The organism is Gimesia algae (assembly GCF_007746795.1).
In the GTDB taxonomy this organism is placed as follows: domain Bacteria; phylum Planctomycetota; class Planctomycetia; order Planctomycetales; family Planctomycetaceae; genus Gimesia; species Gimesia algae.
Map to the genome: position 1 here is coordinate 3,821,055 of NZ_CP036343.1, position 57,671 is coordinate 3,878,725.

General features: G+C 51.9%; 42 protein-coding genes (2 of these 42 cut by a window edge). 21 read left to right on the top strand and 21 right to left on the bottom strand.

Going from position 1 to position 57,671, the window contains the following annotated elements; genetic code table 11:
- A protein-coding gene (locus Pan161_RS14065; RefSeq protein WP_145228001.1) for a thioredoxin domain-containing protein crosses the window boundary here: on the bottom strand, positions 1-403 show its 5' end (the start). 1,376 nt of this gene lie to the left of the window's left edge; 403 of the gene's 1,779 nt are visible here — the first part of the coding sequence; it begins with the start codon at positions 401-403; its stop codon lies beyond the left edge, outside the window.
- Between the two features lie 1,046 nt (positions 404-1,449).
- On the opposite strand from Pan161_RS14065, the gene Pan161_RS14070 reads away from it, so the two are divergent.
- From Pan161_RS14070 to Pan161_RS14085, 4 genes are all read left to right on the top strand, one after another.
- Positions 1,450-2,559: a hypothetical protein gene (locus Pan161_RS14070; protein WP_145228004.1), complete on the top strand. Its 1,110-nt coding sequence runs from the start codon at positions 1,450-1,452 to the stop codon at positions 2,557-2,559.
- Between the two features lie 61 nt (positions 2,560-2,620).
- On the top strand, positions 2,621-6,352 hold the full coding sequence (gene ccsA / locus Pan161_RS14075) for a cytochrome c biogenesis protein (RefSeq protein ID WP_145228006.1): 3,732 nt from the start codon (positions 2,621-2,623) through the stop codon (positions 6,350-6,352).
- Between the two features lie 492 nt (positions 6,353-6,844).
- Positions 6,845-9,748 carry a beta strand repeat-containing protein gene (locus tag Pan161_RS14080; RefSeq protein WP_197995867.1) on the top strand — a complete coding sequence of 968 codons (2,904 nt, stop codon included), beginning with the start codon at positions 6,845-6,847 and terminating at the stop codon, positions 9,746-9,748.
- A gap of 193 nt (positions 9,749-9,941) precedes the next feature.
- A complete protein-coding gene (locus Pan161_RS14085; protein WP_197995868.1) occupies positions 9,942-12,302 on the top strand; it encodes a right-handed parallel beta-helix repeat-containing protein in 2,361 nt (786 codons plus the stop codon).
- Between the two features lie 50 nt (positions 12,303-12,352).
- Here the strand turns inward: Pan161_RS14085 and Pan161_RS14090 are convergent, their stop codons facing one another.
- Together Pan161_RS14090 and glnA are read right to left on the bottom strand one after the other, a co-directional pair.
- Positions 12,353-13,705, bottom strand: a complete 1,353-nt coding sequence (locus Pan161_RS14090) for a carbon-nitrogen hydrolase family protein (protein WP_145228012.1) — start codon at positions 13,703-13,705, stop codon at positions 12,353-12,355.
- Positions 13,706-13,888: 183 nt separating this feature from the next.
- Positions 13,889-15,301 carry a type I glutamate--ammonia ligase gene (glnA, locus tag Pan161_RS14095; protein ID WP_145228014.1) on the bottom strand — a complete coding sequence of 471 codons (1,413 nt, stop codon included), beginning with the start codon at positions 15,299-15,301 and terminating at the stop codon, positions 13,889-13,891.
- A 402-nt stretch (positions 15,302-15,703) separates the two neighbouring features.
- On the opposite strand from glnA, the gene Pan161_RS14100 reads away from it, so the two are divergent.
- Entirely contained in the window at positions 15,704-17,380 is a 1,677-nt protein-coding gene (locus Pan161_RS14100; RefSeq protein WP_232103734.1) for an alkaline phosphatase, read from the top strand.
- 12 nt (positions 17,381-17,392) lie between these two features.
- On the opposite strand, the gene Pan161_RS14105 is transcribed toward Pan161_RS14100, so the two are convergent.
- Genes Pan161_RS14105 through Pan161_RS14120 form a run of 4 tightly spaced genes read right to left on the bottom strand, consistent with a single transcriptional unit; the run spans position 17,393 to position 22,239 of the window.
- Positions 17,393-19,645, bottom strand: coding sequence for a penicillin-binding transpeptidase domain-containing protein (locus Pan161_RS14105; protein ID WP_145228017.1), 2,253 nt, complete (start codon positions 19,643-19,645; stop codon positions 17,393-17,395).
- A 10-nt stretch (positions 19,646-19,655) separates the two neighbouring features.
- On the bottom strand, positions 19,656-20,192 hold the full coding sequence (locus tag Pan161_RS14110) for a hypothetical protein (protein WP_145228019.1): 537 nt from the start codon (positions 20,190-20,192) through the stop codon (positions 19,656-19,658).
- Between the two features lie 12 nt (positions 20,193-20,204).
- Positions 20,205-21,170, bottom strand: coding sequence for a rod shape-determining protein MreC (mreC, locus tag Pan161_RS14115; protein ID WP_145228021.1), 966 nt, complete (start codon positions 21,168-21,170; stop codon positions 20,205-20,207).
- A gap of 19 nt (positions 21,171-21,189) precedes the next feature.
- A complete protein-coding gene (locus Pan161_RS14120) occupies positions 21,190-22,239 on the bottom strand; it encodes a rod shape-determining protein (RefSeq protein ID WP_145228023.1) in 1,050 nt (349 codons plus the stop codon).
- Positions 22,240-22,526: 287 nt separating this feature from the next.
- On the opposite strand from Pan161_RS14120, the gene Pan161_RS14125 reads away from it, so the two are divergent.
- Positions 22,527-23,168 (top strand): CPBP family intramembrane glutamic endopeptidase, encoded by a 642-nt coding sequence (locus Pan161_RS14125; RefSeq protein ID WP_145228025.1) that lies wholly within the window; start codon positions 22,527-22,529, stop codon positions 23,166-23,168.
- Positions 23,169-23,215: 47 nt separating this feature from the next.
- Here Pan161_RS14125 and Pan161_RS14130 read toward each other — a convergent pair whose 3' ends face one another.
- The 3 genes from Pan161_RS14130 to tyrS form a co-directional block, all read right to left on the bottom strand.
- Positions 23,216-24,388 (bottom strand): TlpA disulfide reductase family protein, encoded by a 1,173-nt coding sequence (locus Pan161_RS14130; RefSeq protein ID WP_197995869.1) that lies wholly within the window; start codon positions 24,386-24,388, stop codon positions 23,216-23,218.
- A gap of 445 nt (positions 24,389-24,833) precedes the next feature.
- On the bottom strand, positions 24,834-25,910 hold the full coding sequence (locus Pan161_RS14135; RefSeq protein WP_145228029.1) for a Gfo/Idh/MocA family protein: 1,077 nt from the start codon (positions 25,908-25,910) through the stop codon (positions 24,834-24,836).
- Positions 25,911-26,104: 194 nt separating this feature from the next.
- Positions 26,105-27,328, bottom strand: coding sequence for a tyrosine--tRNA ligase (gene tyrS / locus Pan161_RS14140; protein ID WP_145228031.1), 1,224 nt, complete (start codon positions 27,326-27,328; stop codon positions 26,105-26,107).
- Between the two features lie 343 nt (positions 27,329-27,671).
- On the opposite strand from tyrS, the gene Pan161_RS14145 reads away from it, so the two are divergent.
- A complete protein-coding gene (locus Pan161_RS14145) occupies positions 27,672-28,517 on the top strand; it encodes a SirB1 family protein (RefSeq protein WP_145228033.1) in 846 nt (281 codons plus the stop codon).
- A gap of 21 nt (positions 28,518-28,538) precedes the next feature.
- Here the strand turns inward: Pan161_RS14145 and Pan161_RS14150 are convergent, their stop codons facing one another.
- Both Pan161_RS14150 and Pan161_RS14155 read right to left on the bottom strand, forming a co-directional pair.
- Complete coding sequence (locus tag Pan161_RS14150) at positions 28,539-29,042, bottom strand: hypothetical protein (protein ID WP_145228035.1); 504 nt, start codon at positions 29,040-29,042, stop codon at positions 28,539-28,541.
- A 448-nt stretch (positions 29,043-29,490) separates the two neighbouring features.
- Positions 29,491-31,266, bottom strand: a complete 1,776-nt coding sequence (locus tag Pan161_RS14155) for a tetratricopeptide repeat protein (RefSeq protein WP_145228037.1) — start codon at positions 31,264-31,266, stop codon at positions 29,491-29,493.
- Between the two features lie 156 nt (positions 31,267-31,422).
- Here Pan161_RS14155 and Pan161_RS14160 point away from each other — a divergent pair, with 156 nt between their 5' ends.
- Together Pan161_RS14160 and Pan161_RS14165 are read left to right on the top strand one after the other, a co-directional pair.
- The gene (locus Pan161_RS14160) at positions 31,423-32,259 is read left to right on the top strand and encodes a sugar phosphate isomerase/epimerase family protein (protein WP_145228039.1); all 837 of its coding nucleotides are present in this window, start codon (positions 31,423-31,425) and stop codon (positions 32,257-32,259) included.
- A gap of 84 nt (positions 32,260-32,343) precedes the next feature.
- Positions 32,344-32,979, top strand: coding sequence for a DUF1801 domain-containing protein (locus tag Pan161_RS14165; RefSeq protein ID WP_145228041.1), 636 nt, complete (start codon positions 32,344-32,346; stop codon positions 32,977-32,979).
- 83 nt (positions 32,980-33,062) lie between these two features.
- Here Pan161_RS14165 and Pan161_RS14170 read toward each other — a convergent pair whose 3' ends face one another.
- Complete coding sequence (locus tag Pan161_RS14170) at positions 33,063-33,653, bottom strand: disulfide bond formation protein B (RefSeq protein WP_145228043.1); 591 nt, start codon at positions 33,651-33,653, stop codon at positions 33,063-33,065.
- Positions 33,654-33,742: 89 nt separating this feature from the next.
- A complete protein-coding gene (locus tag Pan161_RS31375) occupies positions 33,743-33,946 on the bottom strand; it encodes a DUF5993 family protein (RefSeq protein ID WP_390620737.1) in 204 nt (67 codons plus the stop codon).
- Positions 33,947-34,296: 350 nt separating this feature from the next.
- On the opposite strand from Pan161_RS31375, the gene Pan161_RS14175 reads away from it, so the two are divergent.
- From Pan161_RS14175 to Pan161_RS14195, 5 genes are all read left to right on the top strand, one after another.
- Positions 34,297-35,202, top strand: a complete 906-nt coding sequence (locus Pan161_RS14175; RefSeq protein ID WP_145232667.1) for a DoxX-like family protein — start codon at positions 34,297-34,299, stop codon at positions 35,200-35,202.
- Positions 35,202-35,879 (top strand): DUF4166 domain-containing protein, encoded by a 678-nt coding sequence (locus Pan161_RS14180; protein WP_145228045.1) that lies wholly within the window; start codon positions 35,202-35,204, stop codon positions 35,877-35,879. Before Pan161_RS14175 ends, Pan161_RS14180 begins: the two co-directional genes overlap by 1 nt.
- Positions 35,880-36,116: 237 nt before the next feature.
- The gene (locus Pan161_RS14185) at positions 36,117-36,458 is read left to right on the top strand and encodes a zinc ribbon domain-containing protein YjdM (RefSeq protein ID WP_145228047.1); all 342 of its coding nucleotides are present in this window, start codon (positions 36,117-36,119) and stop codon (positions 36,456-36,458) included.
- A 20-nt stretch (positions 36,459-36,478) separates the two neighbouring features.
- Positions 36,479-37,141 (top strand): trimeric intracellular cation channel family protein, encoded by a 663-nt coding sequence (locus tag Pan161_RS14190; protein WP_145228049.1) that lies wholly within the window; start codon positions 36,479-36,481, stop codon positions 37,139-37,141.
- Between the two features lie 96 nt (positions 37,142-37,237).
- On the top strand, positions 37,238-37,711 hold the full coding sequence (locus Pan161_RS14195) for a hypothetical protein (protein ID WP_145228051.1): 474 nt from the start codon (positions 37,238-37,240) through the stop codon (positions 37,709-37,711).
- Positions 37,712-37,733: 22 nt separating this feature from the next.
- Here Pan161_RS14195 and Pan161_RS14200 read toward each other — a convergent pair whose 3' ends face one another.
- The 3 genes from Pan161_RS14200 to Pan161_RS14210 form a co-directional block, all read right to left on the bottom strand.
- The gene (locus Pan161_RS14200; RefSeq protein WP_145228053.1) at positions 37,734-38,804 is read right to left on the bottom strand and encodes an isochorismatase family protein; all 1,071 of its coding nucleotides are present in this window, start codon (positions 38,802-38,804) and stop codon (positions 37,734-37,736) included.
- A 76-nt stretch (positions 38,805-38,880) separates the two neighbouring features.
- Entirely contained in the window at positions 38,881-41,955 is a 3,075-nt protein-coding gene (locus tag Pan161_RS14205) for a PVC-type heme-binding CxxCH protein (protein ID WP_145228055.1), read from the bottom strand.
- A gap of 126 nt (positions 41,956-42,081) precedes the next feature.
- The gene (locus tag Pan161_RS14210) at positions 42,082-43,242 is read right to left on the bottom strand and encodes a XylR family transcriptional regulator (RefSeq protein WP_145228057.1); all 1,161 of its coding nucleotides are present in this window, start codon (positions 43,240-43,242) and stop codon (positions 42,082-42,084) included.
- A gap of 504 nt (positions 43,243-43,746) precedes the next feature.
- On the opposite strand from Pan161_RS14210, the gene Pan161_RS30565 reads away from it, so the two are divergent.
- Positions 43,747-43,914, top strand: coding sequence for a hypothetical protein (locus tag Pan161_RS30565; RefSeq protein ID WP_197995870.1), 168 nt, complete (start codon positions 43,747-43,749; stop codon positions 43,912-43,914).
- Between the two features lie 23 nt (positions 43,915-43,937).
- Here the strand turns inward: Pan161_RS30565 and Pan161_RS14215 are convergent, their stop codons facing one another.
- Both Pan161_RS14215 and Pan161_RS14220 read right to left on the bottom strand, forming a co-directional pair.
- Positions 43,938-49,166 carry a PVC-type heme-binding CxxCH protein gene (locus Pan161_RS14215; protein WP_145228059.1) on the bottom strand — a complete coding sequence of 1,743 codons (5,229 nt, stop codon included), beginning with the start codon at positions 49,164-49,166 and terminating at the stop codon, positions 43,938-43,940.
- 81 nt (positions 49,167-49,247) lie between these two features.
- On the bottom strand, positions 49,248-50,363 hold the full coding sequence (locus Pan161_RS14220) for a Gfo/Idh/MocA family protein (RefSeq protein ID WP_145228061.1): 1,116 nt from the start codon (positions 50,361-50,363) through the stop codon (positions 49,248-49,250).
- A 271-nt stretch (positions 50,364-50,634) separates the two neighbouring features.
- Between Pan161_RS14220 and Pan161_RS30995 the strand changes: the two genes are divergently transcribed.
- The 3 genes from Pan161_RS30995 (at position 50,635) to Pan161_RS14230 (ending at position 53,280) form a co-directional block, all read left to right on the top strand.
- The gene (locus Pan161_RS30995; RefSeq protein ID WP_232103735.1) at positions 50,635-51,201 is read left to right on the top strand and encodes a substrate-binding domain-containing protein; all 567 of its coding nucleotides are present in this window, start codon (positions 50,635-50,637) and stop codon (positions 51,199-51,201) included.
- The gene (locus Pan161_RS31000) at positions 51,083-51,796 is read left to right on the top strand and encodes an AraC family transcriptional regulator (RefSeq protein WP_232103774.1); all 714 of its coding nucleotides are present in this window, start codon (positions 51,083-51,085) and stop codon (positions 51,794-51,796) included. Before Pan161_RS30995 ends, Pan161_RS31000 begins: the two co-directional genes overlap by 119 nt.
- A gap of 266 nt (positions 51,797-52,062) precedes the next feature.
- Positions 52,063-53,280, top strand: coding sequence for an acyltransferase family protein (locus Pan161_RS14230; RefSeq protein WP_145228063.1), 1,218 nt, complete (start codon positions 52,063-52,065; stop codon positions 53,278-53,280).
- Positions 53,281-53,311: 31 nt separating this feature from the next.
- Here Pan161_RS14230 and purM read toward each other — a convergent pair whose 3' ends face one another.
- On the bottom strand, positions 53,312-54,388 hold the full coding sequence (gene purM, locus Pan161_RS14235) for a phosphoribosylformylglycinamidine cyclo-ligase (protein ID WP_145228065.1): 1,077 nt from the start codon (positions 54,386-54,388) through the stop codon (positions 53,312-53,314).
- Between the two features lie 304 nt (positions 54,389-54,692).
- Between purM and Pan161_RS14240 the strand changes: the two genes are divergently transcribed.
- The gene (locus Pan161_RS14240) at positions 54,693-55,565 is read left to right on the top strand and encodes a fumarylacetoacetate hydrolase family protein (RefSeq protein WP_145228067.1); all 873 of its coding nucleotides are present in this window, start codon (positions 54,693-54,695) and stop codon (positions 55,563-55,565) included.
- Positions 55,566-55,582: 17 nt separating this feature from the next.
- Here Pan161_RS14240 and Pan161_RS14245 read toward each other — a convergent pair whose 3' ends face one another.
- Positions 55,583-55,780: a cold-shock protein gene (locus tag Pan161_RS14245; protein ID WP_145228069.1), complete on the bottom strand. Its 198-nt coding sequence runs from the start codon at positions 55,778-55,780 to the stop codon at positions 55,583-55,585.
- A gap of 643 nt (positions 55,781-56,423) precedes the next feature.
- Here Pan161_RS14245 and Pan161_RS14250 point away from each other — a divergent pair.
- Together Pan161_RS14250 and Pan161_RS14255 are read left to right on the top strand one after the other, a co-directional pair.
- Entirely contained in the window at positions 56,424-56,660 is a 237-nt protein-coding gene (locus tag Pan161_RS14250; RefSeq protein ID WP_145228071.1) for a hypothetical protein, read from the top strand.
- Positions 56,661-56,981: 321 nt separating this feature from the next.
- Positions 56,982-57,671: the 5' portion of a 3-keto-disaccharide hydrolase gene (locus Pan161_RS14255; RefSeq protein WP_145232669.1), read on the top strand. 90 nt of this gene lie beyond the right edge of the window; 690 of the gene's 780 nt are visible here — the first part of the coding sequence; it begins with the start codon at positions 56,982-56,984; its stop codon lies off the right edge, out of view.

A 57,671-nucleotide genomic window follows, 5' to 3' on the forward strand; every position in this document is an offset into this window, starting at 1 on the left:
TCTCTGCAGACTTGCTGAGTCGATTCTCATTGGCAGCGAAAACAACGGGATTTTCACGAGCAGGTTGTTCGGGTTCTGAGCTGGGAATGCGGGCCAGCATTCTTCTCAGGTTGCTCTCGGTCGTTGAGCCCACAGAACGGGCGACCTCTCTGCCTTCCACCACCAGTACAAACGCCGGAATACTCTCAATGTTAAAACGTTTCGCCAGATCCGGTTCCTGATCGACGTCTACTTTTTTAATCGGATAACCTTCACGCTTTAAACGTGAAATTAAGGGACTCATTTTCTGACAGGGCCCGCACCAGGTGGCAGTAAAGTCCAACAGCACACCTTTGGGTGCCGCTGCGTGTGCTGATCCGGAAAGCAATACAACTGTTAGAAAGGCTGTCGTCAAAAACCTCATCTACCAACTCCTCAAAAAGGTTGGTTTCAACGCGTAAGGCGTTTTAAATTCAGATAAAGGGGTATTCTCTCTTAGCTCAACCCAGGCATCAGAACATGATTGTGGCTGAGAGCAGGCAACCTGAAAGGTCGCCGATAGCAGAGAAGCAGCGTGAGTGATAAACTGCGGGAACCCTCTTAAGCTCTGAAGAGATTCGACAGTCTGAATATTCACAGCCTGGTTGAATGTCTCAACAGGCGATGTCTGTGAAAATAGTTTCACTATGCGGCTTCCATGCCTAACGGTTTTAACCAGCAGACTGCTGGCGATATGGGTAGTTTAAAGGGGAATCGAGCCCGGTCTTCCTGACCAACTGCTCTGAATCACTTGAATTGTCGGTTCCGTACCTGTGTACTTATATCATTGAGAAACGGGAGCAGAGTCCCATTTGTGACGGGTCAGTTAAAAGATCACGCATCTGGTGTACCAGAAAGCTAAATTATTTCGCGAAAAATTCGCCGGAATGCGTAAATACATTAAAGAGAATTCCTTGTAAATAGAATTTTCTCTGGAAGCTTTTACAATCGGCTCTCAGAGAAATGATTTTGGTGACTTTTTTGCAAGGCATTGTAATTTTTACTTGAATTTCGCGATTTTTTTGATGTCGTTTCTACAGACCGATTGTGGTGACGGAACTGAGAGAATGCAGAGGTTTTTAGGAGCAGGCCGGAACTGGTTGTGTACTTTTCTGTTCCCGGACAACTATAATAGAGTAGATGTCCGCCCTTGATGCTCCACGCTGATAACGGGGTGGGATGAAGTTGCATAAAGCATAATTATTAAAAGACTTACACCCCTGCAGAAAGATATTCTTTCTTAAACCACCCACCTTGTACATTTTTACAGAATCTCTTTCTGTGACTCTATAAGTATCCGTAACACCATCAGTCAGGCCCTGCTGAATTGATTTCAGGCTGAGGAATCAATTCCCGGTTCAGCCGCCCAGATAAGCAACACAGAGCCACAGCAGAAACGACAGACAAATACCCTCTATTCGATTGAGACACATGAAACAGATATGCCTCGTAACTCTGATCGCGTTCCTGTCCCTGACAGCCGGCTGCCGCAAACAGGAAGAAATCACTTCTTATACCGTTTCCAAGGGTGCCTCTTCACAGAGTTCTGCTCTGCCTGACATGACGGCTGCCCCTGCGAAACCAACGCGTATGCTGGCGGCCATTGTGCCCGGCAGTCCGCAGAACTGGTTTTTCAAAATGACCGGGGAACCGGATCAGGTCAAAGCGGAATTCGATACCTTCATTCAGTTTATGAAATCCGTCACAATCAGTAATGACAAACCAGAATGGAAGCTGCCCGATAACTGGACACAGGAACCAGGCAGTTCCATGCGATTTGCGACTCTGAAAGTCAAAGACACAGACCCTGCTGTGGAGCTGTCCGTGATTCCCCTTCCCGCGGGCAGTGATCAAACAGAGGACTTACTCTCCAACATCAACCGCTGGCGCGGGCAGGTGGGCCTGGATTCAATTTCTGCAGAGGAGATCAAGGCGGCTGCCGACAGGTCACCCGCGCTCGACACGGAATTATTCACGCTGAAGTCAGGGGAGCAGACGATTTCAGTCGTCAGTCTGAATGGAATGATGGCCGGCAATCCCATGAGCCGCGCCCCGTTCGCCTCGGGCATGATGGGCGGACCGGGAGGCCCTGCAGCAGGACCGGCGAATCCTCCGGCTGCTGCCCAAATCAAATACGAAACACCCGCCGGCTGGAAACCGGGTCGCAGTGGCGGCATGAGAAAAGCCGCCTTTAACATCACCAGTGGCGACGAAACCGCTGAAGTCACCATCATCGATCTGACCGGAGAGAGTAATCCGTTACTTTTGAATATCAATCGCTGGCGGAGTCAGGTCAAACTGAAAGACATCACTGAAGCCGAACTTCCCCAACAGTCAGAGCAACTGCAGCTCGGCGATCTGGAAGCCACTTATGTCAAACTGATTGGCCCCAAAGATGCAAAACCACGCATCGCGATATTAGGAGCCATCTTCTACCGGGATAACCTCGCCTGGTTTGTGAAATTCACCGGGCCGGTCAAACTGGCCGAACAGGAACAAGAACGCTTCAAACAGTTCGTACAATCGATCCGGTTTGAATAACAGTTGACGACCACCCTACTCAACGAACATTATACTTGAGTTTTCAATTCAGGATAAAATCATGGCCACCAATACCCTTCCCGATCAATCAAACGAACCTGCCACACTCGGATCCGACTCCGGTTCAGCGAACTTCAACAAGACGTTTCTGAAGTTCCTGACGCCTCTGGCTTCGTTGAGACTGACCGTGGTGCTGTTCGCAATGGCCATCTTTATCATCCTGGCGGGCACCCTGGCGCAGGTGAATAAAGACATCTGGGTTGTGATCGACGAATACTTCCGCACAGGCATTGCCAAAATTGAATTCAAAATCTTTTTCCCTCCCTCCTTTTTTCCGAACCTCGACCAGCAGAATATCCCCGGCTTTATCTACTTCCCCGGTGGCTGGCTGATCGGCTTCATGATGGGCATCAACCTGTTCGCTGCCCACTTCATTCGTTTTAAGGTTCAGGCCAAAGGCAAAGAGCGAACCATCGGCTGGACGATTATCGCCGTGGGATCGCTGATCACCTGGCTGGTGATTGCCAGTGGTGCCAACAAAGATGGTTTCCAGGGATATTCGCTGTTGAGTTGGCTGGCCTTATGGTGGCTGCTGCAAGCGGGAATCGGGATGGCGACAGTCGCAGGCTGCGTCCTCTTTTTTTACATCGATAAACATCGCAGAGCAGAGCGAGGCTTAATCCTGGGATTCACGATTCTGCTGGGTTGTCTATTAGCCTGGTCTATTTCTCAGGGACAGGCGGCGCGGTTCAGTGACGCCTCCATGCGGATTCTGTGGCAGCTGGTCAAAGCGACTTTTGCGGGATGTGTCCTGCTCTCCGGTTGCATTTTCCTGTTCAAGAAACGGGCCGGCGTTGTTTTGCTACATGCGGGTGTCGGCCTGATGATGCTCAGCGAACTGATTGTCGGCACGATGGCCGTTGAAACTCAGATGACGATCTCCGAAGGAGAAACCACCAACTTCGTACATGATATCCGCGAGATTGAACTGGCGATCATTGATGAGACTGACCCCAAAGAAGACAAGGTCACCATCATCCCCAAGTCGATTCTGCTGGCCAAACAGGGAGAAGTTGTCTCTGATCCGAAACTCCCCTTCGACTATGAGCTGGTCAAATACTATCCGAATGCGTCCCTGCGTAAAGTAAGCTCTTTGACTCCCGAAGAGAAGAAACAGACTGAGAATCCTGCCACAGCCGGGATCGGAATGGACTGGATCGCATTACCGATGCGGAGTGCCTCCGGTACTGATATGGGTGGCGGCGTCGACACTCCGGCTGCTTATATCAAAGTGATTGATAAAAAAACGTCTGAGTCTCTGGGGATCTACCTGCTCGACCTGGAAATGGCGCTCCAGGAAATCGGACAGCCAGTGGTCGTAGATGGCACGCCTTATCAGCTCTACCTGCGTTTCAAACGGTATTATAAACCTTATTCCGTCACGCTCAACGATGTCCGCAAAGATGATTACGCGGGCACCAATACGGTAATGAATTATTCCTCCGACATCAAACTGGTGGACCCGACCAACAACGTCGACCGGGAAATCAAAGTCTGGATGAACAACCCGCTGCGTTACAGTGGAGATACATTTTACCAGAGCGGCTATCACGCAGATCCAGCCACCGGGAAGGAAATGACGACTCTGTCCGTCGTCAACAATGTCGGCTGGATGATTCCTTACGTCTCCTGCATGATCGTGGTGGTCGGCATGCTGTATCACTTCATGATTACGCTGCTGCGGTTCCTGAACCGTCGTGAAAAACAGCGAAATGAACCAACTGCCGTCGATGAGTTACTGCCTCCAGGAAAAGAAAATGATCCGGCCTGGCAGGACCGGGCACGTCTGCAGGCTTTCATGGCTCATTACCTGATCCCAATTATGATTGTCGTGGTCTTTGGCGGCTATCTCATGAGCAAAACCCGTGTGCCCAAACCGGAATCCAATGAAATGAACCTTTACGAATTCGGGCAACTGCCGATTTTGTATGAAGGCCGGACCAAGCCTGTAGATACCCTGGCCCGCAACAGTCTGCGAATCATTACCGGCCGACAGGATTTTACGGTTGAATATGATGAAGATGGCAATATTGTCACCACCAAATCAAAAGAGATTGCAGCAGAAGAGCAAACGGAAGCAGCAAAAGAATCCAAAGACAATCCAGAAACTTCCGATTCTAAAGTGACTAAAAAAGAGAAACAAAAGACGACGACGAAAAAATATCCCGCTATCAAATGGTTCCTGGACACCATTGCCAAGCCCAGTGATGCCTTCGAATACGAAGTGGTCCGCATTGAGAATCCTGAGTTATTACACACGCTGGGTCTGAAAAAACGTGCTGGCTTCCGTTATTCGTTTGACGACTTTATCGAAAAAATTCCCGAACTCTCCAAACAGTCTGAACTGGCACGACAGGCGGGTAAAGGAAAAGCGACATTGTATCAGTCTCGCGTACTCGATCTGGAAAAGAAAATCGGCACCGTTGACCTGCTGATCCAATCATTCAAGCCACCGGAAATCCGGGCTGAGTCAGCCCGTGATGACCTGATCGAAGCGATCCGCCGCCATGGGGCGCTGGAACGTCGCAATCCTCCTCGCGCCATTCCTCCGGGAGGTGAAGGCGAGGAAGATAAGGACTGGCAAACCTATTCGTATGCCTGGACCCGCGATCTGGTCAAAGCCAGTTTTGCCAAGGAAAAGGAAAACGAAGCCACACAGGCCTGGACGAAAATCCTCGTCGCCTATGCCAGTGATGATGTCAGTACCTTCAATAAAGAAGTCCGCAATTACCAGATCTGGTTGAACAAGCACAAAGCGGATCTGCCTCACACCAGCCTGTCCAAAATCAATTTCGAAGCGTTCTTCAATCACTTCGAACCCTTTTATTACTGCTCGGTGCTCTACATTTTCGCATTTGTGATGGTCTGTTTCTCGTTCCTGTTCTGGACCAGACCTCTGGGCAACGCGGCGTTCTGGCTGATCTGCCTCACATTCTTTGTCCACACACTCGCGTTGATTGGACGGATTTATATCTCGGGACGACCACCGGTCACCAACCTGTATTCTTCGGCTGTCTTTATTGGCTGGGGTGCCGTGCTGGCGGGAATCGTCATTGAAAAAATGAATCGACTGGGTATCGGCAGTTTACTGGCCTCGGTCGCCGGATTCTCGACACTGCTGATTGCCCACATGCTCGCCGGGGATGGCGACACGTTTGCTGTGCTGCAGGCAGTCTTAGACACACAGTTCTGGCTGGCAACCCACGTGGTCTGTATCACACTGGGATATGCGGCCACTTTTGTCGCCGGGCTGCTGGGTCTGTTCTATATCCTGTGGGGCACCTGTACTCCCCGCATGACAGCGAGCGCAGGCAAAGAGATCATTCGCATGTTGTACGGCGTCCTCTGCTTTGCGATCATCCTGAGTTTCTTTGGCACCGTGCTCGGCGGTCTGTGGGCCGACGATTCCTGGGGCCGCTTCTGGGGCTGGGATCCCAAAGAAAACGGCGCGTTAATCATCGTGCTCTGGAACGCACTCGTCTTACACGCGCGCTGGGGAGGCATGGTCAAAGACCGTGGTCTGGCAATGCTCGCGATCGGCGGGAACATCGTCACCAGCTGGTCCTGGTTTGGTGTGAACGAGCTCGGCGTTGGACTGCATTCGTATGGGTTTACCGAAGGAGTCCTGAAAGCGTTGGGCCTGTTTATGCTCTCGCAACTTGCTGTCATCGCCATCGCGTTGGTTCCACAAAACCACTGGTGGAGTTTCTCAAAAAGCAAAACTCCTGAGTGATATCCATACACAGTGGAGTGAAACATTGAGCGATGATGGCCCGTATCGGGTTGGTGGACACGATCTGTTGACCCGTTCGAGTAATGGCACAATCAGTGATATCCCGTTCGCAGTGGATACAGGCTGGGCAGTACGTTGAAGATTGAAAACCGGCCCAACTGTCTGCAAATAAGACATGATATGTTGCCTTGGATGCTGGGTCTCGGTTCGGTCCAGAATACCACTGACTTGCTGCTTCCCTGAATGTTACACTAGAGCGTCTCACAATCTATTACACTCGGTCCAAATGGCCCTGGAGACGCTACAGCAAAAAACTGGACACAGTCTAAAATGCTGAACATCTAAATCCGTAACAGTATCCTATTTTGACTCACCGAACCTGAACAGAACCTGTTCGAGACTTGTGAACCACTGCAAATAATTGCAGTTCAGCGTGTGGAGCCTTTTAGACGACAGAGTTGATAACAATACACTGTCATTGGAATGGACTCCATGAAACGCATCTATCTTGCTTTATTGATCTCACTTAGTGCGCCGTACTCAATCTCAGCGGACACGCTCGATCCCTTTGTGGAGCCGGCGGGTGTTCCGCAGGAAGAGATCAACGGGGATGTCTCTGAACTCTTCGGCGATTCTGGCTGGTTTGGCCGTTATCGACCTCATTTCGGATACCGCTATGAAGCCGGCGACACCATCGGACGCATCGGCGGTCTTTCCTCCTTTGATGCCTTTTTCCCACTGCTGGAAGGGGAAGACAGCGACTGGCTGACTTTCATTGACGCGCGGCTGCTACTGGGTGACGACAATCATAATCTGGGTTCGAATGTTGGCGTCGGTGCCCGTCAATATATTCCCGATTATCAACGCACGATCGGGGCCTATATTTACTACGACACCCGTGACGCAGGTTATGCCAGCTTCGATCAGGTCTCCGGCGGTATCGAAACCCTGGGCGATATCTGGGATGCGCGGCTCAACTGGTACGTCCCTACCGGCCAGACACGCAATCAGTATGCAACGACACACACCAGTGGTGGGAGCTATAAATTCGTCGGTCATTATCTGACGGGGGGTACTTTTACCCGTTACTATCAGGCCGCGATGAAAGGCCTGGATATGGAAGCAGGTGCCAAATTCTACTCCAACGAATCAATGGACCTTCGCGCCTATGCAGGCTGGTACCATTTCCAGGCCAAAGGCAGTGAACAGGCCTGGGGTTGGAAGTCCCGGATTGAGAGCCGCATCTCTGATATGGTTTCATTGAATCTGGGCGTGCAGAACGATCGGGTTTTCAACACCACCGTCAACTTTGCAGTCGGCATCCAGTGGCCCAGTATCACTGGCCTGCGAGGAGGCCCCCGTTCTGACCTGAAAGCCTGGGATCGACTGGGTGAAAGCCCCGAACGACTCCGCAGCATTGTCGTTGCCAATCAGGAAATTCAGGACTCGGATGGCGGCCTTGTCATCGATCCGACCACGGGACTGCCTTTTTACTTCATGCATGTCGCCACCGGCGGAAACAGCGATGGTTCTTATGAAGACCCCTATGCCACGCTCGCAGCCGCCTTTGCTGATCCGCGCACACAACAGGGTAATGTGGTTGTCTACGATCACCGCAACGGTATGGAAACAGGCGACTTTACTCTCGCAAACAACACGCAGGTCCTTTCAGCAGGACCGACGCAGTTCATCACTTCCACCATCGGCCAGATCCAGTTACCTGACTCCGGCACTGGCATCAATCCCGATATCACGGGTAGCTTCACTCTGAATAACCGTAGCGTGCTGTCCGGGTTTGATATCACTACCACTGGTGCTGGTTCTTCGATTATTGCCAATGGCGTGGGGAACCTGATGGTCTCGAACAATACGATCAATCATAACGGAGCTGGTACGGCTATCAGCCTGACAAATTTAACAGGCCCCGCCACATTCGACCAAACCCCCCTTACGAAAACAGATGGTCTGGGCGTGTCAATTACGGGCAGCCAAAACGCGGCTGATGTGACCTTTACCAACAGCTCCATTACGAATACCAACGGTAATGCGGTTGTGATTGCGAATTCTGGCGGAACCATTGAGTTCGGTCAAATCACAACCACCAATGGATCGACGGCCGTTGATATCGACGACAGCTCCGCGAATATCACTATTGCCGAGTTGAACACCAGCAACACCACTCTGGCGCCACTCGATATCAAAAATGTCACAGGGAGCGTCACACTCAACGGCGGAACACTCGATAACAGTGGATTCTCTGCCGTCCAAATTGCTGACTCGAAGAATGTCACCATCAAAAACACTACCATCAACTCACCAACGACATATGGTATCATCGGATTGAATGTTGAGAACTTCAATTTCTCTAACAATACGATCAACAATGCCGACTCTGATGCCATTTCGGTGCGTGGTATTGGAAACGGCACCATCAGTGATAACACGATCAGAAGTATTGTGACCGCTTTCTCCACAGGTATCGATGTCACCCTCAATGGAAATGCGAATGTTGACATCGACAACAATACCATTACCAGTGTGATTGCGCTTGCCGGTTCGGGAATTGAAGTCACAGCCAGTTCCGGGGATGTGACGACACGCATCAGAGGCAACCAGATTACCAGTTTCGTGGACGCCTTCGGAAATGGGATTGATTTTACCAGTAACTCAACCGGTGCCGTAAATACCACGATTACCGGTAACACCATCACCAACACGGTGGGCGCATTTGGCGATGCCATCACATTCCACGGTACCGCGAATGGGGTGATGACCACCAACATTTCCAACAACACAATCAACAATACCGCGGGGGCCTTTGGAAATGCGATCAACGTGATTTACGATGATGGTTCTGCCACGACGATGATCTCGCAGAATACGATTGACTCCGACGATCTGGTGAACCTGTTTGGAACCAGCATTTATCTTAATTTGAATACAACAGGGACAACCACATCATATATCACCCAGAACACCATTTCAGACGACAACAATGCCGCCCTGTTTACAGACGGGATTGCCCTGGACGTGGATCGGGGCGTGAATCACAGTGCCTTCATCAACAATAACCAGATCGCACAATCGGGTGGCGTCTTTGACGATGGAATTGAGATCCTGATGAATAACGTCTCAGGCGCCTCGGCAACGGTGCAGGTGCAAAACAACCTGTTGAATGGCAGTGCTGGCATCGGCGGTCGCGGCCTGGATGTCGCTGTCTTCTCACCCGATACGATCTTTATGGATGTCACGGGGAATACAACGGACACTGCACTGGACTTCTTCGCCGGTGTGGGCGGTACAATCAACATCGACGATCTGCCGAACCTCCAGCCAAACAACAATGGTGCCACCATCAATCTGCTGGGACCGGGAACCATCCAGAACACTCCCTGATCTTTGTTGAATCAATGATCTGACAGCTTGTTGTGAGCCGAAGACTTCACTACACATCCTGTTTTAACTAACCGGAACAGGCCGCTTGTTCACACATGTTTTTTCTGAACTTTTCTTCAGCCCTCTCAATTCTGCGTCGAAGAATTTTCATAGGCTTTAAAAATAATGTGCTGCATCAAGTGGAATGGACTCCATGAAACTTTTCTCTCTCGGGCTGCTGATTTTGAGCTGCGCCCCCTGCTCGCTCCTGGCTGACTCTTCTGAAATTCTGCCCGCCCCGGAAACACAAAACGTGACCGGTGATGTGTCAGAACTCTTTGGCGACTCTGCCTGGTTCAGACGTTACCGTCCCCATTTCGGCTATCGCTATCAGGCCGGTGATACCATTGGTCGGATCGGGGGACTCTCTTCGCTGGATGGTTTTCTGCCTTTACTTGAAGCGGAAGATGGCAACTGGCTCACCTTTCTCGATGCGCGACTGTTACTGGATGATCAGAACCAAAACCTGGGGTCCAATGTGGGCTTGGGTGCCCGCCAGTACCTGCCGGAATGGGGACGCACGATCGGCGGATATGTGTACTACGACACCCGAGACACCGGCGCCACCAATTTCAGCCAGGTCTCAGGCGGCATTGAAACTCTGGGCGACCTGTGGGACGCGCGTTTGAACTGGTATGTGCCCACAGGCAACAGACGCGCGCTGGTCGGTACGACTCACACTCTCGGCGGACCCAGCCAGTTTGTCGGGCATTATCTCTATGGAGGGATTCTGACCCGCTACTATCAAGCCGCCATGACCGGCGTGGATATGGAAGCCGGCCGAAAAATATTAACAAGTCACTCCATGGATGTGCGGGCGTTTGCCGGCTGGTATCATTTTCAGGCACCCGGCAGCCAGCAGGCGTGGGGCTGGAAAACCCGCGTGGAGAATCGCATTTCTGATCTGATTGCTTTGAACCTGGGTGTGCAGAACGATCGCGTTTTCAATACGACTGTCAATTTTTCTGTCTCGATTACATGGCCGAGTATCACCGGGCGACGCGACGGCCTCAAAGCCGACATCCCGGCACGCGATCGCCTGGGGGAATCGCCGGAACGACTCCGCAGCATTGTGGTCGACAACCAGGCCATTCAGGATCCGAATGGCGGCTTATTGATTAATCCTTCCACAGGCAATCCGTATTACTTTATGCATGTCGCCAGTGGAGGCAACAGCGATGGCTCTTACGAAGATCCGTATGCCACGTTAGCAGCCGCCTTTGCCGATCCACGGACGCAGGCAGGTGATGTCGTCGTTTATGATCACCGCGGTGATTCTGAAACCGGCACATTCACCCTCTCCAGTCAGACCCAGGTCCTCTCGTCCGGCCCGACCCAGTTTTTGAATACGCAAATCGGTCAAGTGGCTCTGCCAGACTCAAACACCGGACTGACTCCCCGGATCACCGGAAATTTTGTCCTGGGAAGTGGCAGTGTGCTGTCCGGATTTAATATCACCAGTGGAGGCGCAGACCCGGCAGTCATGGCGGACGGCGTGCAGAATATCACCATTGCCAACAATACAATTACGAACGGTTCGACTTCGGGTATTGCCGTTGCTAATTCACAGGGCATTACCATTACAAATAACACCCTGCAGGATGTCAGCGATGACGCCATCGGTATCGAAAACAGTTCCGGAAACATCACTGTCAGTCATAACACGATCAAAAGTGTCGCCACGGCATTTGATAACGCGATCGATATTGAACTCAACGGCGATGCTGATGTGACCGTCGACAACAATCTCATTTCCAGTCTCGTGCAGACTTCTGACAACGGGATTAACGTCTCCACGACCGCCGGTGATATCACCACCCGCATTCGCAATAACCAGATCTCCGGCGTCGACTTCTCGCTGGTCGGCGGAGTCAGATACACGGGCAATTCAAGTGGGTTTGCACAGACGACGATCGCTGACAATATCATCCTGAACGATGACGATAGTATTGTTGGATCGGCCATTTTCAATGGAATCTATGTCAGTTATCTGAATGGGTCGGCCAATACAAATATCACGAATAACCAGATCGCCACCAATGATCATGCCACGAATGGCAGAGGAATCTGGCTGAACTACCAGACCAGCGGCACCACGACGACCACCGTCAATGACAATCTCATCTCAGACGATACCGACTCTAACGTCTTTTATTACGGCCTGATCGCCGAAATAAGCCAAGGCACGAACCATGACTTTTTCATCACCAACAACAAGATCGGACCCAACTATTATAATGTGCGTGTCGATGTCACAAATGGTGCAGCGGCAAATATGCGGGTCACTCAGAATATCTTCGCAGACAATGTCAGCACCAGTGGAGACCTGCTGATCTATTCAGAAAACGCCGGCTCTGATTTGACCATGCAGATCTTTGGCAACACGGCTCACAAACCATTCGACTTCACGACGAATGCAGGAGGCATCATCAGAATCCAGGACCTTTCTGATCTCTCAGCCAACAATAACGGAATCACCGTCAATACTACGGGTAACGTTGTGAATGCACCGTAGGTAAGATTGTAACAGAATTCATCACGCCCCGAGTGACTCGAACGCTGCGATCAGGGTTTTGGATCCACCACCGGGCGATGTCGTTCGATCTGAGATTTAAAATCTCCCAGGCTCTGCCAGTACAGTGGGTGATTCAGGTCTACCTCGGTGACCGCGACCGTGCCCCATTCCTTCGCCTGTGCCAGCGGTTTACCATCCTGTCCGTAAATCGCGGAGATCATCCAGTTGGAAGAAGTGTCCGTGTATGTGCTGCTGATGACGTACACATGATTTTCACACGCACGCGCTGCACCGAGCAGGGGATTGCAGCCCCAGACCGGCCAGGCGATGACCTCGGCTCCGTTCTTGCTCAGTTCGCGAGCGACTTCCGGAAAGAAGCCGTCGTAGCAGACCATCATGCCCACTTTTCCAAAACGGGTTTCAAACACCGGATATTCGTGACCGGGTGTGACTCCTCCTTCAATCTCGCCACGGGGAAGTGTGACTTTGCGATACTTTCCAACCACTTTTCCATCAGGGCCAATCAGCACCGCCACATTATAAACCAGATGCGCTGCCCGTTCGTAAAGACCAACGACAATATACAGGTCATGCTTTTTAGCCAGCTCGCCAAAGTACTTTGTGGAAGCCCCGGGAATTGGCTCCGCGGTTTCGGCATAAGACAAACCAGTGCCGTAAACCGTAATCGATTCCGGCAGCACAACCAGATCTGCTTTCTGTTCTGCAGCCTGCTCAATCAACTTCGCGAACTGGGCTGGCTTATCGGTCGGTTTTTTCCCTTCACGGGGTCGATGATGAATTGTCGCCAGACGTACGATGCGGGGCTGCAAATCTTTGGTCTGTTTTAAACTCATATCGCTCCACAGAATCTGTGAATGGGGTGGTCCCCAGCGAAAATGTAATTCGACTTGAACCTGCGTCGCTATTGCAGGAGCACGGTAGACCCCGGCAACCTTCGTCCAGCCCGAGTTTGTTTCCTGATCTCCTGGAAATTCGGGTTCTGCCCGCGGATGTTCTCCCGGTCGATAGGACGCGAAAGAAGGTTCGTCCCGCGTGACACGTTTTCCGTTTTGATCGAGCCAGATCAGGCGGGCTGTACCGGCACGGCGGATCAGGTCAATGCCTGCGGTTTTTCGCAGCGCTGTGAATTCATACGTCTTTCCCCCTTCGACAGGGAACAATTTCTGGATGTGTCCCATCAAGCCTTCGCGACCGTCAGCCTGGATCAGAAAGGCACCCCGCTGATCGGGTCCCGCATCCGCGTTCCAGGAAATGTCGGGACGCAGTTCTTCGCGAGGCGTCTTCGCCTGCCAGCCATCGTGCAATCCCGGTTCGCCTGCACGCCCAGACTGGTGAGAAAGCAGCAACACAAGTAAGCACAAAACGCCTGATGCGAGTTTCATGGGGACTTCTCCGGGAACTGATAATTGGTTCTGAAGCTGGTTACAGGAAGCAGGGACGACGCACCCACTTCCAATATCGTAACACAAGCGTCTTCACAACACAGCAAAAAACGCTGTTTTCGCCTTTGTGCAATGCAATTGGACCGCGAGCCGGGAATTTCCTAAATCTCAGAGTCGCCGTTTTTAAATGTCGTAGTACATGGCGAATTCGTAAGGATGTGGTCGCTCACGCAACGCAGCGACTTCCTGATTGGTTTTGTACCAGATCCAGGTATCGATGACATCTTCGGTAAAGACATCGCCGGTCAGCAGGAACTTGTGGTCGTCACGTAATGCCTGCAGCGCGTGTTCCAGTGAATCGGGTACGCTGGGAAGCTCGGCCAGTTCGTCCGGTTTCAGATCGTAGATATCTTTTTCGAGCGGATGTCCGGGATCGATCTTGTTCTGAATTCCGTCGAGCATCGCCATCAATACGGCTGACATCGCCAGGTAAGGGTTGGAAGAGGAATCGGGACAGCGGAATTCGAAGCGTTTGTTTTCGGGATGTGGACTGTGCACAGGAATGCGGATCGCCGCTGATCGATTGCGGTAACTGTAAGTCAAATTAATGGGAGCTTCAAAACCGGCAATCAGACGTTTGTAGCTGTTGGTGGTCGGGCAGCAGAAGGCAAAGAGCGCCGGCGCATGTTTCAGGATCCCGCCCATGGCGTACATGCCCATCTCGCTGAGTCCGCCATAACGCGAGCCGGCAAATAACGGCTTGCCATCTTTCCAGAGGGACATGTGCAGATGCAGGCCGGAACCGTTATCATTCCATAACGGCTTAGGCATGAAGGTAGCGGTTTTGCCATGTCGGACAGCGACATTCTTGACGATGTATTTGTATCGCAGCAGATTGTCAGCCGTCTTTAACAACGGCGCGTATTTCATATCGATTTCGCACTGACCGCCGGTCGCCACTTCATGGTGCTGGGCCTCGACGTCGACGCCGCACTCCATCAGCGCCAGCATCATCTCGGTACGGGCTTCCTGCAGGGTGTCCGCAGGAGGTACGGGGAAGTAACCTTCCTTATGGCGAATTTTATAGCCGGCGTTCTGGGTGCTGCCTGCCTTGCCACGATTCCACTGGCCTTCGATACTATCCACATGGTAATAGCATTCGTGCTCGTTCTGATCAAAACGCACGTCATCGAAGATAAAGAACTCGGCTTCGGGCCCAAAATTGGCGACATCGGCAATTTTTGTCGACCGCATGTAGCTTTCTGCTTTTCGGGCAACATTGCGCGGATCTTTGGCATAGTCTTCCCGGGTAATCGGGTCCTGAATATTACAGGTCATCACCAGAGTATTGGACATAAAGGGATCAACGAATGCGGTATCTGGTTGGGGCACAACCAGCATGTCGCTTTCATTAATCGCTTTCCAGCCACGCATTGAGGAGCCATCGAAACCGAAACCATCTTCGAAACTCTTCTCTGCCAATATCTTAGCAGGAATTGTGAAATGTTTTTGGGTTCCAGGGAAATCCATAAACCGTAAATCAACGGCCTGAATTTCCCGTTCACGACAGAGGGCGAGCACTTCCCGAGGAGTCATCTTGTTTTCCTGATCTGAGTAAGTCATTCCTTGAAGATTCTATGGTATTACAGAATATCTTAATAATGCAAAACATATACCATTCCTGAAATTTGCACAATTATCAGGCAATATGTATCGTTCGTACATGTTCTTTCTGATCTGACGGAGCTCTGTTTTCCTCATAATGACTGCTTCTACCCTGTTCCAGAGACAGCTCAGCAACACTATACATAAGAACCACAGGAGGGGATTTTCGTTACGCATCAAGCGTCGAATATTTTACGAAGCTGCTATCTCTGAAACTTAACCGAGGCTTCACACCACGCGCTTTACAAACAGTGACTGACTGTGACTATAATGATGCCACTCCTGCCGGTTTTCATCAACAACGATTTTGCTTTCATCTACCCAGAGGCTTTCATGAATTTTGCTGTTTCTTCCCGCCTGTTGATTCTGATCCTGTTGTTCAATCTGACTCCTGCCCAGGCGGAACAACCGACTGAAGATCACATTCGAAAGATCCAGACTGCAGCGATTAAGCATAAGAAGAGCCCGGTCGCCCACTGGGGCTTTGATCCGAATGACTATACCCAATGGTCCACTCATTCCCTGCGGCTGATTCCGGTCTACACCTTCGGCACCAAGAACGGTGTACCCGGTTATAATCTGAAGTCGTACAAAGGGAAAAACAGCCCTTATCGCGACAAAAAAAAACTCGAAGCCATTTATGGATTTCTGCCTGAGAATACGCTGAACCCGAAAGCTAAATATCTGGACCAGACCAACCTCTATGATATCCAGGAGGCAGCGCTCAAAGCGGGCAAAAAGAATATCATCCTGTTTGTATTTGATGGCATGGACTGGCAGACCACCCGCGCCGCAGCCCTGTATTACAACGCGGCTGACAAGTACAACAGCGGTCGGGGAACCGGTTTCCATTTTCAGGATTACTCGGCTGATGGCACCTCGCAGTTTGGTTACATGGTGACGGCGCCTCACAACGATGGCTCCAACGTGGATGTGAATGGCCAACGTGTTCTCAACGCAGGTGGAAAAATGCGTGGGGGATATAATGCAAAAAAAGGGGGCTCCAATCCCTGGACGGCAGGCAGCGATAAAAAATATCTGATTGGCAGCCCCGGTAACAAGTATGGCGAGCACGCTTACCCTGATTCGGCCAACACCGCCACTTCCATGACCGCCGGTATCAAGTCCTACAATAACGCGATCAACGTAGATCCCAATGGTGCCCCTGTTGCAACCATTGCACACGAAGCACAGGAGAAAGGTTATTCCGTTGGCGTTGTTACCAGTGTTCCCATTACTCATGCCACACCTGCTGCCACTTATGCACACAATGTCAGCCGTAACGACTATCAGGACCTGGCCCGCGACCTCTTGGGACAAACTTCAATTTCCCATCCGGAGCAGGCGATGCCTGGCCTGGATGTCGTGCTGGGGGGAGGCTTTGGCACGATGGAAAAACCGACCGGCGGCAAATCGCATGGCAAGAACTTCGTGCCCGGCTGGAAATACATTTCGGAAGAAACCATCAACAAGGCAGACGTCAAACAAGGTGGAAAATACACGGTCGCTTTAAGAACTCCCCAGGTCAAAGGGAAAGATGGCCTGAAACAGGCAACCGACGCCGCCATCAAAAATAAAACACGACTGCTGGGCGTGTATGGCGTCGAGAAATACGCGGCCCATCTCCCCTACCAGACAGCCAACGGCGATTACCAGCCCGCTCCGGGATTAAAGAACAGTTCTGAAGTTTACTCTGAATCAGATATCGCTGAAAACCCGACACTGGCTGATATGACTGAGTCGGCACTCGCCGTCCTCAGCCAGAACAAACAGGGTTTCTGGCTGCTGGTGGAAGCCGGAGATGTCGACTGGGCCAACCACGATAACAATCTGGATAACTCCATCGGCGCTGTCAAAAGCGGCGATGACGCGTTTAAGGTGATTACCGACTGGGTGGAGAAGAACAGCAACTGGGATGAAACCATCGTGATTCTCACCGCCGATCATGGACACTATCTGAATATTGATCAGCCGGAAGCGTTGATCCCGCAGAAAAAAGAAGCGAAGTAAAATCGATTGAATTCAGTTTGCCTGCAGTTTGCCTGCCGTGGATTGAAGTAATCCGGTATCGAGCATCGCCCGCACCAGTTTCTGTGCGACCGGTCCCGCGACACGGCTGCCGGAACCGCCATGTTCAATCACAACGGCAAACGCATATTTGGGTCGGGTGGCTGGTACAAAACCGGCAAACCAGGCGTGATCATTTTTGCCTCCGCCGGTCTCCGCGGTCCCCGTTTTTCCGGCGATGGAAATTTCTTTCATCCGTACCGTTTTGTAGCCGGTTCCGTGAGGATTCGCTACGACATCGATCAAGCCTTCCCGCACGCGTTCCAGGGTATCCGGATGAATGCCACTCACATAGCGCTGGGGATGAGAGATAATCTGTCTGGTGGTCGTCGTCGATTCTGCCGAGGGAACAATGCTGTAAGCCAGATGGGGGACGACCAGTTCGCCATTATTGGCAATCACCGCCATGAGCCGCGCGATCTGTAAAGGCGTGACTGTCAACCGGGATTGACCAATGGCAATGCCCAGTGTATCGCCGGGATACCAGGGAGACTTGCCTTTTTTCCTGTCGGATGAAGGGTCGGGCAGATGACCGCCGCGTTCGCCGGAAATATCAATGCCGGTCGGCTTGCCGAACCCCAGTTGATCGGCCCAGTGGCAGATCGTCTCCGGTCCCATCGTGCGGGCTGCCTGAAAAAAGTAGACGTTACAGGACTGGCATAACGCCTGTGTGAGATTAATGTCGTTGTGACCGACTCCATAGTGCCGGTAAATATAGTCGCGATGCCGATCAGGTCGGTCCAGGTAACCGCGGCAGGGATACATCTCATCCGGATCGATCTTGCCACTTTCCAGTAATGCGATCGAAGTCAGTGCTTTAAAGGTCGAGCCGGGGGGCAGCATCATCTGAGTGGCCCGGGGAAACAAAGGACGCCGTGGATCATCCAGCACCGCCTGCCATTCTTCCGGAGATGGATTCAGCAGTAGATTGAGGTCGTACCGCGGTGCAGATGCGGTCGCGACGATCGCGCCACTCCGTACATCAAGGACCACGATGCAGCCCCCTGTGGAAGGCTCAATCAGGGGTGAATCGTTTTCATCCTTCTGCTGCGCCAATTCGTCCAACGACTGATCCAGCAGATTCTGAACGTCTCCCTGCAGCCGTGTATTCAAAGTCAACACGACATCGTCACCCGATTTGGGTTCGCGAACGACTTCGCTGCGGATGATTTCGCCCTGCCTGTTTTTCACGACACGTTTTAAGCCACGCAACCCACGCAGGAATCGATCGTACGAGCGTTCGATCCCCATTTTGCCGATGCGGTCGCCTTCCTTGTAATCCAGCGGATCTCCGTCGGGATACTGTTCGCGTCTGGCAGCCAGCGTTTTTTCATCGATGCGATGTCGAATCCCCAGTTCGTGCGGGGCGATCGTTTTCTGCGGATACTCGCGGAGCGTTGCCACCTGGATATTCACGCCGGGAAAGTGCTCCGGATGGGCGGAAATCGCCAGTGCAATCTCACGGGGAATTTCTGACTTCACAGTATGGTAATCCAGCTCTTCACGGACGACAATCCGTTCCCGCTGTGGTCTTCGGGGTGGACGGGTTAATGTTTCTTTCAACAGTTTCCAGAACGCCTGCGGATAATCAGTCGGCGTTGTTTCAGCTTTTTTGACAGCCACTTCGACCGACTGCGTCTCCGCGCGCTTTTGTTCGGCTCTCTCATTCACGCTTTCAATAATATTTTCTACGCGTTTCTGAATCTCATTACCGGAAGCCAGCAAGTCCTGTTGAGGAACTTGCATCACCAATGCCAGTTCTTCCCACAACTGCTGACGACGCGCGAGCACTTTTTCGCGGGCCGCCTCGACTTTTTCTTTTTGACGACGCTCGACCGGTTTTAACAGTGTCAGCGCCTGCTGTTGTAACCAGCGTTCATTGGGCGGCTCTTCCAGCCAGCGGTAATGCACCTGCAGGTCGAAGCGTTCGACATCCATTGCCAGCACGCGTCCATCGATGGAGACAATACGTCCGTCTCGGCTGGGAATCGTCTCGAAGGATTCGGTCGTCTTGCCAAACTGCGAGTAAAAATGCTCGGCATTCATCATCTGAATGAACGCCAGCCGCCCACCAACCGCCAGCAGCGGTGCCAGCAGAAACAGACCCAGCAGACAGACCCGCAGACCAGGCAGACCATCCACCTGAAACGGATTACCGCTCGCTTCGCTTTCTGAATCCAGATGATTACTGCCGGGACGATTACGCATTGAGATTTATTTACTGATAGTATTGAGGGGAATAGGAGTCAGAACCGCTCCTGACAGTCGAAAGGTCAAAGGGCAACGGTTTGATTAGAATCAGTAAGAGCAGTCCCACCACAGCGGTCGCCAGACTGTTGCCTGCTGACTGTTGCAGGATGCTTGAGAGTTCAGAGATCAGTTCTGCTCCCGCTTCCAGATGATTCAAAATCTGAAACAGACCGTCGAATAAAAATGACAGCAACGCCAGCATCACAAATCGGCTGAAGAGTGAGCGAAGTTGAAAATGGATCTGTACGCGATAAGCAAGCCAGATCAGAATTGTCAGCAGCAATACTCCCGTACCGGGAATTGCGGAGTCAAAGGCTTCACAGACCAGTCCCGCCAGCAGTGCGCCGAGTATGACACGTGCATCGCGGAGCCAGAACAGAGCCAGGCCTGTTACCAACACGATCAGGTTGGGACGATATCCGTCGGGACTCAGTTCGGGAACCACACTGATCTGAGTAATCAGACAGACATATCCCAGCATAAGCAGGCTGAATAATTTCATCACTTGCGGTCCCCTTCAGTTAGCCAGCATCCGTCGCGGATTGATGATCTGTCGCAGCACACTGACCTGTTTGATATCAGACAGCGTGACGGCTGGCTCTACAATTATTTTCCAGTAAGGTGCCCCACGAGGCAGTTCTGCTTCCATCACGCGACCGTAATACATGGGCTGCCCCAGCGTGGACTGCATACTTAGCGGAAGCGCGCGATCGACTTCCCCCGTATAAACGTCCTGCCCGACCTGGATTGATTCGGTGGGTGGAATCTGCAGCAGTTCACATTTGCCTTCTCCCAGACCCACCAGAATTCCATCAGTGCCCAGCTGTAAGCCCTGCTCTGTCCGGCGGGCAATGCGTGCCGAGCCACGGTACTTGACCGACGTGATGGGAATCAGACTGCTGGTCCAGCTGCCGACTTCGTCAATTTTTCCGATGACTGCTTGCCCTGCATATAAGGCATACCCGGGTTTGATGCCTTGCGCGGTCCCCTGATCTATCAGAGGGTAATCGGATTCCAATACGAACGATGATTCGAACACTCCCTGCTCACGTCCCTGATTGAGCAACTGTCCTTCCCGTAACAGTGAGATCGCCGACTCGCCCAGAATCTGCGCTTCGAGCAGATCCGGAACCAGCAGACGGTCGCTGGACTGTGTCTGATAGTTGGGAACGCCTGTCTGTTTCAAGCGCTGTAACTCTTCGGAGAACTGCAGCGACTGCAACTCCAGCCTGCGGTTTGCCTGTTTACTGTCGGTCAACTGTCGTTCCAGCTGCGTCACACGCGGATCGGTCGCGTCCGCTTTTGCCACAGTCGCTTCCCAGGCTTTCATCTGCTGCACGAGTATCAAGCCGGGCCGGGCTGTATCGCGAATCAGATTATACAGCCGACTCGAATACTCTGCCGGCATCGCATACAGGCTGCCTGAAACCAGGAATGCCAGCAGGACCAGTTTGATTTCCGAAAACCGCGTTTCGCGTTTCATAGATTACAGCCCCGTCCCTTTAAAAATCGCCATCGCCATTATCAAAGGCATGTCGCCACTGACTGAGATGTTCGAGGCAGATCGCGGTGCCTCGCGCGACGGTCCGGAGCGGATCCTCATCAACGCGTACGGGAATTCCCAGTTGTTCGCTCATGTAATAAGCCAGGCCGCGAAGCAGCGCACCGCCGCCCGTGAGTACCAGGCCATTGTCGGCCAGATCCGCCACCAGTTCCGGCTTACACTGTTCGATGGTCTGCTTGCAGCAGTTCAGGATGGATTCCAGCGGTCCATGTAATGCATCCCGCAGTTCTTCACTGGTCACGATTGCTTTGCGGGGAATGCTGCTGATAATATCCAGGCCTTTGACTTCGCCCGTCAACTCCTGCTCCAGGGGATAGGCGCTGCCCAGTTCCAGCTTCAAGTCTTCTGCGGTCTGCACGCCAATCCGTAGCGAATAATGCTGCTTCATGTATTCGACAATCGCATCGTCACAACGATCGCCGCCAATGCGAACCGAATTACTGACGACGGTATCGCCCATACTCATGATGGCGACTTCCGTCGTGCCCCCACCAATGTCACATACCATGCTCGCCATCGGCTCTGAAATCGGCAGGCCGGCACCGATGCCCGCTGCTTTCGATTCTTCAATTAAATAGACACGACCGGCACCCGCGCGCTCGGCACTGTTGAACACGGCCCGTTTCTCGACCGGTGTAATACTACCAGGAACTGCGATCACAACCCGAGGTCGCAAGCCGCGCGAATGATGGCGGGCTTTGTGTATGAAATAACGGAGCATCGCCTCGCACAGTTCGAAGTCGGTGATCACACCTTCTTTAAGCGGACGGACAGCGATGATACTGTCAGGCGTGCGGCCCAGCATCTGTTTGGCCAGTTTGCCGACGGCGGTTCCTTTGCCCAGAATCTTGCGGCTGCCTTTATGCAATGCAACCACCGAGGGTTCGTCCAGCGCAATGCCCTCGCCCTGGATCGCGACGATCGTATTCGCCGTTCCCAGATCGATCGCCAAGTCAGGACAGAGCCATTGACGTAAACGGTGCAGCATCCTTGCACTACCGCTTCTTTTAAAAAGAATAAGTGGGCTGAACAGAATCAAGTACGAAACTCAACAAAGCATTATTGAGTCGCCTGCTATTCACAAAACTTCCTGTTAAGATTGGGAAAATGTATTCGAGATGGTGAGTTTCTGCAAGATGCAGTTTCGAAACAGCCTTAACACTGTAAAAACAGGTAAACCTGGCTGTCTTGCGAATTCACCAGAATTTGGATTTGGGACGAGCAGTGCTATAATCCCAGTACAAACCTGAAACAGAGAGAGTGAACGAATAATCCATGGCAGATTGGGATGAAGAAGAAGATTTTGAAGAAACGACTGCGCCAGAACAGCAATCTTTCATCCTGGGTGGCTCTCTGATTTCAATCGGCATCATTGTGATTGCCTTCGGAGTCGGCTGGGGATTGGGTGTCAGTCCGCTTGCCAACCTCAACTGGAACTGGATGGATCTGCTGATTGGCGCACTGGCTGCGCTGCCTTTGTATCTGTTTTTTTTCTGGACAGCAAAATTGCCTATCAAGAGTTTTCAACAGATCCAGCAGTTCCTGCTTGAAGAACTCGGGCCCCGCGTGGAGCACGGTAAAGTCTGGGAGTTATTCATCCTCTGTATCTTTATCGGCCTGGGTGAAGAGATGCTGTTTCGCGGCGTACTGCAGTCCTGGGCGACACAATACGGAGTCGTTGCTGCCATCATCTTCACCAACATTCTGTTTGGCGTTTTACATTCCATCACGCGGCTGTACGTCATCGTGGCAACACTGATGGGCGTTTACATGAGCCTGCTGCTGATTCTCTTTACGCCCCAGAATCTGCTGATTCCGGTCACTACACATACCGTCTACGACTTCATGTGCTTTATGTATGTCATGCGCGTGTATCGCCAGCAGAAAGAGGCTGGGCAGCCATACGAATCAGAGTAACAAATTTCTTTTTCTACCAAAATGTAACAGTCGACCCTGTCAGTTGATCACTTTGCTTCGATCAACTGTTTCAGTTTGTCGCGGTCTGCTTTTTCCCACAGATTCAATTTCCCGACAACATTTCCCTGGCGGTCGATCACAATAGAACTCGGGAAGCTGTTGATCCCGTATTCAACGTTCATTTTTGCGTTCGCAATTGGTTCTCCTTCGGGAGAGAACGGCAATTTTCGAAAATGGGTGAGGGCCACTGGAAAGTTAATCGTTTTTCCCTTCCAGATATTCTTTCGGATTTTGATCAGCTTCCCATCCAGTTCTTTGACCGAAGTCACTTCGTCATCTTCACCATACGGCGTGTGTATGCCAATGATTGCGAGTTCGTCCTGTGAATATTCTTCCCGCAGCTTAAAGAGTTCCGGAATGCCGGAATATACGCAAGGACCACACCACCAGCCCCAGAATTCCAAAACAACCACTTTTCCTCTGAGCTGTGATAGTTTGACCGGTGGGCCGTTTTTCCATTCTCGAACATCAGTAATTTCAGGAGCAGGTTGCCCTTCAAGTAAAATCCACTGCTTGGCACGGGCGTCCGACATCCCCGCATCAAATTCTTTCTTTCCCGCTTTGATGACGATTGTTTTTTCAACCGGATTAATATGATTTGAGTGGCCCACAATAGAAAACGTTCCCGGCGGGAGAAAAAAATGGAGCGTCGAACCTGTGTCCTGACACCACTGGCAAATCATGTTTTCCGAAGCGCTTAAACCACGAACTTTACCGGTTTCTTTCCCGATCTGATTTAACTGACTGCTTTTGATTTTCCAGGTGACATGACATTCGGGATACATGGTCAGCACCAGTGGCGACTGTTTGTCTTCAATCAAATCCGTCCGTTTCACGGCGACCAGGCCGCGCCCGGCGTGACGCGCATAGACCATGCCGCGATATTTATCCGGATCGCGAAACTGGATGAGCCCTTCCGAGTCTGACGTGAGTTCAAAGTGACCGAAAGTCCAACTCGCTCCCTGCTCACGATCAAAACCGTTGACGATAGCCACCATCCCGGTCTGCGCTCCTTCGACCGGTTTACCTGTTTCATCGAGGAGCTTCACGGTGAGAAACGGTTTAGCTTCCTCAGCCCCTGCCTGCTGCTGCTCTGCAGCAACAACCTGAGAAACGCAGAGGATGGTAAGCATTGTCATACAATTCAGCCAGAAGCGCATGTTCTTCTCCGCTAACAGACCCATTGTTGAGTTCACACTTCTTGAAGATAGAACTGAGTCTCGACTTTGTCTAACAGAAAGTGAGATTTCACAGATTATCTGGAATAGATGACCCCGGATAAAATCCGAGGTTGTCAACGACAACAGGAAACTGGCAGAGCAGTCATACGAATGGACAGTCAACTCACCCACCTCACCCCATGACGCCTCAAAGAGCAAACCGTTGGCTCACTTTCAGGAACGTCAAACAGTCAGTTTCCTGCTCGCTACGCTCGGCCCGGATTGCATCCGGGCCACCCATTCTGTTTAACTTTCGTGCGGTTTCGTGTTTTTCGTGGTAGAAAGTATTAACCTGAACCGCAGCGGGTGAAACTATGATTGTATAAAAAAAGCAGGACGGGCTCTCCTTAACCCGTCCTGCTTCCAATTGGCATCCGTTCCATTTTTATTTTGCTTTTGGAATCCGGGGATCACGTTTCAGAGGCAGTGATACCTGTTTTCCAGTCCAGGAAGACTGATAGATCGCCAGAATGATTTCCACACTCTTGCGGCCATCGTTGCCATCGACAAACGGCTTCTTGCCGGTTTTGATCGACTTGATGAAGTCTTTGAGCTGTTCCATGTGACCGGCATAGGAGATCGCAGACGGATCACTGGCACCGCCGGTGTTGCCGCTCTTCTTTGCCAGTTCGGTGCGGATCTTTTCATCGCGGGCGTTCTCTTTTTCGAACTCCCAGTGCAGTACATCGTCCTGTTCGATGATCACGGTCCCTTTGGTACCAGAGATTTCGGTTTTCTTGAGCAGGCCGGGGAAGACGCTGGTGGTCGCTTCGATCACACCCAGGGCACCGTTTTTGAAGCGAATGGTAGCGACGCCGGTATCTTCGACTTCGATTCGCTTATGAGCCAGGGTACCGGTCATGCCGTTCACGTCGGCGACTTCACCCATGAACCAGAACAGCAGGTCGACGTTATGAATCGCCTGGTTCATGTAGGCGCCGCCGCCATCCATTTCCCAGGTACCACGCCATCCGCCGGAATCGTAGTACTCTTGTGTCCGCCACCATTTGACATAAGTATCGCCTAAGGTCAGTTTACCGAAGCGGCCTTTATCGATCGCTTTTTTCAGTTCCTGATTGGCGGCACCAAAGCGGGAAGGCATGATGGTTGCCAGCTGTACTTTATTCTTTTTGCAGGCGTCAATAATCGCATCACAGCGTTTGAGTGTGATTTCGAGTGGCTTTTCGACCACGACATGTTTGCCTGCTTTGGCAGCGGCGACCGCGGGATCCATGTGTGCCCCGCTGGGGGTGCAGATGGTGACAACATCCACTTCGGGATCTGCCAGCATTTCATCCAAATCATGATAGGCCGTGCAACCATTCGCTTCTGCAAATTTATCTGCTGATGCTGCAAATCGATCAAAGCAGGCGACCAGCTTAGCACCGCGAATTTCTTCCAGTGCCTTTGCATGAAAATTCGAAATCATGCCACAGCCGACAATTCCAAAACCTGTTGCCATTACTGTTGCTTTCTGTATTTCATTTTAAAACCAGGAGTCTCCGTTCACATCTTTGCTGTGAACGTGAGATCGTGAATCTTGAAATTCACCTTATAAAATATCGTTTTACGAAGTATTTCTTATGAATGCAATCCGCGCGGAATCATTTCCCCTGATTGCCCGCAAAAGGCGGCGGATTTTAATCAGATCACAAGTCAATCCAGCAGTTCCACCTGGCAGAACCGTTTCTTGCCAACCCAGAGTAACATGCCTGATTCCACGGCAATCGCCTGATCATGGGCTTCGATCTTCACTTTGTCTTCCCCTATTTTAGCACCCCCCTGTTGAATCGAACGCCGGGCATCACTGGTAGAAGCACACAGGCCCAGTTGCTTGAGCAGATTCGCAGCAGGCAACGTTCCATCCTCATTTAATTCGGATCGGGAAATCTTTGCGACGGGAATATCGTCTGGCAGACCACCAGATCCAATTTCCCGCTGCCAGCGGTCGGCAGAATCCTCAGCAGCCGTGGCATCGTGGTACTCTGTGATAATCGTTTTGGCCAGTTTGACTTTGGCTTCTTTGGGGTGACCGGCCAGAATGGTTTGCACTTCATCCAGAGGGAAATCGGTCAGCAGTTCAAAAAACATCTGCATACTGTCATCAGAGAGTTGCATGAATTTTTTCATCATGTCATAAGGCGATTCGCTGATGCCGATGTAGTTACCCAGACTTTTGCCCATGCGGCGCACGCCATCCGTACCCACCAGAATAGGTGACATGACGCTTACCTGCTGTCGCAGTCCTTGACCTTTCTGCAGGTCGCGGGCCAGCATGAAGGAGTAAAGCTGTTCGGTGCCTCCCAGTTCGATGTCGGCTTTGATCTCGACAGAATCCCAGGCCTGCATGATCGGGTACAGGCACTCGTGCAGATAAATGGCGGCTTCTTCACGGTATCGCTTCGAGAAATCATCGCGGGTCAGTAATTGAGCGACGGTGACTTTGCTGCAGAGTTCGAGAATCTCCGCAAAGTTCATTTTGCTGAACCAGTCGCCGTTACGCACAACTTCTGCATTTTCCAGATCGATGACTTTTCCAACCTGATTCAGGTAGTCGACCGCATTGGCTTCGACCTGTTCTGCTGTCAGTCGGGCGCGGGTTTCATCGCGACCACTGGGGTCGCCGACCAGCGCGGTGTAATTGCCGATGATGATCACCGCCTGATGCCCCAACTCCTGAAACTGGCGCATCTTTCGCATGGGAACCGTATGCCCCAGATGGAGGTCAATCCCTGTCGGATCGATTCCATATTTCACGCGCAGGGGTGTTCCCGTTTCCCGGCTCCATTTTAATTTTTCGGCCAGTTCCTGTTCGGGAACGATCTTTTCCACACCACGTCGGAGGACAGCCAACTGCTCTTCTACAGGCAAAAATTGCATTAAACTTACCAGTACTCTCTCAAACAATGTTATTCTGACATATCAGGGTTTCGCCCATTTTGTCGACTCGGTCTGCCAGCGTCAATCTAATGAGCAGACTGGAAGTCGTTTATTTCAAACCGATTTGACCGGGCATCACTGAGTATGATAAGATCCGGCCCGGTCAGGTTCTGTCCCGTTGTGTTTTTTACAAAGAACAAAGCTTTTGCTGATTCTGTAAATAAATGGCATTGATACTCGGGCCGGTATTCAGGTACAAATAATTCTTGACGCTGCCCGCCTTCTAAATCGTATACCCTCCTGCAAACACCACCCAATCACTCCAGTACCAAGCTTGTCTTTGATGGACATTTCACAAATATTCCAGTTTAAACAGGATCAGGAATTTTCAAAACTCCTGCTGCATGACAAACAGATCGACCTGACGATTGCCGCGCTGGAACTGGCACGCGATGACCAGCCCGATCTGCAGTTTGAACAGGTGCAACTCTGGATCCGACAAAGAGCCTGCGAACTCTCCGGGAAAGTGGCGCTTGCCAATGACGATGCCACTTTGATCAGATACTTCGTCGACTGCCTGGCCAAGCAGCATGGGCTGGCGGGTAATACGGTCTGTTACCATCAGCCGGAAGGCAGCTATCTGAATCATGTGATCGAAACAAAACAGGGTCTGCCTATTGCGCTCTCTCTGATTTATATGGCGGTTGGCAATGAACTGGGAATTGAGATTCAGGGTGTGGCCGCCCCCATGCAGTTCCTGGTACGCTATGAATCACAATCGGGTCCGTTATTCATTGATCCCTACTCCCGTGGAACAATTTATAACGAAAAAGAATGTATCATCCATCTGGCCGAATTAGGCGACTTTTCCCGCGATGTCCTGCTGCGACTGTTAAAGCCCGCCACGCATCGGGAAATTATTTCGCGCATGCTGCTGAATCTCAAACGGATTCACGAAGAACGCGAAGATTTCCAGAGAGCCTGGAACGTACAGCGTAGACTATGTGCTTTGAATCCGCTTTCCAACGCGCACCGCAAAGATCTGGCGGCTCTCAGTTTTAAAACTAAAAAGCTGGGCCTGGCAGCCGACCTGCTGACAGGATGTCTGAAAAGCTGTCCCGAATCCGAGCAGCTGGATATCAAGCTGATGCTGCAGAAAGTGCACGCCGAACTGGCGCAGTGGAACTGATGTCTGCCTGCAGACAGTCGCTCAATCTGCATTGATGCTGATCTGGTACAGAAACTGACCGCCACTCTGAAACGTCTTTTCCTCCGAGAAACGACTCCAGGCCAGACGCACGATCAGAAAATCCTTCTCAGGTTTATCCAGGTCAAAGGTCACCGCGACTTCCCGGGAATAAATGTGGGTCGCATGAGTGAACGAGATCCCTCGAACCGAAATATTGCGACCGGTGACGATCTGCAGATCTGATTCCAGCTCTCTGGTTTGAGGATTGAAAACAGCCAGGCCGAGCGGACGTTGACAGGGAATGCGATGCCATTCACGACTGCTGATGGATGAGGGCTCGAGATACCAGCTGGCGACTACGGAATCGATCAGCTTGTTCAATTCCGGAATTCGCCTCAGGCAGGGAGTATTCGTTGTCTCCCGCAGAAACGCGTCCCGCTTCTGCTGATAGAAATCTGAGTGTTCGTCTTTGTCAATCGCTGTCGGAAACACATCACCCGGGTAGGCTCTCACGGATTGTCGCATGGATCTGCTCTTTTATAGACGTAATGAAACAGACGTCAGACTCAGATAGTCTGCCGATAATCAAATGAATTTTCGATGGGAGATAAGCATTCTTTGCAGAGATGCTGACGGGGTTAAGACTGTGTCCAGTTTTACTAAAGCGTCTCCAGTGACATTTGGATCGAGTATAAAAGTACGAGAAACGCTATGGGAAAATGTGATACATTCTAGAAAGGGAGAGAGATACTCTAATTTAGCCTGTAATAAAAAGCGGGTCAAATTCTGACGGCGGGGCTCCTGGAGAACGGGACCGGAATAATCAATCGAACTGAAATCATCGTCTCTACCGTCAACAGGCAGCTTGAAGATGCATCCTCTTTCTGAATTTGAGTTTAGCGGTGTTCATCGCAACTCCCGTTCAGTGAAATGAGGAATACCCCTCTATTTTGAATTCTCAATAGATTCGGCGTTAGTTCGAGTGCAGCATCCGCTCCAGTTCGGACTGTACCACCTGAATCACAGGTTCCCAGTTCCCCAGCTCTGACTGACGAAACAACCGCGCCGTCGGATACCAGGGGCTGTCACTACGTTCCAGCAGCCAGCGCCACTCGGGAAGACGCGAAACCAGAATCCAGACGGGAACGCCCAGTGAACCTGCCAGATGGGCTACCGCGGTATCAACGGTAATGACCAGATCCAGATTTTGAATCAAGGCGGCGGTCTCAGAAAAATCGCCTGTGTCTGCCTGATATTCAGCCCCCGGTTGCCAGAGATTCCATGCGTTCTGCAGTGGCGCGATCTGTTCCAGCCCGTTGACCTGCTGCAGGCTGATCAGTTGAATGCCCTCCTGTTCTCCCAGAGGCAGGAGTGAGTTTAACGGAATCGAACGCAGCTCATTTTTCGGAAAGCTCTTGTTACCACACCAGTTCAGTCCGACTTTGCTTCCCGGGAGTTCCGAAAGCACGTTGGCCCAATACTGCTGTCTCTCTGAGGATGGCTTGAGAATCGGAACCGCTGCGGGAATCGTCTCCAGGCTGGTTTCCAGATACAGGGGCACGCTCAACAGGGCACACTGATAATCACATTCCGGTTGGGGGTCCCCTGCGATCAGGATCTGATCGATTTCCGGAATTGATTTCAGCAACTCTGCCAGTTCTGTCTGACATAGAACCATTACCTGTGCGGCTCCCCGTTTTTTCAGTTCGATCGCGAATCGAATAAACAGCAGCGTGTCACCAAACCCCTGTTCGCACCACAGGTAGATGGATTTCCCCGATAACGATTCCCCCTGCCACTGCTGCCCGGGATATTGCTGCTGCGGATTGGCAGCGATATCCGCGCGGCGTTCGTAACCACGCCAGCCGGCTTGCAGATTTCCCTGCAGTAGACGGGTTGTCGCCAGATTGAATTCTGCCACCGCGAAATCGGGACGCAGGCTGATCGCTTTTCTGAAATTCTCGCTGGCTCCCTCCAGATCGTGCTGCAGCTTCAAGGCATTCCCCAGGTTGTTATATCCCTCCGGTTGCGTCGGGGCGACCTGAATCGAACGTTTTGCGGCTTCAACCGCGGCTTCAATGTTTCCGATCGCTTCATACACATAACTCAAACTGACCAGAATCTGGTAGTGATCGGGGCTGCTTTTCAACATGGACTCATACAGCATGATCGCTTCCTGATACTGACGCTGCAGCACCAGCACATAGGCCAGCTTCATTGACAGATCAAAGTCACCCGGGCTTGCCACCAGCAGTTCCCGATAGATGGTTTCCGCCCGCGACCATTCGCCGGCTGACTTCAGCGCGTCTGCCAGTTTCTGATGTGTTTCCAGATTGCCGGGATTTAAATCATGCGCCTTCTGATAACACTTCACCGCTTCACTGAACACAGCCCGGCTCTCGAATAACGATCCCAGATTAAAGTACGCACGTTCATAGTGGGGATTCAGGCGGATGGCCTGCTCAAAAGACTGGCCGGCCTCCTGCCACTTACCTGCGGCGTGATAAGCAACGCCCAGATTGTTATGCACGTCCGGCAGTTCCGGCTGCAGCTGAACCACCTGGAGAAAAGTGCGGATACTCTGATCCAGGTCGCCGCGCTGCAATTGCAATGTTCCCAGATAATAGCGGGCCTCCCATTGGCGTTCATTCACTTTGAGGATATGCTCGTAAATGGTCGCAGCCTGATTCAGTTCCCCTGCCTGATGATGGGCTAATGCTGCTTTCAGTTGTGCCTGAATCTCATCCATGTGAGAACCTCTACCCTGTTTCTGCCGGGGTGGGAAAACGCTTTGATCTGAAGACTTTAACCAGATCGCTTTGAATTTGACGCTGGCTCAAAGTAACATTCTATTAGCAGTACTGCAATAACGGTTCGCCGATCCTTAATACAGAAAGTGGAATGCATGGCCGCTCTCGTTTCCTGCCTGACAAACTCTTACGGTCGCTTTGGACCCATCGCCGCGATGGAACACATCCGCGACGCCGGTCTCTCGCATCTCGAACTGAACATAAAAAATCACGGCGTCCCTTCCTTCTTTAAGGAAACGCCTTTGCTGACGAACGCGTCGACTGCATACGACATTCAGCGCGTGCAGGATCTCCTGGCTCAGCATGAGGTACAACTTTCCAGCTGCAACATCACCAGCGGCAACCCTCTCGACCCGGAAATTGTTTCCATCACGAAACAGAAACTCGATCTCGCTTCGCAACTGGGTGTCAGCCTGGTGGTCGGCGGTGCAGGCGAACTGGAAGAAGAATCGCAGCGGGAAACGTTGTACCAGCATCTGCGCGAGATTGGTGATTATGCGGCGGAGATAGGCATCACCTATTGTTTTGAAACACACCCCGGTATCTGCGTGAACGCCGCCGGCATGTTGCGCACAATGCAGGATTTGGATCACTCGCATTTAAAGCTCAACTTTGATACGGGCAATATTAATTACTACAATAAACATGAGAACGTGCTGGAATCGCTACATGAGGTCGTCGAGCACGTCCGACACGTGCACCTCAAAGACTCGTTCTGTAAATACAAAGACTGGAATTTCACAACGCTCGGCGAAGCGGGGGGCATCGACTTCCTGCAGGTCCGCTTTATCCTGGAAGATCACAACTTCGAAGGCCCCTACAGTCTGGAAATCGAAGGCATCGCAGGCGAGCCGGACCCGAGCCTTGAAGAACACCACAACCGGGTCAAACAGAGCGTCATATATTTACAGGAATGCGGGTTCTTTGACTGATGTTGCAATAATTGTTTCGAAACAGTCAATATAAAACTGGTATCCGTAGAGAATCTCACTCGATTTGGGAGGGTTGATCTGAAAATGAATCCCGACGTTGATGAATATTTGAGTCAAGCCAGACAGTGGCAGGAAGAACTGGTGACACTGAGCGCCATCGTGCGCGACACGCCACTGACTGAGGAATGGAAGTGGCGTGCGCCCTGTTACACGTTTCAGAAAAAAAACGTCGCTTTAATCGGTGCCTTCAAAGACAACTGCGTGCTGAGCTTTTTCAAAGGCAGCCTGTTAAAAGATGACCTTGGTATTCTTACGAAGCCGGGGGAGAATACACAGGCGGCACGCGTGGTACGGTTCACCAGTCTGCAGGAAATCATTGAGCTGGAACCGGTTCTCAAAGCTTACATTGAGGAAGCCATTGAAGTCGAAAAAGCCGGGTTGAAAGTTGCTGTCAAAAAAGAGGAGGAACCAATACCCGCCGAATTTCAAACGAAACTGGATGAAAGCCCTGCCCTGCAAACCGCGTTTGCAGCCTTAACACCCGGACGACAACGCGGCTACCTGATGCATTTTTCCGCCGCGAAACAATCCAAGACACGGCAAACCAGGGTTGAGAAATACATCCCGCAGATTCTCGATGGTAAAGGCATCCATGACTGCACTTGCGGCCTTTCTCAAAAGCTGCCCGCCTGCGACGGATCGCATAAGTCGATTCGCTGAGGGACAGACAGGTAACAGTCTCCTGCTCATCTATTAAGAGTGGGCGAAACCAGAGCTCTGGCATCTCGCAGTGATTGGCCTGATCAGGGCGATTTGAAGAGACCGAGATCGTAAAACAATTCATAGCGTACCGGGTCATCAGGCAGAATCCAGTGAAAGCCTTCCTGGCAGAAGACACTGAGTACATTGGCGATCATGACTGCTCCCAATACGCCAAGCACAGTCTTCGAAATCCAGTTGAATTCAATCGGGTGATCTGTTACCAGTTCGGGGACAAACATCAGATTCAGCCCGCTGTCGATCAGCACCACGAGAAAGACCACCAAAGCCCACGTGTATAAATGCAAGCCCAGCACAGGATCACCATAGCCGGGATCGGGGGGAACAATGTGAATCAGGATCTGACGTGTCGAAATGCATGCGCCACAGACGGCTGCCAGAATACTCATGCCATAACCTGCAGCAAAGTCAGACACAGTCAAAGCACCCGACCGGGCCTGCAGGATGATATAAGCCGACCCGAGGGCGCACAGCAGCATGGCCATTCGCTGCAGCATGCAGAGCGGACAGGGAACTTCCTGTTCTCCCAACTGAACACCAAAAGCGCCCAGCAGGACCATACACACGGCAAGAATATTAAAATGAGCAATCCAGAAACCAAGGCGCTTGTTCATGCGAGTATCTCTCCTTCAATCATCCTTAAAACAGGCGTCTCAAATGGCTCTGAGACGTTACAGCAACCAGCATACAGGCGAAGACTGATTCAGAAGTTGAGGTTCAACGCATCCGATGCGTGACTCAAAAACAAGAGAAAAGTCGCCACAAGCGAGACAAAGAAGGGCAGATAGACGGGCCAGCGCCTGCGTCCCCTCATTGCGATAAACGTGAATAGGATGAGCAGGAGAATCAGAGTATCCAAGACGATTCCTTCACCATAGAGAGGGAGTTCGTGAGCATTTTTCCGCATTGAAAAAGGCAACCCTGCTGAGGGGCGATGCCTGTCGGCCAGGATCTTAGCATACTCTGGGGTGACGTCAAAGTCTTATCCTCATTTTGGAAATGGCACGACCGACTCGACTTGAAATCAACGACATGCTGTTGCCACCCACCGTCACGGGAGACTCTGGATCTTTGCGTTCTCGTCGAACGTTTTCTCTTGTCTGTTTTGGACTATAAAATTGCTTTATTCCCTGCGGTTCACCTGCTATAAGGGATGTACTTCCCCGTAACGGTCACTGCGTGATTTCGTCGTTCAACGTATATTCAGAGACGACGATCGGCGGGAGTGCTGTCTTCTTTTGCCTGATGGGAACCTGCATGGGCATCTATGTAGAAATACGAATTCAAGGTTCGCTGGAAGAGTTGTGGGAGAAAACCCAGAACCCGGAATTGCATGAACGCTGGGACGCGCGGTTCACTTCGATCACGTATCTTCCCCGCGCCGAGGAATCAGAACCGCAGCGCTTCGAATATGCAACGCGACTGGGCTTTGGCCTTGGTATTAAAGGGGCAGGCGAGACAGTCGGCAGTCGCGACGAAACCACAGGCCGACGCACCTCGTCACTGCGTTTCTGGTCAGACGATGCCAAGTCCCTGATTCGGGAAGGAGCCGGTTACTGGCAGTACACCCCGCTGGAGGACGGCGTACGCTTTGTCACAGGCTACGATTACCAGACGCGGTTCGGCTGGTTAGGCAAAACCTTCGATCGTTTCGTCTTTCGTCCGCTGATGAGTTGGGCGACCGCCTGGAGTTTCGACCGACTGCGTTTATGGATCGAGAAAGGCATTGACCCGGCGGTATCAATGCAGCGAACCCTCATTCACGGCCTGGCGCGATTCACGGTGGCATTCGTCTGGCTCTACCAGGGCCTCGTCCCCAAACTGATCGCGCGACATGCAGACGAACTGGCGATGCTGGCGGACGCGGGAATCACCGCATCCGTTGCCCCCGCGCTACTGCTCATCGCGGGGATCGCGGAAGTAGTACTGGGAGCGGCTGTGCTGATCTGCTTTCATCGACGCTGGCCACTGCTGTTGACCGCGCTGCTGATGCTGCTGGCCACAATCGGGGTGGCAATCCATTCGCCTCAATACCTGTCAGCGGCATTTAATCCGGTCAGTCTGAACCTGCTGCTGGCGGTCGTCGCATTGCTGGGACTGATCGTCATGCATGATCTACCCTCCGCACGGCATTGTCTCAGAAAAAAACCGGAGGCTGGCTGATGTCATCGATCTACCAGCGGGTACTCGGCTCAGATTTTAAGAAATTACACCCGAAGATCCAGGAGCGATTTGGCTTCAGCAGTCAAGACGGGATCGCCTCGATCGGCACCGGAATTATGGATGAACTGTGGCGCGGCCGATTCTACACGGTCCCTTTCCTGTATGTGGGAACGTGGCGACGCATCATGTTCCCCGAACATGGCAATAACATTCCGTTCACCATCGAAAACTATGCCTACCAGGACCAGTTCGGGCGTGAAACGGTCACCTGGGTGCGGACCTTCGAAGGTCGCAAACAGCGGCGTTTCGATGCCTATATGATTTTTAGCGAACAGCGAAACCGCATAGTCGATTACCTGGGATCCCATCAGCATCTCGCCGTCGACTTGGACATGTCGGTGGATGAACGGGGCGGCATGCGGATCCGGTCAGGGGCACAGCGATTCTATGAAGGACCACTTGGCTTCTCGTTTCCCTTATTTTTCTCGGGGATTGCCGATGTCTGCGAGTGGTATGACGACGACGACGAAAAGTATCGCATCCAGGTCGAAGTCACGAACCGCACCTGGGGCCGCCTGTTTGGCTATCGGGGCTCATTTGATGTTGTCTGGAGAAAGACCGAGGAAACAGGCATTCCGTATTACATCAAACCGCTACGGGAAGAACGGCGCGAATAGTTCCTGCAAAGGGGCTCGCATCGTCAGGATTGAGAATCACGTTTAATATAGCACATTTAATATAGAAAGTAGCCATAGCTGCAGAAGCCAGCAAGACAGTTGACGAAAACAGAGCGGTTCGAGCTGCTTCTTGCCCTGACTTTTCCTGCACACGACAAAACGTTATCTTACTGTATCAAAGTGCCGCGTGTGAAATCGGCGACGGAAGATGAGACATACAATGCTACAGGAGCTGAGATGAGCGATTTACCGAACTGCCCGGAATGTGATTCGGAATTTACCTATGAAGACCGGGATTTACTGGTTTGCCCCACATGTGGACACGAATGGAATCCCCAAGACACTGCTGCGGGTGCAGCGACCGGTCCCGTCGTCAGAGACGCCAATGGCAACGAACTGACCAATGGCGATACGATCACAGTGATCAAAGACCTGAAAGTGAAAGGCTCCTCTACCGTCGTGAAGGTCGGCACAAAAGTCAAAAACATCCGCCTGGTAGAAGGCGATCACGACATCGACTGTAAAATCCCCGGCATCGGCGCCATGCAGTTGAAATCAGAATTTGTCAAAAAAGCATGAACCGCGTCAAAAAGTAAACGATGAGTGTAGACACCTTACAATATCTGCTGGGGATGGCGGGAACAGTCGCTTTTGCAGTGACGGGTGTGCTGGCGGTGACGCCACGGGGTATCGACTTTTTTGGGGCCTGTGTGCTGGGTCTGATCACCGCCATTGGTGGCGGCACGATCCGCGACTTAATTTTAGGAGTACCGGTCTTCTGGGCAGCGGACCTGAACTATATCTGGGTCGCTTTGGGTGCCAGTTTCGTCGCCTTTCTTACCGAGCGTTTACTGACCCGCAGGGAAATTCATCGGACCATGCTCTACCTTGATGCACTGGGCGTCTCCATGTTTGCGATCCAGGCGGCACAGAAAGTGATGTGGCTCGACTTCGGCATGCCCATTGCGCCGATCCTGCTGGGAGTGTTGACTGCGATTGGTGGTGGACTGCTGCGCGATGTACTCGCGGGACAACCGACGCTCCTCAAACGCCGTGAACTCTATGCGATTCCCGTGACCTGTGGCTGTATTCTGTATGTCACCCTGCTGACCTGGTTCCCGGCATACGCGGTCCTGACTGGTGTGGTCTGCTCCCTGCTGATACTCTGTCTGCGCAGTTCAGCCATCTACTGGGACCTGCACGTCCCCCTCTGGTTAACCACCCAGTCCAGGCACACTGATTCGACGCAATCGAAAAAGTAACGCTCGCTGTTTCTGCATCAGGAAATGATTGGGAAGATCTGCCGGAATCTGGTATCATATCAAGTGTCAATGCACAAAAAGCACCGAGGTGCGCGGATGAAGACATTCTTCCTCAAGCTCAAACAGGCTCGATTCAGATCTGCGCTGGCAGGACTGGCCGGGGTTCTGGTTCTTCTGCTGACATTTTTTCTCACCACGGACAACCAGCCCCCCTTGTCCCCGGCCGAGCGACTGCTGGTGGGCGAATGGTATCATGCCCCCGCCGAATCGACGCGTATTTTCCACGCGGATCGGACTTTCGAAACATCTGGCAGACAGTTCGCTGGGACCTGGAATATTAAGGAAGGACGCTTGTCGATAACGTACTGGCAACCCTATGAACTGCCCCGCTCTCTCAGCCTGACCAGTCTCGGTCTGTCTCTCAAATCGGTGCAGCGGTCACGCGAAAAATACACATACGGCTGGGAGATCTCGTTTTCTGACAAGGGTCAGCGACTCAGCCTGAGTCATCCAATAGACGAACATCATCCTGATGGAAAATGGTGGTGGAATCGGAAAACCGCCCCGTAAGTTCAGCAGAAAGGCGCGTTGCTTACTCTTCCAGTTTTTTAATCCACGAGACCTGTGTAATCAGGTGATTGATCGAAGCAAAGGAAATGTGCGCGTTGGTGGCGTAACGCGGACTGGAGTTGGCCGGGAACGTGGCGAGTGTCGCATCCCCCACCAGGAAGACGTTGAAATCTTGGGAGAGATTCTCATAACCGGCGGTTGTTTTGCAGAAACACATATCGGTGGCATAACCGGTCAGCAGAATGTGCCGAATGTTGTGTTTGTTGAGGAACTTCTTCAACGGCGCATAACCTTCCTGATCGAAAATCAGCACGTCATCTTTATGCACGGTCACATCCGCGGTCACCGGAACAGGTACGTTCCAGAAGTCGGCACCGTTATACTGGTCACCCGACATCAGGCCCGGAAACTGGCGAAAGTAATCGATCACAGGTCGATCACTGGAAAGCGTCAGTGTCTCGATCAGAGGCTGGCCTTTGTAAGGCAGGCTGTCGAGCCGGTCCGCCAACTGTTTCTTTGCTTCCGCCCGTTCTTCATCGGTCGGCCGATAGTCAAACGTGCGATACATTTTTTTGCGAATGGGATCAACGGGAGCGATCAGACTATACATCACCAGCGAGACCTGCGGACGCATCTGCTTGAGAAACGGATCAATCACGGTGCGGGTATGCTGTGCGGCGAGATGATTTTTGGTCGGCGTGCAAAAATCACAGACGCCCGCCGGTTCAGGGGTGCGCCAACCCTGACCATCGTCAATTCCCCAGGGATGCACCATGATGATCGCCGTCTTATCAGCACGCAACCGGTTCGGCATTTCAATGATGCCACGCGCGTTGTAAGAGAATCGCCATGCACGCACACTCAGGTCGGCACCTGCATCGTTGACCAGAATCGGTGCTGCATACCGGCGGACTTCTTCAATCGGCTGCACGAATGTCGGATGGTCTGCCAGCAGTGGTTCCGGATTTTTGAGCAGTTTCAACTGGTTCTGATACACCCGCGCCGGTTCATCGGCAGTCACAGACTGAAACGCGGAAAATAATATGACCGCGAGGCAGAAGAATGAAACGTTCCATTTTCGAAGCTGTGTCATCACTTTTCTTCCTGTGTTCTCGTAAGAGCGGACGATGAGCTGTCTGTAATCAAAGCCTGTTTCTGTTGATGTTACTCTATTTCTTTGTTTGTAAATACTGAAACAGATCACGCACCTGCTGCGGCGTCAGTTTTTTCAGCAGGTCTTCCGGCATCAGCGAAACGGGAGACGCTTTGAGTTCCTCAATATCCGCTCTGCTGACCGTGGTGCGTTCATTTTTGGCATTGAGCAGCGTGACACTGGCGGGGCTTTCCTCTACCAGCAGGCCGGTCAACACGCGTCCGTTAATGGTGACCAGAATGTAGTTCAAATATTCTTTGCGGATCTGCGTGTTCGGATCAACAATGCTGACCAGCAGGAAACTCTGATCCTGCCGATTCGCTTTGGTGAGATCCGGCCCGATCTCCTTGCCGTCATCATTTAGCTTATGGCAGGTCGCACACTGTTTCTCGAACAGCAGTTTGCCCTGCGCCAGATTGCCCGAACCGGCGCGCAGGTCGTTCGAGATGCGCCGGATCTCGGCCAGTTTTTCTTCCGGCGTTCCCGCGCGAATATTTCCCCAGTGCTTTCGTACCAGTTCATTCAGCCGGGGATCATTGTGTAAGGCCACCCGTCGTAACTGATCGGCGGAAACTTCTGTCAGGGGATAAGTGCCGTCATCGATTACTTTTAAAAAGACGAGTGCAGAATCTGCGCGGCCCAGCAGGACATCGCGGGTATGAGATCGCAGAGTTGCATCCATCTTTTCATACTGAGCCAGCAGACGCTCGGTAATCCGTTCATCAGAGAAGCGGCTCAACAGATTGAGTGCCGCCCGTTGAATGGAGGGCGTTTCCGAACCATCCACCAGCTTTAACACCCTGTCCCGACATTCCTGGGATTCCCCCAGTTCCTGCAGGATCGCCAGCATGTCTAAACGTGTTTTTTCTGTGCGTGTTTTATCTGTCGCCAGGTTCAGGGCACGATCATAAGCGGCCTTGCTACCCAGCCGCATGGCGACGCGAATGAGGAGCGGGTCGGTTGTGTTGTCATTCCAGATTGTCGCGAGCTGGTCGGCCAATTCCGGGGGAAGAGTTTTGAGCCGCGTGACCTGATTCGATTGTTCCACGCGGCTGATAGCAGCGATATTTCCGTATTTTGGTCCCAGGGGAAGTCCGGGCAGACGTTCGCGGCCCAGCATTTTCAACCCGGCATCCAATTCGGTCAGCATACGTCTGCGTTCGCCTTCCTCCGGTGCCGTTGCCAGCAGTCGGGCACAGGCAGCCAGACTTGCGTTGCTGCCTTCGCCGGCATAACGCCGCATCAAACGTCCGAGGATCACTTCCCGTAGAAAGGGATTCTGCCAGTCGTCCGGACGAGAAAAAACCTGCAGGACTTCGTCGGTATGGGAAACCGCATTCCGTTCCAACGCCCACCAGAGTAACAGGGGAATATGAGGGTCGTTCCGGAATTCACTTCGATCCAGGATCTGGCGAACCAGAGCGATACATTGTGTTGCAGGGAGCCGCTTGGCAGAACTGGCCAGCTGACTGATGACGGTCGGACTGGTATCAGTTTTGGCAATCGATAACAGTTTCTGCCAGTTTTCGTCAGAGACCTGTTTTGTGTCACCAATGAGCCGAATGGTCCAGGCCCTGATGTGGGGATCCTGATGTGTCAGCAGACTGCCTTCCTGTACCTGGTCAAACGCCCCCATCGCGTTTAAGGTCCAGAGCGCCTGCAATGCGAGTTTCTGATCATCTGAATTCTGTGACAATGTTCGGAGAGTATCGATGGCCTGTGCATCGCGGCGTTCGGAGAGCATGCGGCGTGCCCGTCTGACTTGCCATTCGTTACTGCTGCTTAACAGGTCGACCAGTTGGGAGCTGGAGAGGGAATGAGGGTCCACGTGTCGAACCGGTTTTGCAGATCGACTGCTGATCCGAAATACCCGCCCGTTGCTGCGATCCCAGGTCGCATCCGGATCAGGGTGCGCGGTTCGCTGGTCGTGCCAGTCGGCGATGTAGACTGCGCCGTCCGGGCCTTGTGTCGCATCGCTGGGGGCAAACCACGTATCGTTGGCCTGTAACAGGACGCCCCCATTTTCACTGCGGAACGTGGACTGGTCCGGTTGAGTGTGATGCCAGCGGACGGCATGGGCGAGTGTATCCACGGCGATATATTTATTGCGATAGAGCGAGGGGAACTGATCGCTTTGATACAAAAAGCCGCCGACCGTGACGTGGCCTCCCTGGAAGTTTTTGTGAGGCACATGCTGAAAATAACCCAGCGCAAACGGATTGTGCAGCTCTCCATGTTTGGCAAATGATTTTGCGTAGTAGGCTCCCTGCACACAATGTATCATCAGATAGCCGCCGTAGTTCGTTCCCGCGAGGAGATTGCCATACTGGTCGAAATCCAGCCCCCACATGTTGCCGCCCCCTTCCATGAACAGTTCGAATTTCCTGCTCACCGGATGATAGCGCCAGATGCCCTGCTCGAATTCAATCCCCCGGATGTGGGCGGTAATGTTGGTTCCCTGCGTGCCATACAGCCAGCCATCGGGTCCCCAGACCAGCGAATTGGCGACCGAACTGGTGTCTTCCATGCCAAAGCCTTTCAGCAGCACTTCCGGATCGCCGTCGGGAATATCATCCCGGTTGCGGTCCGGGTAGAAGAGCAGGTACGGCGTCTGCAGCACAAATACGCCGCCATGCCCAAAGGCAAAGCCGGACGCGATATTCAGATCGCTGATAAAATCTCTGGCTCTGTCGAACTGTCCGTCTCCGTTCGTATCTTCCAGAATCGTCAAACGATCCGCGCCTTTCGGTCCCGCCGGAGGAGGCTCGGGAATCCGATCATAGGTGGTACGCGAAAAGCGATCGACCTTAACCCGTTTCAATCCGGCGGGATTGGGATACTGCAGATATTGCAGCACCCAGAGCCGACCGCGATCATCAATGTCAATCGCCACCGGCTGACGGACTAAGGGCTCGGAAGCAACCAGCTCGACTTTGAAGCCCTCGGCAACCGTCATGCGCTGGACCGCTTCTTCGGGAGGAAAGCCCTGTGCAAGACAGTCAGCCTGCAGAGTCAAACAGACGAATAGCGTGATCACCGTCACTCTCGCCAGAAAGACAGTAGTCCTGTCCGTTACCGCTTCTACTCGCATCGTCTCTCCTTTTATCGGAGAACTGTGAAATCACAGGGAGTCTGTTACCCCGTACTATTGTCCAAATCTAGCGAGTGCTGTCAGGTGAAACTATCACATATTTCGTAAACGTCTTCACATTTTCCGTCACTTGCGAACCGCGCGGCGATAGCTGCCTGGAGTCTGTTTAAACTTGCGTTTGAATAAGGCAGCCAGGTAGTGCGGGTGATCGAAGCCGGTTTTGTAAGCAATTTCCGCGAGCGATAATTCCGTCTCTGCCAGTAACTGCTGCACACGTTCCAGTTGCACACGCAGGATCTCTTCTTTGGGGGTGCGGCCGATAAACTTTTTCATCCGCCGTTCCAGGCTGCTGCGGGAGATGGGAACTTCCGTCAGAATGTCTTCCACGGTAATTCTTTGATCCGCCCGATCGCGAATGAATCGCAGGGCCGTTGCCAGGTCCTGATCTTCCACCGCAACGATGTCGGTGGACTGGCGTTGTACCAACCGGGCCGGAGGAAACAGCTGGACTGGTTCAGGCTGCTCTCCCTGTTTCATCATCTGTTCCAGCAGGGAAGCCGCTTCGTAGCCGATGCGCTCAAAGCCGGCATCGATGCTGGTGAGCGGGGGTGAGGAGAGTTTGCAGATCAGATCATCATTATCCGAGCCGATGACAGCGACCTCATCGGGAACTTTCAGTCCGGCGATCTGACAAGCCTCGAGAACATGTTGCCCGCGGTCATCATAACAGGCCATGACTCCTGCGGGTTTAGGCAACGTCAACAACCATTCGGCGATCCCCTGTTGATCGTTTTCCCAGTGGCTGGCGTCCCAACGGTCATTTTTTTCTGGAAAGAGACTGCAAGAGCAGCCGGCTTGAGCGAGAAATTGTACAAACAGGTCACAGCGTTCATCCATGCGGGAATTCAAACCACGGGGCCAGCCACAAAACCCGAAATGGCGAATGCCCCGGTCGAGTAAATGTTCCGCCGCCAGTTGCGCAATTTTCTGATTGTCGGTAAACAGGCAGGGGAAGCCGAAACCTTCCCGGGTATAAGGCATGTCGATGACAGGCAGCCTGCGTTTGCGGAGGATGTCAGCCATCGGCTTGTGCGGAATGCGTGCGAGAACTCCATCGATGTGCGCTTTTTTCAGCCAGGCAGGCGCGGGCTGATCGGGCTTGTGCGAGCGGAAGATGACCGACCAGGAACCGATTTCGCGCTGGAAACGAATCATCCCATTGAGCAGTCCCCGCCCGTGCCCCGATGAGGTATCGATCAGTATGGCGACTCTCGACTGTTCCTGCATGATGTCTCCCCCCCGGCATGACACCAGTGCGCTATATCGTGTGTGGAATCTCTCTCCCTGTTGTACTTAAAATCGTACATGCATGCCAGCAAAGGGGCTGATAAAACAGGGGAGCGAAGTGTGTGAACTGTGGAATGTTCATCTGCGAGTGGTCGAGGCATTCGGGTAGAATCGGATGTGCATCGTGTGGTTCACAAGGTGCGCAGATTTTGCGTTCAGCCATATGGAATTGTCCCCCACCGGGGAATGATTAATTGAAAGGATTTTCCATGTTATCTCTGATTTCAAAATTTTCGATAATGGCGCGGGGAGGTCAAGAGGGATGAACAATAGAATGTGGCGATATGTTTTGATACGAGACCGATGCTGGTGTGAGCAGTGGCGGTGCCGGGACGAAGCTTTCCGAAGTGCGGCGACCCGCAGGCATACATCAGGAACGGGTGCTGATTTGAGAACTGCTTATCTGGAAAAAACAGGCTGTTTTACAGTGAGGATCAGGAACAAGTGGCTCGTGTTTCAGTGCACTGTAAACTGGTCACGCGCGCGACTCAGAACAGCGTTTATCGTCGTCGGCGCGCAGGCGTCAAGGGGAGTTTATTCAGTTTTTTCCGACAGGTGGCTGAAGTCGATGCGAAAGGAGCTGACAAACGGTCAAACTGGCTTTCGCGGTGAAAACCAGTTTGACCGTGGTGCAATCAGTCCGCTTTGGGGCCCAGATTTAATTCCAGATCTTTGAAGCGAACTTCCATGGGTCCGCCGGAATGAATCTGAAAGGCGATGATGCCGGTCTTGGCGCCCTGGGGATCGTTGAGGTCGGTACAGAGATTTCCGTTGAGGAAGGTGCGAATCTGTGAACCAACGGCGACGATACGGTACTCGTTCCATTCCCCTTCACGAACATAGGCTTCCCCCGAATCTTTAAACAGGAGACCACGACCATGTTCTTCATAAAGCTTCCCCCACCAGCCTTTCCCCGCGTCGGCCTGGTAACCTTTGACATGGCCGCCCGGCTCAAGACTGCTGCGGAATTGGATGCCGCTGTTGCCGGCGTTGGGGGTGAGTTTAACCTTGAGCTTCAACTCAAAATCGTTGACCTGCAGATCGCTGACCAGGAATTCATTCTGTTTAATGCCCGGCGAACGACCGACGATTTCGCCATTTTCAACCGACCAGAGCTGACTGTTTCCGGTCCAGCCAGACAGGTCCTGTCCGTTGAAAAAGAGTTTCAGATTATCGGGGGTGGCTTGCATCGGAACCTGTTGTGAACCAGCTAAGTACGCGACCAGCGAACGGACTTCCAGACGGCTCAACTGCTTCCAGAGATTGTCCGGCATCATTGATTTATCACTCAGGCTCATCTCATCGATTTCATCACGGGGGATGATGACCGTCTCATTCGCGGTCGCTACGGTGACCGCGTTCTTATCTTCCTGCTTGATGATGCCGGTCACAATTCGTCCCGACTCGGTGACAATGACCACGGGTTGATAGTCTTTCGCCATCACGGCACTTGGGTCGATCACATTGGAGAGCAGATAATCGAGGTTGGCCCGATTGGAACCGGTTAACTCAGGCCCGATCGCTTGCCCCGTGCCAAACAGTTTGTGACACTGCTGACAGGTCTTCGCAAAGACAGCGCGCCCCAGATTCAGATCGGGTGTCGGATGCGGTCGTTCGATCATGTTCTTGAAGCTGGCGATCTGTTTTTTCTTATCGGCGGCGGACTCGCGCACGATGCCCCAGACTTTGCCAATCTTTGCATTCAGACTTTGATCCTTGAGATTTCCCAGCTGACGAATGATTTCCGCGGAGAGATCTTTGGCAGCGATCTCTTTCGCTTCCACAGCCGCCACCAGCTGATGTGCATACTCACGCCGACTGGCCAGTGTATTGAGGGCATCCCGTTTTTCATTCAGATCGAACTGCGGATAGCGTTTGAGAATCTCAGACGCAGTATCGGCAGCAGAGTAACCCGCCAGCCCGCGTAAGGCTTCCCTTCGCATGGCCTGCTCATCCAGTAATGGAATCAGAATTGGCTGCAGCTCTTTATCTTTTGCTCCCAGTAAAGAAGTCAGTGCCGACCTGCGACCTTTCAGATCGTTCTTCTGAGCAGCCACGATTTCCCGTAACTGCTGCATTGCCGCCGGATCTCCGAAGGTCACTGCCAGCGCCAGAGACTCTGATTTCACGACCGGGTCTTTGCTGACAATCAGCTTTTCACCGACGGCCTTCCAGGGCTCCGGCATGGGGAATTGACGCCGTCCCCGTAGCGCACTGTTGATGGAATCGAGGAAGACCTTCTGTCGCGTTGCTGTTTCTGACAGCCCCAGTTGTTCCACCAGGAAAGCAACCGCCTCGGCTGTTCCGATATCGGCAATCCGACGCAGGGTATAGGATTTGATCAAAGGAATCTCTGAAGCATCAGTTAACTGAAACGCACGTTGTATATTATGAGGTGCTAACGGCTCGATTGCATACCAGTATAACAAAGGTAGATTGTGATCGCCCTGATCTTCCGGATGACTGACCAGACCCGCCAGGATGTCCCAGCGCTGATCCAGAGGCAGTCGATTGACGGCGGAACCCAGATACAACCGCACGACGGGAGAAGGATCGTCCTGCGCGAGTTCAGTCATTTTCGCGAGCAACGTATCAGATGGCGTTCCCGTTTCCAGAGCCAGCTGGATCACCCAGCCCCGCATGAATTCACTCGGGTCTTTCAAAGCCTGCATGACTTTGACTTCCGACAGACCGCCGGTCACATGCAGAGCCCATAGCGCGCGTAGCCGTCGTGTGACATCGTCATGCTGGAAAGCGATTTCTGCTAACTGGGCGTGGACTTCCGGATCGGGTCCCCGTTCCTGCAGAATGCGCCGAGACTGGCGGACGTACCAGTCGTTATCATGTAACTGCAACTTGACGAGTTCGGCTTTGGTCAGTTTCTGCAGATCGACTTTGACCGGCTTGGCATTGTTGTAAGCGACCCTGAAAATACGACCGTTCGAGCGATCATGTTTCTGAAACTCACGATGATGACACTGATTCGTATCGTACCAGTCGATAAAATAAACCTGCCCGTCCGGTCCGTATCGCAAGTAAAGAATCTGTGAGGAACGATCGTTGGCGAACAGGAAATCGGGAGCGAAATTCCCTTCATAGCCCGAGCCTTTTCGCGCCAGTTGATCCTGATTCAAACGGGCGCCGTGAATGTTATTCATGAACAACTGATTGCGATACTTTTCAGGCCAGCTTCCTCCCAGATAAATCATCGCGCCGGCATGCGCGTGGCCGCCTCCGACCAGATCGGAAGCCACCCGGTCCGACTGGTTCCATTGACCGCCGGTCCAGTGCCTGTGCTTCGCGATGGTCTTGATGTCATCGTAGGTATAAGGATTAAAGTGCTGTCCCGCCTGTCGACGATAGCGGGCGTTCTGAACGATATGAAACAAATGAGGAATCACGCAGCAGGTCAGGAAGCACTGCCCCTGATCGTTGAAGTCCACGCCCCAGGGATTACTGGTTCCATGAGCGAAGACTTCGAATTCGTGGCGGGTAGGATGATACCGCCAGATTCCGGCGTTGATGGGCTGCCGCTTTTCATCAGGTGTGCCGGGCTTCCCGACTCGGGAATGAGTAAACACGCCATGACATCCGTAGAGCCAGCCGTCGGGGCCCCAGATGAATGAGTTCAGCGTTTCGTGCGTGTCTTCATAATGCCAGCCATCCAGCAGAATCTGCGGTTCGGAATCGGGTTTGTCATCGCCATTCTTATCAGAAATGAAGAGCAGATACGGGGCCTGCCCCACCCAGACGCCACCAAAGCCGACTTCCAGGCCGCTGACCAGATTGAGTTTGTCCTGAAATATTTTGCGGGTCTCGAATTTGCCGTCGGCGTCTTTGTCTTCGAAGATCAGAATCCGGTCCTTTCCCTGCCCTTCCGGCTGTTTGCTGGGATAGGCGTACGATTCGGCGACCCAGAGACGCCCGCGATCGTCAATCGTCATGGCGATCGGCTGCTGCACATCGGGTTCGGCAGCGATGAGAGATACAGAAAACCCTTCAGGGACTGTCATCACTTCAGCCGCTTTAGCGCCCTGCAGACCATCGTATTTCTGCGTATGATCCTGTTTGGGAGCATCACTGTTGGCTACATCCAGTGACGCGGGTTTCTGATCGTGAAAGCGAAAATGATCGAAGTTAATGTGCCCCCAGCCGCCCCGATGCTGATCGACCAGTCGGATGAAGATTTCCTTGCCCTGGTACTTGGAAAGATCGACCAGCGTCTGATGCATGGCTTCGTTGTTGCGACCACTGGCTTTGGCTATCACTTTGCCGGTGGCATGGTCTACGATTTCCACTCGCGTGGAATCATGCTTCCCACCACCGACATAGAAGGTGGCATAAGGATGATCGACTTTTATCGTCGCTGAGGTCAACGTTCCCACCGGCTTGTCTTGCAGAAATTCGAATGTCCCGATCCAGAACTGTCCCTGATGATTGCTGCGCATGTCCGTACGACGGGCCTGTACCATATCGTCTTTCGCTGGCTGGGACTGAAACGCTGCGCCGTCAGAAATCCAGTCATTCAGGTTTCCCAGTTCGAAGTCAACGTTCAGTCGTTTTCCTTCGGGGTTGGTAGCATAAAACTCACCCGATTTGAGCTCGTTTTTCACAGAGACTTTCTGAGGCACAAATTTTTTCGGTTGTGCTTTTTTCCAGGTAGCTTCGTCTACTTTTTCTATTTTGTGAAGCAGGACATACGCGCCAGATTTATTCCCGACCACCAGATCAGGCAGCTTGTCGCCATTGAGATCGCCGGCAACAACCTGCGTACCAACACCAGACTTATCATTGATCTGGAAAGGGAGGAAATCAACGCCCGACTTGGTGCGCACCGTTTTGAACCAGTAATTCACGGGTGGTTGTTTGGCTCCCGGATCGTGCCCCTGGTGCGCCCAGAATCGTTTGCCGGTGACGATGTCTTTGATTCCATCGCCGTCCATATCCACCAGATCGACGGCGTGTAGCTGGGAGAATACCACGCCATATTCGTTCTCTTCCGGTTTGCTGCCCATGATGCGATGTTCGACGAATGTGATATCGTCGCCATCCTTTACATTTTCGAACCACGCGAGCCCGTAGGCGTGGGCCGCTTTGCTGGTAATGACATCCTGATCCCCATCGCCGTCAACATCGTAGGCATACATCTGGGAGCCGCCGGCTCCTGTAAACTTGAAGGGGTGCCGCGTCCAGAAACCGGGTTTGCTGATTTGCGACGGCTGTTCCCACCAGCCATTCTTCTCAAGGATATCCGCGCGGCCATCGCCGTTAACATCACCGACTCCCAGTCCGTGAGTGAAACGACCATATTTGAGATTGGGAGAAATCGCATGAAACTCCCAGGGCGCGGTCGGATCTTTCCCCGGGCCGGCGTACCCGAGTTGGCCTCCGGTATGAAAGACCAGCTCTGGTTCCCCATCCCCGGTCAAGTCGGTATAGGTGGGCGATTCATTATCGACGACGGGATGTGCCAGATGCTTTTTCCAGTGCCCCTGTTTGTTCTGCGGGTTCGCGTACCAGAATGCTTCTTTTCCGGGGAAACCAATGATCACAATATCGGGCCACTTATCTTTGTTGATATCGTGAGTGAACGCGAAAAAGTTATCGGAATAGCCGTTGATACTCCATTCCTTGACCGGATAGTATTCATGCCGTTTCTGAAATCCGGGCCCCTCGTACCAGTAGGGTCCCGAGATGACATCTGCTTTTCCATCCTGATTGAGATCGGCGAACGTCGCTCCTTCTGCATAGAATTTGTCCCCCAGTTGCTTGCGTTCAAACTGATGGACAATGAACTGTTCGGCGGCAGAGAGCGGCGCTGCAGATAAGAGCAGGCACAACAGAAACAGGGAGTAACGAGCCATAACGATTCCCCTCGGAAAGATAAATCAGATAAAAATGGATTCATGAAGCATTTTAATAAAACGCAAAATTCAGAGCATTGTCTATTCCAGCGTGAATGCAGGCAGCGGCTTGAGCTCACCTCCCGCGACCGCCGACTCATGTGCCAGAATTCCGACACAAGTCCAGTTGGCGGACAATGGTGCGTTCGGCCAGGGATCAGAACCTTCGACCAGCGAGTTCAAAAACGCATTTACCAGATGTGGGTGTGAGCCACCATGCCCGGCGCCCTGCAGAAACGAGAGATGCTCGGCGTCGTGAATCGCCCGGGTAAACTTCTGAATCTCAGGCGGCAGCAGGTGCGCATAATCGGGAATTTCGACCCGCTCGGGGATTTCCGGTTCTGGTTTCTTCGCTGTATGCAGCACCGGGTTCTCCCCTTCGATTAAAGGCCACTCGAATGATTTCTTCGTGCCATAAACGTCAACGGATTCGCGATACTGTCTGGCGGTATCAAACAGGAACCGCCAGATGTGGGCTGCGATGTCGGAATCTTTAATCTTGATGTGGCAGGTCTCGACGGCGAATCGGTTCCCTGATTTCTCAGCGATCTCATCGTTCACCGTGCCGGAACCGAAGCAGCTGATATATTCAGCACGGCCATTCACCATTCCTAAGACCGGGCTGACGACATGTGTCGCGTAATGCATGGGAATCATTCGTTCCCAGTAATCCGGCCAGCCTTCCATGTCCTGCGGGTGACTGGCTTGCATGTATTGAATTTTTCCCAGTTCTCCTGTGTCGTACATTTCCTTGATGAATAAAAACTCGCGGCTGTAGACCACGGTTTCCATCATCATATATTTCAGACCGGTCTCTTTGACCGTCTTGACAATTTCTTCACACTCGGCCACCGTCGTCGCCATCGGAACCGTGCAGGCAACATGCTTACCGGCTTTTAACGCTTTGATGGACTGCGGTGCGTGATCGGGGATCGGCGTATTAATATGGACGGCATCCACGTTGGGATCCGCCAGCAGTTCGTCAAACGATGTGAACCGCTTCTCGATTCCGAATGTATCGCCGATATGATTCAGATGCGTTTCGGACCGCTGACAGATCGCATACATATTGGCATGTGGATGTGCCTGATAGATGGGAATGAATTCGGCTCCGAAGCCGAGACCGACAATCGCAACATTCATCTGTTTCTCACTCATGACAATCCTTCAACGCTGCAGGAGACGTTTCTGTCCGGACGGATCCTGTTCACAACGGAGCCGTACCCATTTTCTTTATTGTAAAACAGGACCGACCAGTTACCATGTAAACTTGCGCAGAATAAATTGAGATATTTTACCGTATTGAAATCAGCCTGATTCCACATTTACAGGCACTGTTTTTCATTTCTTAAATCGGCACACAGGATTTCCTTAAGAATATTACGTTCAGCAGAATAGTCGTTTCCTTACAATGCAGATTCCCGAATTCATGAAATCACGCCCTTCGATTGCCCTGTTGATTGAATCGTCTAACTCTTACGCCCGGGGGCTGTTGCGGGGAATCATGTCTTATATTCATGAGCATCATTCCTGGTCGATCTATCTGCCCGAACATGGTAGAGGTAACGTTCCGGTCAACTGGCTCAACAACTGGCACGGGGACGGAATTATCGCCCGGATTGAGAACACAAAGATCGCGGAAGCGGTTGTGAATTCGGGAGTCCCAGCCGTAGATGTGAGCGCCGCCCGTCTGGCACCTTCACTTCCCTGGGTGGAGACCGATGATCGCGCGATTGCTTCGCTGGCGGCACAACATCTGATCGATCGCGGATTTCAGCACTATGCATTTTGTGGCGATCATCGTTTCAACTGGTCCCGCTGGCGGGAAGCACATTTTCAGGAATGCATTCAGACAGCAAGTTTACACTGTCACACGTATCCTCAGACGAGGGGCAGAAAACAGTCACCTCCCTGGGAAGCCGAACAGAAACGACTGGCAGACTGGATTCGTGCGCTTCCCAAACCGGTGGGGGGTGATGGCCTGTTACGATATTAAAGCGCAGCAACTGCTCGACGTCTGCCGCACGATCAATGTGGCTGTGCCCGAAGAAGTCGCCATCATCGGCGTGGACAATGATGAAATCCTCTGCAATCTTTCCGAGCCCCCGCTCTCCAGTGTGATCCCCAATACACGGCTGACCGGCTACGAAGCGGCTGCCCTGTTAGATCGGATGATTGCGGGAGAGTCGGTTTCCTCGGAAGCGCAGTTAATAAAACCGCTGGGCATCGCCACGCGTCAATCTACAGATATTCAGGCCATCGATGATAAACTGATTTCCGATGCCGTCCGTTTCATCCGCCAGCAGGCCTGCGACGGCATTAATGTCCAGGACGTTTTGAAATCGGTACCTCTCTCCCGGCGCGTGCTGGAAAGCCGCTTCCAAAAAATCATCGGCCGCTCTCCTCACGAAGAGATCATGCGCATCCGCCTGGATCGCGTGAAACAGTTGCTGGAAGAAACCGAACTCTCGTTAATTGAAATCGCAGCGCGCACCGGGTTCCGCCACGCCGAATACTTGAATGTCGCCTTCAAGAAGCAGACTGGCTCAACCCCGGGCATCTTCCGTCGCGATCAGAAATGGACGCGCTGAAAATCGGAGTAGGACTTGCTTACTATTTTTTCAGTCATAGTCTGAGAACATCGCCTGCTACTTCACTCGAATTTAAAGGTACCATATTTTAATTTATCTGTCAGATCGTATAGACTGTGTTCAGTTTTACCATAGCGTCTCCAGAGCCATTTGGAACGAGTATGATAGATTGAGAAACGCTATGGTTAAATGTGATACGATCTAGTAGAGACTAACACCAATTCCCGTTGCTTTTTCCAGAAGCTCTTTGAAATAGACGGAACAGCATGACAGACACCACGACTTCTACGACGGCAGAGAAATTCAACAAACGTATCGTCTCCCTGGACCAGTTTCGCGGTTACACGGTGGCGGGCATGTTCCTGGTCAATTACATGGGTTTTTTCGTGGTCTGCCCGATCGTACTCAAACATCACAATACGTACTGCAGTTACGCTGACACGATCATGCCACACTTCCTGTTCGCGGTTGGCTTTGCTTATCGGCTGACGTTCGGCAGACGCGTTCAGACAGACGGTGCTGTTTCTGCCTACGCGCGCGTTGTGAGACGACTACTGGGCCTGGTGCTGGTTTCACTGATAATGTACCGCGTCGATCCCATTGCCAATACCTGGGAGGAACTGCAATCACTGGGAATCTGGGGCGCCATTGCCGACCCACTCAAACGTAACTGGTTTCAGACGCTGATGCACATCGCGGTAACGTCCCTCTGGATTACACCCGTCATCCGCGCGCGGGCTTCGGTACGGGTTGGCTTTATGATCTTCTCCGCAGTCGCTCATGTGATTCTCTCGTACTACTTCTACTTCACCTGGGTGAATACTTCACCGAACGGCATTGATGGCGGTCCGCTCGGTTTCCTGACCTGGACGATTCCTGCGATCATCGGCACGCTGGCCTGCGACTGGGTCGTAGAAGCAGAGGGTTTGCCACGAGTGAAGCCGATTCTCTTCTGGTCTTTTACCCTGATGCTGTTGGGCTGGGCCATCTCCTGCGGCACACGATTCTATGATGTCCCGATTTCAGAGCAACTTGCGACAGAGAAACTTGCCACTCATCCTGTCATTCCGGATGAAAGACAATGGGAAGCCAAACAGGGAGAACCGCTGTCGGCGTATCTGGCGGAGCCCCCGTTCGTCAAACCGCCGGAACAGGACCAGCGGCAGTGGAATTACTGGATGATGAGTCAGCGGGCGGGAACTCTTTCCTACCTGGTCTTTTCAGCGGGCCTTTCCCTGTTTGTCTACCTGCTGTTTCACCTGGCCTGTGATCGAGGCAACCTGCAGATCCCGCTGTTCCGCACGCTGGGTACGAATGCACTGATAGCTTATATTCTACAGGAACTGGTCGGAGAAGCCGTCAAACCGTTTACCACCAAAGATGCTGCCAACTGGTATGCCTGGGGGAGTTTTGTGCTCTTTTTCTGGGTCACATGGTTGATCGTGCGTCACTTGGAAAAGAATAAAATCCACTTACGACTCTGATCAAATTTGAGTCTGTTCTGAACACAATGTCTCAGACAAGCGTGACCTGCTTTTCGCCTTGAGCAACTTTACCCAGGATATGAGTAGGGCAATGGCTGGCGTGCAGTTTTTCCCGAACTGCTTTCGCCTGATCTGCCCTGACAATGGCGACCATACCGATTCCCATATTGAAGACGCGGAACATTTCCTCTTCATCGATATTTCCCAGTGACTGCAGCCAGCTGAATGCAGGTGGGACTTCCCAGGTCGATTTCTTGATTTCAATGCGGCGGTTGGCGGGCAGAATTCGCTCGATATTTTCAACCAGCCCGCCTCCAGTGATATGTGCCATTCCGCTGATCACAATCTGATCGGGATAGCTGCGAACGACGGAACTGATGGCAGCAGCATAAATCCGGGTGGGTTCCAGCAGGACACTGGCGACGGTTCGCTGATTCAACTCTTCGATGGGATCGTTAATCCTCAGTCCCGCCATTTCAAAGACGACCTTGCGGATCAGGCTATAGCCGTTGGAGTGAAATCCACTCGATTCCAGCCCCAGCACAACATCACCTGCCTGGATCGCATGCCCATCCAGAACCTGGTTGCGTTCAACAACGCCGACGGAGAAACCGGCCATATCAAAGTCACCATCGCCGTACAGGTCGGGCATGATCGCCGTTTCCCCACCCAGTAGAGCTGATTTCGAGAGGACACAACCTTTGCTGACCCCTTCCATAAGTTCCACCAGTCGTTCGGGATCATCCTTGCCTAACGCGATGTAATCAAGAAAGAACAAGGGTTCTGCGCCCAGGCAGAGACAGTCGTTCACGCACATGGCGACCAGATCAATGCCGATCGTATTATAAGTTTCTGCCTCGATTGCCACTTTGATTTTTGTTCCGACACCATCGGTCCCGGAAACCAGAACCGGGTCTTCATATTTTCGACCTGCGGGCCCAGGTTCGGGATTATTCAAGCGGAAGAGACCGGCAAAACCACCGGGTAGATCCATCACGCGTGCTTTTTGCGCCAGATGGGTTTTTCCCAGCAGTGGATGAATGGAAGACATTGCTTTCTGATAGAGATCCAGGTCAACACCGGCATCTTTATAGGTTGCTTTTGTCATAGTATCATCCGAATTAATAAGAGCTGAAACAGAAATTTTGTATCAGAGTTTCTGCTGATCACCAGAGAAAACTCACAGCTGACAGCATAACATTCCACCGTCGAGAAGAAAATCTTACGTATCAGTTATTTGAAACCCACAACAGGAAAAGCAGTAACAGACCTGTATCTCGATGAAACAGAAAGCTATGATCCTGACGTTCACTACCCCACCTGAAGCAGCGGCATAAGATTCCAGCGAATCTGAAACGACCTGCAACCTGCTTCCTGAAGTCCCAGAAAAACAATCCAAGGAGATGACTAGCATGAAGTTAGCGACAATCCAGACAGAGAATGGCATTCAAGTTGCCTCTGTGATTGACCAGGATAACAAGCTGACATTTTTTGATCTGTCAGCTTTTGATGAAAGCCTGCCACGATCACTAAAAGGAATTCTGGCGGTGGAAGGAGGCCTGGAGCGCGCAAAGGCAGCTGCAGAGCAGGCGCAACAGGCAGATCGACAGATTACAGGTACCTTGCTGGCACCGATTCCCTCACCAGGAAAAGTGCTCTGTATCGGTTTAAATTACCGTGACCATGCAGAGGAAACGGGCATGCCCTTCCCCGATGAACCTGTTTGCTTCAGCAAGTTCAGCAGTTCCGTGACAGGCTCAGGACAGCCAATACGGATTCCTTCTGTCGCCCGCGAAGTTGATTATGAAGCCGAACTCGTGGCGGTAATCGGAAAAACATGTCGTAACGTGACCCAGGCAGACGCACTAAACTACATCGCCGGCTACATGAACGGCCACGATGTCTCAGCGCGCGACTGGCAGATAGGACGTCCGGGCGGACAGTGGCTGCTGGGAAAAACAGCGGACACATTTGCCCCGACTGGCCCTTACCTGGTAACGGCAGATGAGATCAAAGATGCAAACAGCCTCTCCATTAAATTGACACTTAATGGAGAGGTTTTGCAGAATTCCAATACCGATAAATTTATCTTTACCATAGAACAGGTAATCGCGTTCGTGTCTCAGATATTGACACTCGAACCCGGCGATATCATCTTTACCGGTACGCCCCCCGGAGTTGGTATGGCCCGTAAACCCCCCGTATACCTTCAGCCTGAAGACCAGGCCTGCATCGAGATACAGGGGCTCGGAATGTTACACAATACCGTTGAAGCGTGGGATTGAAATGTTTGGTCTAGATTCTACTCGGAAGTAGTAACTCGAACTGCACGCAGGCCTCGATCACTCTTTTCAGTTTCAAACTCTACAGTTTGACCTTCAACCAGTTGATCGAATGTGATGCCATCCAGTGATGAGAGATGAAAAAAGATATCCTGTTGGCCATCGTTAATGAAGCCAAACCCTTTTTCAGTAATTTTTTTGATTGTTCCAGTGGCCATAAAGCCCATCCTCTAACTTAAAAGTCTCTCGACAATAAAACGGAGTTTATTGTCACTCTGTAACTGATCACCACTTTTAGCAAATTCGCTTATAAAATAGTGACACACTGAAAAAATACGCACAGCGTATTATAACGCAAAAATAATGAAATAATCAGGTTGCCCATGAATTGGACACTTATATAAATGAGATTGAAAACCACTTCAGCGTCATTCAACCTGAGATAAGTGTGACAAACCCTGAACGAATTAGCAAACTGTTATATCAAAGTTTCTTATAAAATTTTTGAGAATTCTAAAAAACTAAAACCCTAAGATTCTGCCTGAAAATGAAGGTTTGTCTGAATTTAATCTTGACCTTTTTCCCTGTTTTTGGCACCCCAATCGGCCTGTTTTTTATTAACTGCAGGATCCTGCCAATCCCTTTGCTCCCGCCAGCTTCCACTTTTAATCCAGTAGGAATAGTCAACTGAACTGAAAAAAAGCTGCCTTTCCCTGATTTCAAACTGAAATATGAGTTTAAAAGATGATTGTCGCTTGAATTCTGTAGTGTCTCATTTTTTAATGCTTTTAGACAATGTCTTTTATAGACAGTGGCCAAGTGACTCATTTTCTACAACAACTATTCGGAAAGGACAATAAAATGTCTTTCACAAAACTGAGCCGACTGTTCGTCGTGCTGGCGACTATCAGTATTTCAGCATGGGCCGTCGGATGCGGCAAACCCGCAGCTGATGCTCCTGCCCCTGCAGGCGATGCTCCTGCAACTGATGCTCCCGCAGCTGACGCTCCCGCTGAAGCTGGTTCCACAACCGGTGGTGCTGGCGCTGAAGTTCCAGAAGGCGGAGAAGAGCCTAAAAAAGAAGAATCCGGCAGCTAAGCTCGCCGAGACCAGTTCTCTGGTAACTCTTTGATTTGAAACGCCCGTTAATTCATAACGGGCGTTTTTTTGTTGATAGAGTTCACTACCCGCTACGCCTTCACTGTGACTCATTGAAATCTGTAAAGTTCGTTCGCAATAACGTGTCATTTGCCGTTTGGCAGTTTATAATCGATGAACGGTCTGCCGAGTAATCTGAATGATTCACCTGACTTACTGACCCCATTCCCAGGACTCATGGTCAACGGATCGTCTGTTGTCCTGCCTGTATTGCACGCGCCGTGATTAAGGAACACTTTCGTGAAATCTGCTTCATCCCTGATGCTCTGCTTGAGCCTGTTTTTCTGTCTCTGCCTTGGTTCCATCGTTTCTGCAGCAGAAACCAGCCCGGAAAAAAAATGGATTTCATTGTTCAATGGTAAAGACCTGGATGACTGGACGATAAAAATCCGAGGTTACGATGTGAATGAGAACTTTGGCAATACATTCCACGTTGAAGATGGCTTGCTGAAAGTTGGCTATGATCAGTACGGTGAATTTGAAAAAAAATTCGGACACCTGTTCTACAAAACTCCGTTTTCACATTACATCATTCGGGTCGAATATCGATTCACCGGAGAGCAGTCAACAGGCGGACCAGACTGGGCCTTTCGCAACAGTGGAATCATGGTCCATGGTCAGACCCCGGAAAGCATGTCGAAAGACCAGGAGTTCCCGGTTTCCATTGAAGTGCAGTTACTGGGTGGAAAGGGGACGGGAACCCGCACAACTGCCAACCTGTGTACCCCGGGCACTCACGTTGTCATGGATGATAAGCTGTTTAAACCGCACTGCGTCAACTCACATTCCAAAACCTACCATGGAGATCAATGGATCACCGTGGAAGTCGAGGTCCGCGGCAACAAAATCATCAAACACATTATCGATGGAGAAACAGTGCTCTCTTACACGAAGCCTCAACTGGACCCGGAGGATGCCAATGCCCAAAAACTGATTGAACAGGGGGCTCCT

Excerpts from the sequence above, each read along its gene's own strand:
- Pan161_RS14160 (WP_145228039.1), top strand. The coding sequence starts at position 31,423 with ATGGCCGCTCTCGTTTCCTGCCTGACAAACTCTTACGGTCGCTTTGGA.
- Pan161_RS14250 (WP_145228071.1), top strand. The coding sequence starts at position 56,424 with ATGTCTTTCACAAAACTGAGCCGACTGTTCGTCGTGCTGGCGACTATC.
- Pan161_RS14195 (WP_145228051.1), top strand. The coding sequence starts at position 37,238 with ATGAAGACATTCTTCCTCAAGCTCAAACAGGCTCGATTCAGATCTGCG.
- Pan161_RS14100 (WP_232103734.1), top strand. The coding sequence starts at position 15,704 with ATGAATTTTGCTGTTTCTTCCCGCCTGTTGATTCTGATCCTGTTGTTC.
- ccsA (WP_145228006.1), top strand. The coding sequence starts at position 2,621 with ATGGCCACCAATACCCTTCCCGATCAATCAAACGAACCTGCCACACTC.
- Pan161_RS14080 (WP_197995867.1), top strand. The coding sequence starts at position 6,845 with ATGAAACGCATCTATCTTGCTTTATTGATCTCACTTAGTGCGCCGTAC.
- Pan161_RS14120 (WP_145228023.1), bottom strand. The coding sequence starts at position 22,239 with ATGCTGCACCGTTTACGTCAATGGCTCTGTCCTGACTTGGCGATCGAT.
- tyrS (WP_145228031.1), bottom strand. The coding sequence starts at position 27,328 with ATGCAATTTTTGCCTGTAGAAGAGCAGTTGGCTGTCCTCCGACGTGGT.
- Pan161_RS14205 (WP_145228055.1), bottom strand. The coding sequence starts at position 41,955 with ATGCGAGTAGAAGCGGTAACGGACAGGACTACTGTCTTTCTGGCGAGA.
- Pan161_RS14090 (WP_145228012.1), bottom strand. The coding sequence starts at position 13,705 with ATGAAACTCGCATCAGGCGTTTTGTGCTTACTTGTGTTGCTGCTTTCT.
- Pan161_RS30995 (WP_232103735.1), top strand. The coding sequence starts at position 50,635 with ATGAAATCACGCCCTTCGATTGCCCTGTTGATTGAATCGTCTAACTCT.
- Pan161_RS14170 (WP_145228043.1), bottom strand. The coding sequence starts at position 33,653 with ATGAACAAGCGCCTTGGTTTCTGGATTGCTCATTTTAATATTCTTGCC.
- Pan161_RS14135 (WP_145228029.1), bottom strand. The coding sequence starts at position 25,910 with ATGGCAACAGGTTTTGGAATTGTCGGCTGTGGCATGATTTCGAATTTT.
- glnA (WP_145228014.1), bottom strand. The coding sequence starts at position 15,301 with ATGACTCCTCGGGAAGTGCTCGCCCTCTGTCGTGAACGGGAAATTCAG.
- Pan161_RS14070 (WP_145228004.1), top strand. The coding sequence starts at position 1,450 with ATGAAACAGATATGCCTCGTAACTCTGATCGCGTTCCTGTCCCTGACA.
- Pan161_RS14105 (WP_145228017.1), bottom strand. The coding sequence starts at position 19,645 with ATGCGTAATCGTCCCGGCAGTAATCATCTGGATTCAGAAAGCGAAGCG.
- Pan161_RS14200 (WP_145228053.1), bottom strand. The coding sequence starts at position 38,804 with ATGACACAGCTTCGAAAATGGAACGTTTCATTCTTCTGCCTCGCGGTC.
- Pan161_RS14240 (WP_145228067.1), top strand. The coding sequence starts at position 54,693 with ATGAAGTTAGCGACAATCCAGACAGAGAATGGCATTCAAGTTGCCTCT.
- Pan161_RS14220 (WP_145228061.1), bottom strand. The coding sequence starts at position 50,363 with ATGAGTGAGAAACAGATGAATGTTGCGATTGTCGGTCTCGGCTTCGGA.
- Pan161_RS14245 (WP_145228069.1), bottom strand. The coding sequence starts at position 55,780 with ATGGCCACTGGAACAATCAAAAAAATTACTGAAAAAGGGTTTGGCTTC.
- mreC (WP_145228021.1), bottom strand. The coding sequence starts at position 21,170 with ATGAAACGCGAAACGCGGTTTTCGGAAATCAAACTGGTCCTGCTGGCA.
- Pan161_RS14145 (WP_145228033.1), top strand. The coding sequence starts at position 27,672 with ATGGACATTTCACAAATATTCCAGTTTAAACAGGATCAGGAATTTTCA.
- Pan161_RS14130 (WP_197995869.1), bottom strand. The coding sequence starts at position 24,388 with ATGCGCTTCTGGCTGAATTGTATGACAATGCTTACCATCCTCTGCGTT.
- Pan161_RS14190 (WP_145228049.1), top strand. The coding sequence starts at position 36,479 with ATGAGTGTAGACACCTTACAATATCTGCTGGGGATGGCGGGAACAGTC.
- Pan161_RS14125 (WP_145228025.1), top strand. The coding sequence starts at position 22,527 with ATGGCAGATTGGGATGAAGAAGAAGATTTTGAAGAAACGACTGCGCCA.
- Pan161_RS14155 (WP_145228037.1), bottom strand. The coding sequence starts at position 31,266 with ATGGATGAGATTCAGGCACAACTGAAAGCAGCATTAGCCCATCATCAG.
- Pan161_RS14175 (WP_145232667.1), top strand. The coding sequence starts at position 34,297 with ATGGGCATCTATGTAGAAATACGAATTCAAGGTTCGCTGGAAGAGTTG.
- Pan161_RS14230 (WP_145228063.1), top strand. The coding sequence starts at position 52,063 with ATGACAGACACCACGACTTCTACGACGGCAGAGAAATTCAACAAACGT.
- Pan161_RS14215 (WP_145228059.1), bottom strand. The coding sequence starts at position 49,166 with ATGGCTCGTTACTCCCTGTTTCTGTTGTGCCTGCTCTTATCTGCAGCG.
- purM (WP_145228065.1), bottom strand. The coding sequence starts at position 54,388 with ATGACAAAAGCAACCTATAAAGATGCCGGTGTTGACCTGGATCTCTAT.
- Pan161_RS14085 (WP_197995868.1), top strand. The coding sequence starts at position 9,942 with ATGAAACTTTTCTCTCTCGGGCTGCTGATTTTGAGCTGCGCCCCCTGC.
- Pan161_RS14185 (WP_145228047.1), top strand. The coding sequence starts at position 36,117 with ATGAGCGATTTACCGAACTGCCCGGAATGTGATTCGGAATTTACCTAT.
- Pan161_RS31375 (WP_390620737.1), bottom strand. The coding sequence starts at position 33,946 with ATGCGGAAAAATGCTCACGAACTCCCTCTCTATGGTGAAGGAATCGTC.
- Pan161_RS14210 (WP_145228057.1), bottom strand. The coding sequence starts at position 43,242 with ATGCAGGAACAGTCGAGAGTCGCCATACTGATCGATACCTCATCGGGG.
- Pan161_RS14180 (WP_145228045.1), top strand. The coding sequence starts at position 35,202 with ATGTCATCGATCTACCAGCGGGTACTCGGCTCAGATTTTAAGAAATTA.
- Pan161_RS14165 (WP_145228041.1), top strand. The coding sequence starts at position 32,344 with ATGAATCCCGACGTTGATGAATATTTGAGTCAAGCCAGACAGTGGCAG.
- Pan161_RS14150 (WP_145228035.1), bottom strand. The coding sequence starts at position 29,042 with ATGCGACAATCCGTGAGAGCCTACCCGGGTGATGTGTTTCCGACAGCG.